Origin of the sequence: Thermobacillus xylanilyticus (assembly GCF_907165215.1) — a bacterium.
Taxonomy (GTDB): domain Bacteria; phylum Bacillota; class Bacilli; order Paenibacillales; family Paenibacillaceae; genus Thermobacillus; species Thermobacillus xylanilyticus.
The window spans coordinates 1-56,475 of sequence record NZ_CAJRAY010000077.1 but is presented as its reverse complement, the minus strand read 5'-3'; the positions used below and the strand labels follow the sequence as shown (position 1 = coordinate 56,475).

Sequence of the window (56,475 nt, the reverse complement as noted above, 5' to 3'; positions counted from 1 at the left end):
TACGCCGTATCCCGATGGGAACCGTAGAACGGGCTGCCGACGATGACGAGCAGCACGTCGGGATGCGCCTCGGCCAGCTTCGGCAGGATGGCCAGCAGATGATGCACGCCCTTGCGCGGGATGAGCCGGCCCATGAACAGGACGACCGTCCGGTCCGTCCAACCGCGGTCTTCGCGCAGCCGCCGCCTTCGCTCGCCGCTCCCCGGGTCGTCCGGCGGCCGGAACCGGTCGATGTCGACGCCCAAATGGAGGACGCGCAGCTTGTCCGCAGCTTCCGGCACCATCTCCGCTACCGTCCGGCGCAGCCAATGGCTGTTGACAAGCACGCGGTCGGCCGCGGCCAGACTCCGTTTCAGCGCCGATCTGCTGATGTACCGCTTCCCGATGAACGTTTTCGACTGGAGGCTGAGCCAAATTTTTGTTCGGGGAAAACGCCGCCTCAACCGGAGCACGTACAGCGGACGGTTCTCCACCTGGATCAGGGTTGGACGGAACTTCCGCATCGCCGTGCCGACCGCGCGCACATACGCCTTCTTGTCGGCGGCCGGAAAACGCTCGATCCGCACGCCGCCGAGCGAACCGACGCGGGAAAGCCCGCGTCCCGTCCGGCCGTAGATCCGGGGCTCGAACCGCCGCCGGTCCAGACGCGGGGCGAGGTATTCGATGACGCGTTCGACCGAACTTCCCTTGGGCGAAGGGATGGCGAACGATCCGGGCGTGACGAAGGCCACCCTGGGCACCGCCATCGGCCCGACCTCCTCTCGCATGAGTCCTGCCAGCAACATATACGTCAAATGTCCGGCCGGACACGGCGGCTCCCCATGGGCGGGCGATTGGTCGGCGCATCCGGCGCACCGGATCCCGGCTCCCGCGTACGGAAATGTACGGAATCTATGAATCTTCCGCGTCCATCGGTCTATTGATTTGTCCCCGGCATTGTGGCACACTAGGCGGCAAAAGCCCACGGAAGGAGCAAGCGGAGTTGAGCAAATGGCTGCTGAGAACGCTCACGGAACTGGGTTCGCGGAAATGGATTTCCCGTCTCGCCGGCCGATTCGCGCACTCGCCGGCCAGCAGGCTGCTCATACCGCGATTCGCGCGCGTCTACGGCATCGCGGTGGAAGAAGCGGAGAAAGCGATCGGGGACTATGCGACGCTGAACGAGTTTTTCACCCGCCGGCTGAAACCGGGAGCCCGTCCGGTCGATGATGCGCCCGGCGTTCTGGTCAGTCCGGTCGACGCGCGGATCACCGGCATGGGACCGATCCGCCAGGGAACGATCTTCAACGTGAAAGGCCAGGACTACACGATCGACGAGTTGCTCGGCGGCAATCCGCGCGCGGAGAGCTACCGAAACGGATACGGCATCGTGCTCTACCTGAGTCCGTCCGACTACCACCGCATCCATTCGCCGGTGGACGGCGTCGTCGTCGAACGCCATCATCTGCCGGGACGCGTATATCCCGTCAACGACTTCGGCCTCACCCACATGCCGCGGGTGCTCAGCCGGAACGAACGCCTTGTCACATATATCCGCCATGAAACGGGCGAGACGGCGGTCGTGAAAGTCGGCGCGCTCAACGTCAGCGGCATACGCTATGCCGATCCGAAGGCGGACCGGCTCAGCCGCGGCGGCGAACTGGCCTGGTTCGAATTCGGCTCGACCGTCGTCCTGCTCACCGAGAACGGAACATTCGAACCGCGGAGCGATCTGGCGCCCGGCGCCAAAGTCCGCATGGGCGAAGCGCTCGGCCGCCTGCTGAAGACCCGATCCTGACCGCTCCGGGAGCCGCACCCTATCCTTGCAAAGCCGACGCTCATGCGGTACGAAGCCTAGCGCCGCCGGCCGCGCAGGTGCAGCAGCGCATCCGCCATCCGCTCCGCGGCAGCGTCCATCGTCCAGTCGTCGAGATGGGCGAAGCCGAACATCGCGCTGCGCCTTACGGGCGGGGTGAGCCGATACCGGTCCCCGTCCGTCCAGACGACGCCCCGCTCCAGACATGCTGCCCGGAACGCGTCGTATTCGCCGGGATCCCTGCGCCATTCGCCGTAAACATGCATCCCGCTGACGGACGGATACCAGTCGAAGGGCTCTCCCGGCAGCTTCTCCAGCCGTTCGCGGAACCGCTGCATCCTCGTCCCGCAAATGCGCTGCATGCGCCGCAAATGGCGGGCATACGCGCCCGCGGCCATGAAGCGTGCAAGCGCCCGCTGCCAGATCAGATCCGTCGGATGCGGCTCGGTCCATGCCTTCGCGCGGCGAAACGGCTCGACGAGCCCATCGGGCAGCACCGCATAGCCGATTCGGACATCCCTCAACATCGTCCGCGAGAACGTTCCGATATAAATCACGCAGCCGCCCTGGTCCATCGCCTTGAGCGGTTCCACCGGCCGCCCGCCCCAGCGGAACTCGCTGTCGTAATCGTCTTCGACGATGACGGCATTGCGCCGCGCCGCCCAATCCAGCAATGCGGCGCGCCGTTCCATCGGCAATACGCCGCCGGTCGGGAACTGCCGGCTCGGCGTCACGAACAGCAGCCGCGCCGGCCAGTCTTCCGGCACAATGCCCCTCCGGTCCACCTTCGCCGCGATGAGTCTCCCGCCGGCCGCCTCGACCGACGCCCACGTCCCCGGATAGCCCGGGTCCTCGACGACGGCAGGATCCCCCGGATCGAGCAGCAGCATCGCGATCAGCGCGAGCGCCTGCATCGATCCGTTCGTCACGACGACCTGTTCCGGATTGGCCCTTATGCCCTTCGTTGTCACCAGATGGCGGACAATCGCGCTGCGCAGCGGTTCATGGCCTTCGGCCCGAAAAGCGTCTTCCTGCAGCCTTCCCGGAAAACGGCGAATCTCCGCATAGACGGCCCGCTTCCAATCATCATACGGAAAATCCGCAATCACCGGCTGTCCGATCCGCAGATCATACGGCACCCGGTCATTCAGGGAAAGCTCCATGCGCCTGCCCGCGGCAACGACCCGCCTGCCAAGCGAGGACAGCTGCACCTTGCCCGTCCGCGCGTTCTCCGTGCCCGCCGGATGAACCGGATCCGCCGTCTCCTTGATCAGGCCGCCGACCGGGGCGCGGTACGCCGCATACGTTCCCGAACCGACGGCGGTCCGCACATAGCCTTCCGCATGCAGCATGTCGTAAGCGGCCGCTGCCACTCCCCGGGAAACGTCAAACGAAGCGGCGAGCAGCCGGGTGGCCGGCAGACGCGCGCCTTCCGGCACCGCCCCCGCCAGCATCGCGGCGCGGATCGCCTCGTAGAGGGCATCGCGTTTGCCGTATCCTTCCTGCAAAAACCTCAAATACAGCGGTTTGACCGCGATCTCGAAACCGCTCATTTCGTTTCCCCCCGACACCCTTTGAAAATGGACCTGTTCTTCTCACTATGAAATGGCACTTTTGTTCTGTCAATCGTCAGTTTATGATCGATTTCACATGAAAGGGGGATTCCGGAATGAGAAGACGGGAATTTGAAATGACGGATCAACGGGAAATCGAGCAGTTTCTGGAGGAATCGAGCTTCGGCTTTCTGTCGGCGGTCCGCCCGGACGGACGGCCGAGCATCACGCCGCTCAATTTCGTGTATGCGGACGGTGCGGTCTACTTCCACGGAAGCCGGGCCGGAGACAAAATGGACGCGATCCGCAGCAATCCGCACGCGGCCTTCGCCGTCGCCAGGGAGTATGCGATCATTCCGTCCTATTTTACCGATCCGGTCATGGCCTGTCCGGCGTCGGCCTATTTCAAATCGGTGCTGATCGCGGGCCGCATCGAAATCGTCGAGGACATTGCGGAGAAAGCCATGGCCCTCGAAGCGATGATGAAGAAACTGCAGCCGGAAGGCGGTTATGAACCGATCCGTCCGGACGATCCGCGCTACGCACCGCGGCTGAAAAGCGTCGCCGTCCTGAAACTCGTGCCGAGTTCCATCACCGCCAAGTTCAAATTCGGCCAGAACTTGTCGGACAAGGCACGTTCGGCGGTTACCGCCGGACTGTTGGAGCGCGGACTTCCGCTCGATCGGGAGACAGCCGGTCTGATGGAGCGGTACCGCCCGGGCGCGCCGCAACAATAAAGCCGCCTGCCTGCGGGATTGCGGCGGACGGCTTACGTTACCGGACTTCCGACGGACTCTTGCCCGTATATTGTTTGAACTGCCTGCTGAAGAAAAAGATGTCCCGATACCCGAGCGCATCCGCCACTTCCGTCACATTCATCCCGGTGTGCATCAGAAGATGCTGCGCGCGTTCGATCCGGGAGCGGATCAGGAACTGCTGCACCGACATGCCGGTGAGCTCCTTGAACTTGATCGCGAAATAGCGCGGCGACAGGTTGGCGCGTCTCGCGAGATCCTCGACGCGGTGCTGCATGCCCGGATGCTGGCGGATGTAGTTCGCGATCTCGTGAATCGTCTCGGTCAGATGATTGCTTGCTTTTTTCTCGGGCGGCTGGCCGTAGTCCTCGCGCAGCAGATGGATAAGCAGCAATTTGAGGATGAGCCGCGCTTCTTCCTCGGCAGCGTAAGTCTTGATGAGGAACATGCGTACATACCGGGACAGCAGATGTTCGAACTCGACCGTCTCCTGAAGCACCCGGTACGATTTCGGAATGATCTCGACCGGTTCCGTTACATCGAAATGGATATAGGTCAGCACGAGCGGCTTCTGCGGATTGTGCGTCGCGGTCGGGTGATCGCCCGGACGGAACAGGAAGCAGCTGCCCTTGCCGATCTCGTACGTCTTGTCGTTCAGTTCCAGCCATCCCTGGCCGCTCCAGACGTAGAACAGATCGTAATTGGGCATCGGCTTCTCCCGTTTCTGCCAGCGCCAGTTCGGCTCACAGCTGATTTTGGCCAGCGCCGGCAGCAGCACAAGCGAATTCGGTGACAGTTTCAGCATGTGGCCACCTCATTTCATGTCCGCATCGTTCTGAACCCATCATACATCAGCCGCAAAACGGCGCGCAACACAACCGGTCCGGGGAAAACCGCGGGCCATTGTTCGGAAATTCATGGCGTTTCGGGCATCCGGGATGTTATAATATTCGGCATCGGACGTTGTCCGGCTGCCCGGACGACAGCTTCTACGGAAAGGATGCGAGGAACGATTGACCATGAATCCGCAAGCCAGACAACTGAATGAGACGATTGAACGCGAGAACGCCCACGTTTATGCCATGTTGTCGGATTTGGGACGGGCGATCTATTTTCCGAAAGTAGGGATTCTGAGCCAGTCTGCAGAGGCGCGCGCGAAGGCGAACCGCTTCAACGCGACGATCGGCATCGCGCTGGAGAAGGGGGTGCCGATGCACCTCGACGTCATCCAGCGGACGCTCTCCGAATATGAACCGAAGGATCTGTACGACTATGCCCCGCCGGCCGGCAAACCCGACCTGCGCAAGGCATGGCGCGAGAAGATGCTGAAGGACAATCCGTCGCTCGCGGGCAAGTCGTTCGGCCTGCCGATCGCGACGAACGCGCTCACGCACGGCCTCAGCATCGTCGCCGACCTGTTCGCCGGCCCGGGCGACGCGGTGATCATCCCCGATAAAAATTGGGAGAACTACGAGCTGACCTTCGGCATCCGCCGCGGCGCCGAGATTGTGCATTATCCGCTGTACGACGAGCGGAACAAGTTCAACAGCGCCGGGCTGCGCGACGCGCTTCTGTCCTGCAGGAACCGCAGCGGCAAGGCGATCGTCATCCTGAACTTCCCGAACAATCCGACGGGATACACGCCGACCCGCGAAGAGGGGGACGAGATCGTCGCCGCCATCCGGGACGCGGCCGAAGCCGGCGTAAACGTCGTGGCCGTGACGGACGACGCCTATTTCGCCTTGTTCTTCGAGGATTCGCTGCACGAATCGCTGTTCGGCAAGCTGGCCGGTCTGCACCCCCGCGTCCTGCCCGTGAAAGTCGACGGAGCCACGAAGGAAGAATATGTCTGGGGCTTCCGTGTCGGATTCATTACGTTCGCGTCGGAGTCCGAAGCGCTGCTCGACGCCCTGGAGCAGAAGACGCTCGGCATCATCCGCGCCACGATTTCGAGCGGTCCGCATCCTTCGCAGACGTTCGTGCTGCGCGCGCTGCAGTCGCCGGAGTTCGACACGCAGAAGCTCGAGAAGTACAACATCATGAAGGGGCGCGCAAACCGCGTGAAAGAGCTGCTCGACAGCGGCCGGTACGCGGGCGCGTGGGACTATTACCCGTTCAACTCCGGATACTTCATGTGCCTGAAGCTGAACGGCGTTTCCGCCGAGCAGGTGCGGAAGCGGCTGCTCGACGCCTATGGCGTCGGCACGATCGCGCTGGGCGAGACGGATCTGCGCGTCGCGTTCTCGTGCATCGAAGAAGAGCATATTGAGGAGTTGTTTGACACGATTCATCGGGCCGTGCTCGACGTCAAGGAAGGCCGGGCTTGAAACTTCATTACGTAAACGCAAAAACCCGCGGGACGGCGCATTGCATTCGTTGCAAGCTCCGCTCACCGCGGGTTTCATGTTTGCCGGATGGGGGGATCAGAACAGCCACTTGCCGTCCTTCTGCACCAATTCGCCGTCGAGGTAGATCTCGCCGCCGTCTTTCAGGTTTTTCACCATGTCCCAGTGGATGGCGGATTGGTTGCCGCCGCCCGCTTCCTCGTAGGCGCGGCCGAGCGCGAGATGGACGGAGCCGCCGATTTTCTCGTCGAACAGGATGTCCTTCGTCGGACGCGTAATGCCGAAGTTCATGCCGATGCCGAGCTCGCCGAGGTAGCGCGCCCCTTCGTCCGTGTCGAGCGCAGCCAGCAGCGCGTCCTCGCCTTTCTCGGCGGACGCCCGGGTCACGCGGCCCTTCTCGAACACGAGCCGGATGCCGCTGATCTCGCGGCCGTTGTAGACGGTCGGCCAATCATAGTAAATATGGCCTTCGGTGAGCAGATGGTTCGGCGAATAGAAGATTTCGCCGTCCGGCACATTGTGCTCCCCGGCGCAGACGATGCCTTTGCGGCCCGCGATGTCGACGGTCAGATCCGTCTCCTTGCCGACGATCCGCACTTTGCTCGCGCGGTCGAACCGCTCGGCCGCCTGTTTCATCGAGCGCTCCATTTCCGCATAGTCGACGTTGGTCGCCGAGAAGACGAAGTCTTCGTATTCCTCCAGCGACATTTCGGCGTCCTGCGCCTGCGCCTGCGTCGGGAACATCGTCAACACCCAGCGCGCGCCGCCTTTCATCAAATATTCGGACAGCTTCGCCGTCGCGCGCCGGCGGGCGGTCAGTTTCTGCGGGTCGACGCCGGTCAGCTCCTTGTTGTTGGCGCCGCCGAGAATGCGGATGACGGCGTCCGCCCGATGATACAGCCATTCCATCACTTCGATGTCCTGAAGCTGCGCGTCGCTTGCTTCGTCGAAGAAGATTTTGTCCAGCTCCGCAAGGCCCACCTGCAGAATCGGATGGGCCCCCGCCCGCAGCACCTGGCGGTACGTCTCCTTGATCAGCGGCGCCGTCTCGGCGGCACCGATGATCAGCACCTTCTCGCCGGGCTTCGCCTTGATCGAATGGCCGACGAGCACCTTGGCCAACTGTTCCACTCGCGGATCGCGCATGTGAACGCCTCCTTGCCATGTTTCTGGATATGTTCGTTGACGGTGATCCGGCCGGCGCGGTGATGAACGGCATCTGGCGCCGTCAATCGCCAGTTTGCCCCTTCGCCGGGTTCAATAACGGCGTTTCGTGCCGTTATTTGGCCCGCTTCCCCTTATAACGGCATTTCTTGCCGACTTCCCGCGCGCGGCGGCTGGCCCCGTTAACGGAACATTGCGCCCGGCCCCGGACGGGCCGGGCCGCGCGTCTACTCCGCCGCCTCCCGCTCCATTTTCCGGCGCAGACGGAACGCCGTCGCCGGCACGAGCGCCAGGCAGCCGGCCAGCGCCGCCAGGGCCGGCGCGTACCGGCCGTCAAGCGCCGCAGACAGCCCGGCGGCGAGGCCGAGCGGCACGGCGCCGGCGAAGTGCGCGGCCGCTGCGACGCGCACGGCGGCGCGCCTGCGCCCGGCCTCGGGGAGCGGGTACAGGTGCCGCCACACCGCATGCCGGTGCGCATGGCGCACCGTTCCCGCCTGCACCCCGGCCGCCAGCGCGAACAGCCAGGAGACAAGCGCCCCCGCCCAGCCCGCCAGGGCTCCGCTTGCGCCGGTGACCGCGCCGGCCAGCGCGCCGACGGCGGTCAGCCGGATCAACATGCCGCCGATGTCGGTGCGAACGAGCGTCAACGTATAAAGCATCAAGTATGTATTTACCCGGCTGTGCCGAATATAACCGGCGATCCAGGCCGCATACGGCCGCCGGGCCGGCGCTTCCGCCTCCGACGGCAGATCGGTGAACGAGCGGAAAAACCGCTCGTATCGCCGCCGCGTCCGCGCTTCTTCATCGAACAGCCGCTGCCACGGGAACCGGTGCCTGGCCGGCAGCCAGCAGACGGCAGCCTGAAGCGCGGCGGCCGCGGCCGCAAAGCCGAGCGCGGCAATGAGCGGCTTCGTAAGCAGCGCGCAGACCGCCGCCAGCGTCAGCGCCGTGCGAAGCAGCCGGCACAGCCGCCGCGCAGTCTCGCGGGCCATGCGGCGCTCCTGCCAGGCGCCGGCGTCATTCGCCGCCTTCAGGACGAGCAGCGCAGGGACGAGCGCAGCCGCCCCCGTCGGTGCGCCGCTCTGACCGTAGAGCGGCGCGTAGAGCAGCCAGACGGCGAGCGTCAGCGCGCTGCCGGAGAGGTACCCGCTCCGCCTGGCGGCCTTCATGTACCGCTCCATCTCATGCTCGCGCGGCATCAGGAAGACGGCGTCCGCCGGCCGCAGATGGGTGCGCAGCGGCGACCGGACGAGCAGCAGCGTCATGAGCGCCGCTCCGACGGCGGCTATCGGGAAACCCGGCGGGACATTTTCCAGAAACGCCGTATAGCCGCTCAAGGCCGCAAGCGCAGCCAGCACCGCGACCGAGGGAAACCCGCTCCGCGCCATGTCGCGGACATAGGGAGTCACGGCCTTGCGCCATGCTTCCGCCCGCTTGCGGCGCAGCGCCTCCAAATCAGCTTCCATACGCATTCCTTTCCGGGGCGATGAACCGGAAAAACAACCGTTCGAGCGACGCGCCGGGCATTCCGGCCATTTCCCTTAAGGTTTCAAGCGTGCCCGAAGCGAGCAGCCGCCCGTCGTGAAGCAGCAGATAGCGGTCGCAGTACGCTTCGAGCGTCGACAGGATGTGGGAGCTCATCAGGATGGCGGAGCCGGAGCGTTTCTCCTCGTTCAGCCGTTCGAGCAGCGACCGCATGGCGAGCGGATCGAGCCCGAGGAACGGCTCGTCAATGATATAGAGCGGCGGCGCGGCGAGCAGCGCATTCATGATCATCACTTTCTGCTTCATGCCTTTGGACAAATGCGCCGCAAAAGCGGAACGCTTGTCCGCCATGCGAAACTCGCCGAGCAGCCGCTCCGCCCGTTCGACATATGTCGATTCATCGATGTCATAGGCCATCGCCGTCAGCCGCAAGTGTTCCTGCACCGTCAGTTCGTCGAACAGCAGCGGCGTCTCCGGCACATAGGCGAAAGACCGGCGATACCGTTCCGCATCTTCCTCCAGCGTGACGCCGCCGATCCGGACCGTCCCCTCGAACGGCTCCATCAACCCGAGCAGATGGCGGATCGTCGTGCTCTTGCCGGCGCCATTGAGTCCGATCAGCCCGACGATCTCACCCGGCGCGACCGTGAAGGTCAAACCGTGCAGCACGGGCCGACGAGGACTGTAACCGCCCGACAGCTCCTTAACCTCGACAAGCGGCTCCATATGATCACCTGCCATGTCTCCTACATTATACCGGACTTGGTTCATCCGGTTCAAAAAATGGAAGCGCAAGCTTCCGCATGCCATGCATGATCCGCGGCAAAAGGGGCTGCACCTTCTTCGTCCGCGGCGGGCGGACGGCAGACGGGCAGCCCCTTGTTCACTCCATCAGCTCGAGAGCTTTCTCAAGCTTTGATTGTAATCTTCGTCACCGTCGAATCCGCGCCGGATACTTCGATGTAACGTCCGGCAGTAAGCTGCGAAGCGTCACCGACAATCTGGACGTCCTTCGCCACGTTGTAAATGACGGCAAGCGTGCCGCTGTCGGTATTCTTCGTCAGCGAAATCGTCGACAGCCGGCCTTCCGCGTTCAAGGTGACCGAATTCAGGATACCGGCATCCGTGAACGCGTTCGAATGTGAAGCGGGCTGCGTCACTTCAATGAACACCGCCTCGCCGTTGTAAGTGAGAACAAACACCTTGTCGCCCGCTCTCAGGGCGGAAGCATCAACCTTCGCGCCGCCGCGGAAAATGAACGCATTGGCAGCGACCGGCAGCACGACATCGGTATTGTCCGACTTGGTGACAACGATGGCGCCGTTCGTCGCCGCCTTCACCACGCCGGAAACCGTCCGCTCATCCGGAATCTGGCTGTCCGTGCGGTCAAGCAGCGCCGCGAGTTCGGCCCGCGTAACCGGCCGGTTCGGCTTGAACGTGCGGTCCTGGTAGCCGGTGATCAACCCTTTCTCAATGGCGACGGCCACATAGCCGACTGCGCCTGCCGGAATGTCCTTCGCATCGCGGAACGGCAGCGAGGCATTATGCTTGGCCTGCGCTTCATCTTCCAGACCGAGCGCCTTGACCAGCAGCATGGTCGCCCACAGCCGGTCGGCCGGTTTGTCGGGATGGACCTTGTCTTCCGTTTCGGAGAACAGCCCGTTCTCCACCGCGACCGCCACATATCCGACAGCCCACGGATACTGCTTGACGATCTTGTTCGCGTCCTTGAAATGCAGCTCCGTGCGCATTTCTTCTTCAGACTCGGCCTGTTCGCGCAGCCCCATCATCCGGACGGCGGCCGTCAGCGCCTCGATGCGAGAGACCGTCTGATGCGGCTTGAACGTGCCGTCTTCGTAGCCGGTGAAGACGCCTTTCGAAGCCAGACGCATGATCGGAACCAGTGCCCATTTCATCTCCTGCTCGTCTTTGAACTGCAGCCGGATGACGATCTCGTTCGAAGTTTTGCGATCCGACGGCTTCTTTTCGTGCGAATGGCCGTTGTGTCCCTTGTTGTCTTTGTCATGCCCCTTGCCTTTGCCGTCCGCAAAAGCCGAAGCGGCACCTCCGAATAATGTCATGACGGCCAGAGCCGAAATTACGGTTTTTCTCCATGCAGAGCTATGCATCGCTGCTGCATCCTCCTCCCTGATCGAATGGTGTGTATCATCCGACCAGCGCGCCGGGTCGTTCGTGTACAACATTCGGAACCATTCGAGCTTTTCAGGGGGGAGGGCGAAAATCATGTCATTTCGTCGATTGCCGCTCGCTCTCCCATTTCGCCTTCAGCCACCGCGGAGCCCCTTTGTTCTTCCGGTCGGGTTCGCGTTCGCGCCGGCTTGACTTGCCTTTGCCGGCGCGGGATTCCGGACGGGAAACCGCCGCACGGTGCCGGGCCGCCGCATTCGCCGCTTCTGCGCCCGCTCCCTTCTCTCCCGCCTCTTCGGCCGGCTTGACCGGCTGCATCTCCGCCCGCCGCGCGGCGGGTTTGCCTGCGGCCGGTCGGGAATGCGCATCGCGCTTCCGCTCGGACGGATCGATCAATTGTCCGCCGTACAGCTCGCGCTCCTCGATCGCGATGCCGAGCTTGCGCATCAGCTTCCCGACCCGGGGCCAATCGCGGGGATCGACCAGCGAGACGACCGTCCCTTCCCGGCCCATGCGGCCGGTTCGCCCGGCGCGGTGGATGTAACGCTCGGCATCCGTCGGCACGCCGAGGCTGACGACGAGCTCAAGTTCCGGGATGTCAATGCCCCGGGCCGCGACATCCGTTGTCAGCACGATGCGCAGCCGGCCGTCCCGCAGCCGGTCGAGCGTCTGTGACCGGGTCAGCTTGTCCGCGTCGCCGTACAATGCGCCGGCCGCAAACCCTTCATACCGCAGCCGCGCCTCCCAATGCGCGATCTGGTCCGTCTGATCGAAGAAGATCAGCGCCGATGACGGGCGCAGCGCATGCAGCAGCCGCTTCGCCGTATCGAATTGGGCGCGCCGTTCCGCACGCACCGCATAGTGCCGGATCGAACCGGGCAGGCGGCTCTCCGGAGCCGGATCGATCCGGACGGGCTCCCGCATCAGCCGCTCCGCCAGCGCCGACGTCTCCGGCGGCAGCGTGGCCGAGAAGAACGCGAGCTGCCGGTCCCCGGGCACGGCGTCCAGCACCGCCTCCAGCTCCTTCGTCGAGCCGAGCGCGAACATCTGGTCCGCCTCATCCAGCACGACCAGCTTCGTCCCGTGCAGCTTGAGCTTGCGCATCTTGAGCAGTTCATGCAGCCTGCCCGGCGTCCCGACGGCGAGATGCGGCTTGCGCTTCAGCCCGTCGATCTGGCGGCTCACCGACGCGCCGCCGATCAACTGCTGCACGCGCACGCCTTCCGGGCCGCCGAAACGTTCGGCCTCGCGCACGATCTGCATCGCCAGTTCCTGCGTCGGCGCCATGACGAGCGCCTGCAGTTCCGGCTTGTCCGTCTCGATCCGCTGCAGCGCCGGCAGCAGATAGGCCAGCGTCTTGCCGCTGCCCGTATGCGACCGGACGCAGACGTCGCGGCCTTCCAGCATGACCGGAATTGCCGCCGCCTGCACCGGCGCCGGTTCGGTCAGTCCGGCTTCCTTAAGCCGTCCGGCCAGCGACGGCCTCACGCCGAGCGATGTCCATTCCTTCTCCATGATGTTCCTCCCGTCAATTTCCGTTCCGTTGCTATTTGCGGTTCAGCCATGTGCCGGCGATCTTGTCACCGATTCGCGGAAACATGTGGTACAGTTTGACCCCGAACGCCGCAGCCAGCGGCAGATCGACCTCCGCCTTGCGCGTCTCGATCACCTTCACGATCTTCGCCGCCACCTTCTCCGGCTTCAACATGAACCGGCGCACATTGCGCACATAATGGCCGTCCGGATCGGCGATCTCGAAGAACGGCGTGTCGATCGGACCGGGGTTGACCGCCGACACGGCGATTCCGGTCCCCCTGAGCTCCAGCCTGAGCGCGTTCGTGAACCCGAGCACCGCATGTTTCGAGGCGGTGTAGCCGGTCGATTTCGGCGTGGCGAATTTGCCCGCGATGGACGCGATGTTGACGATATGTCCCTCCCGCCGCGCGAGGAATGACGGCAGCACCGCCTTCGTGCAGCGGACCATGCCCATGTAATTCGTATCCATCATCGATTCAATATGATCGAGCGGCGCATCCCGGAACATTTCGAAAATGCCGAATCCGGCGTTGTTGACCAGCACGTCGACGGGGCCGAAATCCGCCTGGATCCGCCGCGCCACGTCCTGCACCTGTCCGTTGTCCGTCACATCCAGCCGGTAGACGCCGCATCCCGCGCCGATCTCCGCGGCCGTCCTGCGCAGCCGCTCTTCATTCCGGCCGGTCAATATCGGCACCGCGCCCCGGCTTGCGAGCTGCTTCGCCGTCTCGGCGCCGATGCCGCTGCCCGCGCCGGTAATCCAGACAATTTTGTCTTTCAGCATATCGGTCGCCTCCTGCGAACAGTGTACTGCAACCGCGCCCGATTGGCAAAAAGCTCCGCGATGTGCGGCAGCCGAGGCAAGACCCTGCGCCCGCATATGTCTCCACACGGCACCGGATTCATGGTACGATGCGTACAAGGACGATCGGAGGACGGATCACGAAGGGACGTGCTGCAGATCGGCCGCAGCGAAGGAGGGACGGCATGCCCAACATCTGGACGCATCTGCTGTTCGGCCGGGAAGTGCTGGAGCGGATCGGCGAACGGAACATGATCGGAGATACGAGGAAGCGCAATCTGTTTCAAATGGGGTGTCAGGGACCGGATTTTCTGTTCTACCACAACTATTTGCCTTGGAAACGCGGGGATGCGATGAACCGGCTCGGGAGCGCCATGCACAGCCGGCATTGCGGCCCCGTCCTGATGGAACTGCTGGACGGCGTGTCCGGGAGGTCCGCCGAACGCGGCAATCCGGACGACGCTGTCGTCTACGCGCTCGGGTTCGTGCTGCATCATACGCTGGACCGGAACATGCACCCATACGTATTCAGCCGTTCCGGCTTCCGCAAATGGGACCATCAACGGTTCGAAGTGATGATGGACACGCTCGTCGTCCGCCGGAAACTCGGCATCGAGACGTGGCGCACGCCGGTATGGCGCGAACTGGATGCGGGCGGCGCGCTGCCCGACGCGGTCGTCGACGCCTTCGTACGGATCGCCGCACGGTACTACCCGGATCTGGCCGGCGGCATCCGCCGGGAAGACTGGAACCGGTCCTATCGCGACATGATCGGCGCGCAGCGGCTGTTCCATGATCCGACGGGCATCCGGCGCATCCTCACGTTCGGCAAAATCGAACCGCTTGTTTACAAGCGCCGGGTTCCGGAACTCGATGTGCTGAACGAAGCGGGCAGACCGTGGCTCGATCCGACGGACGGATCGACCCGCCATGCCGACACGTTCGATCATTTGTGGGAGCGCGCCATGGAGGAGAGCATCGCGATCATGCGCGCGGTGCTGGAGTGGCTGCGCCTCGAGGCGCGGGCGGATGATGGCGGCCGCGATCCCGCCCGCATCGCGGAATGGCGCGCGCGGACGGCCGAAATGATCGGCAACCGGTCCTACGAGACAGGCCTTCCGTGCGGCACGGCCGAAATCCGTTTCGCGGACCCGATATGGCCGGACGGCCGCGGCGCACGCCCCGACGATTCGCTCAATGGCTGACAGACTGAACGGCGAAGGACGCCCAAGGCGGTACCGCTCTCCAGGCGGCATGCGCCTTGGGCGTCCTATTGTCCGCCGCAATCCCCCTTTAAGTCACATCGCTTCGCGCGTCTGGTCCTTGCGCAGCCGCATCCGCATCAGACGCAGCTTCTCGTAGATCGAATCGAGCGGCTTGCCCTCCAGGTCGGCTTCCGAATAAACCTGCTGCAGAATCGGCTTCAGATACTTGTCGCCGACCGTCCGGATCGCTTCCTGGATTCGCGCCTGCTCTTCCTCCGGAAGCCGGCTGATCTCCCGGTCGAGCAGCGGCCCCATGTCGTAACCCGCGCGATCGAGTTGTTCGATCCGCTCCACCAGCCGCCGCCGGTCCATGTCGAGCATCTGCGCCAGTTCGTCAAGTCCCATGCCATCCTGCACGGCCTGCAGAATCGAACGCGTCGTGCGGTGGCGCTCCATCTCCGTCTTGTATTTCAATTCTTTCTGTTTGTACAGCCATTTCATATATGCTTTCGGATCGAGCACTTCCTGCACCCAGGTCAGCGGGAACGTCGTCCGCCGCTCGAACCCGCGCGTGATGGTCAGCACATCCTCGGCGTACGCGGCCGATTTGGCTTCGCCCCAGCCGGGAATGGAGCGCAGCTCTTCTTCCGTCTGCGGCACGAACGCGCTGATCATCATGAGCAGATTGTTCCGCGCGATCGCATACGGCGCTTTCCGTTCGGCTGCGGCTCTTGTACGGCGCCATTCCCGCAGCGCGCCATACAGATCCTCCCGGCAATGCAGTTCGCCGTAGCATTGCAGCATCGAAATGTAGCTTCCCGCCGACGGCCTGCGGTCCTCGAGCATGCCGTCCAGCACCGGCTCATACCCTTCCCCGAGCTTGACGGCGATGCCGTGCCGGAACGTCGAGATCATTTCCTCCCATGACGAGCCTTCGTACCAGATGTCCGTCCGGACCGACCCGCCGCCGGGCTCCGTCCAGACGACGGACCATGTCCCCTGCGATTCGCCGATCGACACCTGCGCCGTGACGACCCGCCCTTCATCGGACTGTTTCTCCAGCGTGTTCAGAAAAACAAGCTGCATGACCATGCACCTCCGTATTATGTTCGGAACGGCCGGCCGGAACCCCGAGAACAACACAAAAAGCACCTCGCATGATGCGAGGTGCTTCCTCCTGACCGGTTATCCGATTGTCTTCACTATACCAGATTGTGCCTGGAGTGACAAGATGTCACACCCGACCCCGTTCGTCCGTTTCCGCTGCCGTCCCCGTAAGGTATAATAGACGATATGCATTGCGACAGGAGGGGACAGCGGTGCTTCCGAACTATGATTTCGTCTCGGATTCGACCGAAGAGACGTCGACGCGGTTCGTGACGTTCATTACGCCGAATCTCAACCGTTTCGACCTGGCCATTACAAAAACGAACCGGTTCTACGGCAAGAAACTGGTGACCGACCTGCAGAAGGGGATCACGGCCATCATCGGAGCGGACGATCTGGAAGAAGAGGGCTATCTGGAAGAGACGTTCCGGCTGACGGAAGAGGAAGCGGCGGAACTCGAGGCCTTCCTGCACCTCGTGATCGGGCCGGCGCATATGTCGGACTGACCCGGGTCATACTGAAGGCGGCAGACGATACCATCTCCGGGAGGCATCCGCCATGAGCAAGGAAGGCTTCAAACCGGAAAAACGCAGCGAGCATACCGATCTTGCCGTCGTGGAATCGCAGCGCAACGACCTGACAAGCGAGGAATTTCCCGAAGGAGCCTACGGCTCGCCGCTTCTGACCGAGACGCTCGGCAAAAGCGAACCGTACCGGATCGATCAGCGCCATCCGAACCGATTCGACTACGAGAACCGGACGCTGCACGAACGGCAGGACCGCGATTATCCGGGTGACCAAGGCATACCGGATGAAATGGATCGGCGCTAGAAGCCCGGTCCATTCCATTTTCAACCCCACGTCTCCTCGAACACGTCTTCCTTCCACCCGACGGTCAGCTTCCGTCCGTCCGTCACGACGGGCCGCTTCACCAGGCGGCCGTTCGACGCGAGCAGCCGGATTTGCTCGTCCTCGCTCATCTCCGGAAGCTTGTCTTTCAATTTCATCTCGCGATAGACTTCTCCCGACGTATTGAAGAACGCGCGGATTCCCAGTCCGCTGATGCGCAGCCAATCCCGGATCTCTTCTTCGGTCGGCGGCTGCCCGAACAGATCCTGCAGCTTGAGCTCATGGCCCTTCGCCTGCAGAAATTTCAGCGCGCTGCGGCAGCTCCCGCATTTCGGATAATAGTAGACCTTCAACGTATTCCCCACGGCAATTCCCACCCATGCAAAAAAGTTCACGATTCGCGATCATCCAGCGACTTGAGCAACCGCTCCAGACGGAGCAAATCGTCGGGCAGCGGCGATGCGAAAATCATCCGCTCGCCGGTCATCGGATGCGTCAGCTCCAGCTCGGCGGCGTGCAGCGCCTGGCGTCCCGCCGACTTGACGGCGGCCGCCAGCCAGTCCGGATCGCCGGCTCCATGGCCGCCGTACAGCTCGTCCGCGATGAGCGGACAGCCGATGTGCCGCATATGGACGCGGATCTGATGCGTCCTGCCGGTCTCGAGCGTGAGGCTCACCTTGGCGGCCCGTCCGCCGCCGTAAACGGCTTCCGTCCTGTAATGCGTGACGGACGGATAGCCGTCCGGCGTCACGATCCGCAGATGCGGCGCTGCAGGGTCGCGGTCGATCGGCGCGTCGATCGTGCCGTCCGCCGGCGACGGCGCGCCGCGGACATAGGCGATGTAGCGCTTGCCGATCCGGCCGCGCTTCATCTGCTCCGCGAGCTGCTGATGAACATACGCGTTCTTGGCGACGGCGATCACGCCGGATGTATCCTTGTCCAGCCGGTGCACCGGACGGAAACGGTGCGCTTTCCCGTGTTTCAGCCAATGGTGGACGACGCCGTTCGCCAGCGTGTTCACGTAATGCCCTTTCGTCGGATGCACGACGATCCCGGCGGGCTTGTCCAGTACCAGCAGATGCGGATCTTCGTGGAGAATGGAGAGCGGCATCTCCTGCGGAAGCACATCGTCCGCCGCTTCCGCTTCCATGCGCAGCGCGATCCGGTCGCCCGCCGACACGCGGTCGGATGTGAAGGCGCGCCTGCCGTTCACCGTCAGGCCCACTTTCGTCCGCTTGAGACGCGTGAGCAGCCTGCGCGAGACGCCGAGCCGCTTCTGCAGCACCGTCCGAACGGCAAGGCCGTCGTCCGCCGGTTGCACGACCAGTTCGATCGGATCGCTGTACACCGTATCATCCACCGGATTTCACTTCCCCGAACCCGGCGGATCGGACCGGCGGAACACGTCCGCGCTGCGCGCGTATTCCGTATCGCGGACGCCGAGCCGCGCATTGACGGCGCGCGCCGCGACGAAGAACCAGTCCGACAGCCGGTTCAGATACGCCGGCACCGCATCGTTCACCGGCTTCTCCGCGGCGAGCGTTGCGGCGCGGCGTTCCGCCCGCCGGCAGACGGTGCGGCAGACGTGCAGCAGCGCGGCCGCCTCCGACCCGCCGGGGAGGATGAACCGGGCGAGCGGAGGCGCCTCGCCGTCAAGCGCGTCGATCTGCCGCTCGAGGCGCTCCACCGGCTCCATGCTCATCTTGAAGACTTCCGGCTTGTCCGCGTAGGCAAGATCCGATCCGCAATCGAACAGCTCCTGCTGGATCAGGAGCAGCTCATCCGCAAGATCGCCCAGACGGTCCTCGCGGCGAAGCGCGGCTTCCGCCAGGCCGACGAAACTGTTCAACTCGTCGATCGTCCCGTACGCTTCCACCCGGACATCATCTTTCCTGACGCGTCCGCCGATGATGGATGTCCGGCCCGAATCGCCCTTGCGCGTGTACCACTTCATGCAATCTCCCGTCCCATGGCATGTCTTCCGTATCTTGCTCCACTATATCACATATCCCGCTTCAGGCAAAAACGAAACGGAAGAAGCCGGCTGATTCCGCCGGCTTCCGGATCTGCGGCAACGGGCGCCTGCCTTATCCGCTCCAGCAGCGCAGTTTGTACCGCATGTACTCGTTGATTTTTTTGTCCAGTTTGCGGCTGACCTCAATCACGCGTTCCGAACGGAGCGAATCTTCCTCCAGATAGGTGCGCTCCATATGCTGCCGCAATCGGCAGATCTCGTCTTCGAGCATTTCGGCGGGATTCGTCAACCGACCGGCGTTGAACTTGTGATCCTGGTGACCGTTCGAATATCCTGAGCCGCCGGCCATCCCTGCTATCTCTCCTTCCTCCGGTCGCCCGGTCGTTCATTGGCTTGCGGCCGCGTTCCCGGATCGGAACGATCCGGCGGCCGGGCGATCAACCCTGTTTCAGTCTTTCGACGAATCGTCCGATTCGCTCGATCGCTTCCGTAAGCTGCGCGACGGACGTGGCGTACGAACAGCGGACATGCCCTTCGCCGCCGAGACCGAACACATTGCCCGGCACGACGGCAACCTGCGCTTCCATGAGCAGGCGTTCGGCGAATGTATTCGAATCGAGCCCCGTCGATCGGATGGACGGGAACGCGTAGAACGCTCCCTGCGGCTCATGGCAGTCGAGGCCGATTTCGCGAAAGCCCTTGACGACCAGCCTGCGCCGCTGATTGTACGACTCGACCATGCGCTCCATCTCTTCGAGGCCGTTCGTCAGCGCTTCGAGCGCCGCGATCTGCCCCATGATCGGCGCGCACATGACCGTGTATTGGTGGATCTTCAGCATGGCGCCGATCAACTCCGGATGGCCGCAGACATAGCCCATCCGCCATCCGGTCATCGCGAACGCTTTCGAGAAGCCGCTGACCAGAATCGTCCGGTCCTTCATGCCGGGCATCGATGCGAAACTGACATGACGCGGTCCGTAGGTCAGCTCGGCGTAAATCTCGTCCGCGATGACGATCAGATCGTATTTCTCCACAATCCGCGCGATCGGCAGCCAGTCCTCATAGGTCATGATGCCGCCCGTCGGATTGCTCGGGTAGCAGAGAATGAGCACCTTCGTGCGCGGCGTGATCGCGGCTTCCAGCCGGTCGGCGCGCAGCTTGAACGCGTCTTCGGCCAGCGTCTCGACGCCGACCGGCACGCCGCCGGACAGCGACGTGATCGGCGAATACGAGATGTAGCACGGTTCCGGTATAAGAATTTCGTCCCCCGGTTCAATGAGCGCGCGAAGCGCCAGATCGATCGCTTCGCTGCCGCCGATGGTCACGAAAATTTCCCGCGCCGGATCATAGCTGACATGGAAGCGGTTCGCCAGATAGGCGGCGATCGCTTCGCGCAGCTCCGGCATGCCGGCGTTGGATGTGTATTGCGTCTTGCCCCTCTCCAGGCTGTAAACGGCCGCCTCGCGCACGTGCCACGGCGTGACGAAGTCCGGCTCGCCCACGCCGAGCGTAATGACATCCTTGCGACCTTGCACGAGATCGAAAAACTTTCGAATGCCCGAAGGCTTGATGCTGCGGACGCCGGACGACAGATAATCCGCCATCGAGCGGCGGACCGGCCGGCTGACCGTCGTCTGCTCCTTGTCCTTGATCACAAGCGACACTCCTTACGGCGAGATGACAAGCCTCTGATCACCTTCGCGTTCTTCGAAGATGATGCCGTCCTGTTTATATTTTTTCAAAATGAAGAACGTCTTCGTCGAAAGCACGGCGTCGATCGGCGACAGTTTGTTCGATACGAAGGAGGCGACTTCCTGAAGCGTCCTGCCTTCCACTTCGACCAGCAGATCGTAGGCGCCCGACATCAGGAACACCGATTTCACTTCCGGATATTGGTAGATCCGCTCGGCGATGCCTTCGAAGCCGCGGCCGCGCTCAGGCGTGATCTGTACTTCGATCAGGGCCGTCACCTTGTCATCCGCGACTTTGCTCCAGTTGACGACCGCCGCGTATTTGACGATCACGTGATCCTTCTCCAGTTCGTCGATCGCCCGCTTCACTTCCTCCACGGAGGCGTCGAGCATCGTCGCGATGAGCTCCGGCGACCTTCGCGCGTCTTCTTTCAGCAATTCGAGGATTTTCAGCTTCAATCCTTCGACCATATCATACCCTCCTCGCACCCAAGCGGATAATAATGATATATCATACACCCGATCCGCTTGTTCTGTAAAACAAAAAAAACGCAGCGGAATACCGTCCGCTGCGAGAACATGCCCGTGGCCCATACAAAATGGCGGTGCCTGCGCAGTTGCGCAAACCCGCCGCCATACAGCGATCATGATTCAGCCCTGTCCTGCCGCACATTATGGCAGATGGATCGTCTTGACATGGTTGAAGTGGATATAGGTGGTCTGGCCGGACGCGTTCGCGATGGCCAGCATCCCGTCGTCCAATCCTTTCAGCACGCCGATCTTGTGCGGATGTTCGCCGAGATCGAGTACGACGAATTCCCCGATCAGCTTGCGCACCTGCTGTTCGAACGTGCGCGAGAGCGAGACGGGGGAAGGCTTGAGCGGGAACTGTTCCGGCGACATGCCGTAAGGCGTCGAGTGCGGCGGATAGGGCACCAAATATTTCAGATGGTCAAGCGAGATGACAACGGAATGATAGACGGGTGAATAGAAGACGAAATAATCGTTCATCACGCTGGTCACATACCCGTGGATCGACTGGCTCCCCGTGATGAACAGCTCCGAGAACATGCCCTTCGCGTTGAGCAGCACCTTGCGGTACGAGATCGGTTCGGACTGCGGCTCGAACGGCGGTTCGCCGGAAGCGTCATCCGTTTCTTCCGATTCGCCCGGTCTGAGCTGCTGCACATGAACGAGCGGAACATAATAGTACCGGCTTTCGCTGCGGATGACGAGAATATCGGGTCCCGTATCGATCAGCATGCCGTGCACCGGCACCGCCCTGCCCGACAGTTCCACATCGACGGGTTTGCCCATCAGCGGATGGCTCATGTTGCATTCCTCCTTCCTATCCGGTCCATTGTGTCCAGAGATACAGTGCCGCCAGGCTGACGAACAGCCCCGCCGGAATGACCAGCAGCGCGGTCCGGATGTAGGCTCCCCAGCTGACGCGGATGCCGTGCTGTTTCAGAATGAACATCCAGATGAGCGCCGCCAGCGTACCGAGCGGCGTAAGCAGCGCCCCGACGTCGCTGCCGATGATGTTCGCCAGATAGGCGATCTGCAGCGTACGCCCATCCAGTCCCATATCCGTCAGCGCCATCGTCCCGATCATGACGGACGGAAGATTGTTGATCAGATTCGACATGACGGTGAGCAGCCCGCCTGTCCACATGATCGACATCAAACCGCCGGCCGCAATGTACGGTTCAACCTGCGCGGTGATCCAATCCGTCAGACCCGCGTTCCGCATGCCCGTAACGACGACGTAGACACCGAACGCGAACGCGAGAATATGCCACGGCGTTTTGCGGATCAGATCCGCAGGACCGATGCCCGTCCACTTCCAGCGTATAAAAATAAGCGACACTGCGCCGGCGGCCGCGATCCACTCGATCGGAATGCCGGCTGCCGATCCGGCGAAGAAGGACGCGCGGATCAGCACGACAAGCGTGATGCACAACTGGAAGAGCCGCCAATCGGGCACGTAAGCGTCAGCCCGGCGAAGCGGATGGAACGGCGTCTTTCCGGATTCAAGCGCCGACTCGGGCAGCCACCTGCCAGCAGCGGTCTGCGAATCGATGATATACCCTTCTTCACCCGCATCATCCGTGAATGTCCTTCGCTCCGGCAGCCGGGCGATGCGCCGGGGAATGGCGCGCCAATGAATGGCGAGCAGCAGCAGGGCGATGACCGCGATGCCGGCCATCGACGGCGGAATCATCAGCCAGGCGTACGTGTTCAGATCGAGGCCGACGATCCGGAGCGCGATCAGGTTGGCGAGATTGCTGACGCCGATCGGTGCGCTGGCCGCGGTTGCGACCATCGCGCCGCCGATCAGATAGGGAATCTGCTGATGGATTTTGAGCCGGAGCAGCCTCGCGACCTGAATGATGATGGGCGTCGTGATCAAGATGCTTCCGTCGTTGTTAAAAAATAAGGTCATCAGGAAGCATAACGCCATGATGACCCAGTAAAGCCTTATACCGGAGCCGCGCGCATACCGGATGACATTGTAGGCCGACCACCGGAAAAAGCCGATACTGTCCAGCACAATCGACATGACGATCGTGCATAGAATGGTTACGACGGCGCCGCTTACAATCCCGAACACCTCGCCGAGCTCCTGCGGCCGGACGATGCCGATCAGCAGCAAGGCCAGAGCGCCGCCTGTTGCCGGATACGCTTCGTTGAGCCCTCTCGGCCGCCATATGAGAAGGGCGATGGTTGCGGCGAAGATCACATATGCGCCGAACGCCTGGGCCTCATGCATGCTCGCGCGCCTCGCTCGGGACGGCGAGTTCTAACCGCTCCGCCCGGAGCTCGGCAGCAGCCGGTTCGGGTCTGTGGTCCGCAGGCAGCCTCATCAGCGCATACAGCGGAATGCCGGCCAGAAGGATGAGCAGAGCCACGAACATGTGATTCCCCCCCTTGCGGGCCGGCTGAAGGGCCGGCCCAAGGCTTGTTAAGGTTCAAAGGCGATGCGGACAGCTCCGGTTATCTCTTGCGGCCGCCGGAACCGCCGGCACCGCGGCTGCCTTGATGGCCCCGATTGCCTTGATGGCCGCGGCTGCCGCCTTGTCGTCCGCCGCTGCCTTGACGGCCGCCCCGGCTGCCGCCGTCCTGCCTGCGGCCCTGGGAACCGCCGGCAGCGCTGCCGGACCGTTGCCCTTGCGAACGCTGATTGCGGTCCTGGCTTCCGCTAGAACGCTGGCCTTGCGAACGTTGCTGGCTGTCCTGAGATTTGTCGCTGCTGCCATTCTGGCTGCCGTTCCGCTGCGCAAGGCTCACGGTCCGGATATGGAACAGCGGAATGCGGATAACTTCCTTGCCGGATACAAGCAGCAGCGTATCGTGGCCGACTTCCACGATGAAGCCGGTCACTTTCTCCGGTCCGCCCTGGTTGATCTGCACGAAATGCTTGGTCAGCCGGCGGAGCACGTCATTGAAGCTGTGCGCCATGATATAACCGGTATGCCCGCCTTTGGTGCGGCCGATCGATTGCGCAACCTTGCCTTCCGTGATGCTCTTGATGTGCGCCGCATTGACATAGACGATACCGTCTTTCGTCAGAAGCACGATGTAATCGGCATGCACGGCGATCAGCCGTCCGACCATCGATTCCGGACCGCCCCGGTTGATCTTGACGGGCTTGCCGATGAACGACAACAGGTAGCTTATATGCTGCCCGCCGTAACGGAACATCGGATAAAACATTCCTATCCCTCCATTTTCAAACTTGTGAATGAATGGATGCCGGACTGCAACGTGACTGCCATCCCTCCCTTGTCCCGACTTGTGCGGACATCACTCCTGTCCTTGTCCCATGCCTGTCGTCATGAAGGATGAAATGTAATACAAGCTTATGTATCCCGTTGACAACCGGTACTAGATTAACGACCATTTCCTGTCAAATTGTGTTCAAGGCCAGTCCGGCCGGCGAGGGGCGGTCATAGCTTGTATTAAATCGCAGTAAGAGGAGGGATCTGCATGCCGGACAGGCATCACACTGGTGCGAATCAAGCGGCCGGCGCTGCTGATGAGGGAGCCGGCCGCACCGCGGGAAGGCGGACGCGCGGGCAGCGCACCGCCGGGCAGCGCACCGCCGGACAGCGCACGCGCGGGCAGCGTACCGCCGGGCAGCGTACCGCCGGGCAGCGTACCGCCGGACAGCGCACCGCGGGCGGGCGCACGCGCGGGCAGCGTACCGCCGGACAGCGCACCGCGGGACAGCGCACGCGCGGGCAGCGCACCGCCGGACAGCGCACCGCCGGACAGCGCACGCGCGGACAGCGCACCGGCGAACAGGGCGCCGGCGAACAAGGCGCCGGCGAGCAACGCGCGCGCGGGCAGCGGGAACATCGCAATGCAGAATGGCCGTATGAAGGCCAATATTGGCCGCCCGGCTGGTATATTACCGCGAAGAACCGCAGGCAATAACCGGCAGTGACCGGGACAGCCCCGGCAGCATAGCGTAACAATGAAGATAGCCTATCGTCGAATGACGATAGGCTTTTCACCATTTCGGACCGCAAATCGCAAGCCGGGAGGACCGATGTCCATGTCATCCGCATCCTTGCCCAGCCGCCGCATCCAAGTCGATCCCGAATTGTGGGAAGCCATTCACCGCGATCCGTGGGAGGATCACGAAGCGGACGTTCTCGTCGACGGCAGGATCGCCGCGAAGCTGAAAATCCGCGGCGGCCATACGCGGGGATATCCGAAGCCTTCCTATGAGCTTCGCATCGTGAACGGCCATACGTTTCACTGGAACGCCGAATACGACGATCCTTCGCTGATCCGCAACGCCCTGTCGTTCTATTTTTTCAATCTGATCGGCCTGCCGGCTCCGAAGACCACCCACTGCCGCCTATATGTCAACGGACGGCCGCTCGGCGTCTACCTGGAGATCGAGGCGGTCGTGCCCGCGTTTTTCCGGGAACGGAAAATCCGGTATCGCTCCATCATCTATGCGGCGAACGACAGCGCCCATTTCGGATTGAACTCCCCTCAGAACGGGGGCCCCAAACGTTCGCTGTTCGAAGGCTACGAGCTCGTGGCCGGCGGAACGGCGGCGAAGCAGCGGCTGGAAGCCTTCGTCCGGGATCTGAACCGGCTCAATGGCATCGCGCTGAAGCGCTTGCTGGCCCGGCGGCTGGACATCGACCAATACTTGAAATGGCTGGCGGGGGCCGTCCTGACCGGAAACTATGACGGGTTCGAACAAAACTACGCGCTCTATGAACATTTGCCTTCCGGAAAGTATCGCATTCTGCCGTGGGACTATGAGGGAACCTGGGGAAGAAATTGCTACGGGGAAATTTGCCCGGTCAACCAGGTGCGGATTACGGGCTACAACACGCTGACCGCCAAGCTGCTCGGATTCCGCGAATACCGCGAGAAGTATTTCCGTCTGCTCGGGAGGCTGCTGGGCAGCGCTTTCACCGAGCGGAAATTGATGCCCGTCGTCCGCCGGATGATAAACAATATTGCGGCAGCCGTCCGGACGGACGATACGCGGAAGTACAATTACCGCGTCTTTCTGAACGAACCGCAGCTGATCCGGCGCTATATCCGCGGACGGCGGGCCTACGTGCTGCGCGAACTCGGCCGTCTGTCCGGCAGCAGACGGACGCGCGTCCGCCGTGCGGGAAAAGCCGCGCGCGTTGCCGCTGTGCGGCAATCCGCGACGCGGGAATAGCCGCTCAGCCCGCCAGTTTGCGGCGGATGAACAGCCAGCCCGCCAGCGGAGCGGCGCCGACCGCGAGCAGCAGCCAGGCGAGCGCGGCGGTCGACTGCACTTGCGAGACGACGGACAGATAGATGACGAGGCCCAGCACCCGGCCGGCGATCAGGCCGGTCTCCCGCAGCACGATCAGCTCCTCGCGCCGCTTCACGCCTTCGTCCGTCTTGCCGATCAGATCGAATACGGCGGACGTCATCGGAATGACATACAGCGGCATGAACAGTGCCGTACCGATGCCGGCGATAAGCAGCGCCGTGTACCCGACGTCCGCCAGCAGAATGGCCGTCATGCCGGATACGCTTGCCGCGCCCAGCAGCATGGCCGCGCGGCGGAATCGCGGGCGAAGCAGCCGGCCGGCCAGCCAGAACGACAGGAGCGACGTCAGCGACGTCCAGAAGGTGTAGTTGCCGAGGCTCTGCTCCCGCCCTGTCGCGAAGTAGACAAGCAGTCCGAGCAGAAACAGGTACACGCCTTCCCTGAGGCCCTGCGCGGCGAGCGCCGGCACCGCGGATCTCCATGGATTGCCCCGCTGCCGCAGCTGGCTTGTGCCGTAGGACCACGCGAATGTCCCGTCTGAACGCCTCCGCTTCAGAAAAAAACTGAGCACCGCCGCGGCCGCGAACATTGCGAGCGACACCGTGAACACGATCCGGTACCCTTTGATCCCGCCCGACAGACTGATGAACGTCCCCGACAGCCACGGAGCCGTCATGCCGGCGAGCGAGCCGAGCAGTCCGGCCCAACCGTTGAATCGGTCGCGGCTTTCGGGCTCCGTAATCTCGAAATAGACGACGTTGTAAGCGAGCCAGAACAGGCCGACGGCGAGTCCGTTCAATGCGCCGAGCCATGCCGCCCACCGGCTGGCGGCATTTCCGAGCAGCAGGACGGACAGATAGAAGAGTGCCGAGCAGACGAGTCCCGCCCTGAGGGCGATCATTTTGTCATGCCGCTTGGTCCACGCGCCGGCAAGCCAGAACGCGCAGCCGGATGCGAGATGTTGCGCCAGGGTGAACCAGCCGATGAGCGCGAACGACTGGCTGGCCTTCCACAGATAGACCGGAACGAACGTGCCGGACAGCGCACCCGCCGCCGCATACATCCCCTGCACCGCCAGCAGGAGAACCGCCTGCCGGCCCAGCGCCGCGGATGGCGTCCGCGTTGCGCCGCCGGACATCCATCCCGCCGACGCATGCGGCTTGCGCGCAGCTTTCGCCATATTCCCTGCAGACATGATTTTGCCCTGCGCCATCGCCAGCCTCCCGCAAGACTTGAATCTCCCCTAAGTTGCCCGTATGGACGGGGAGACATGTCTTGCAGAATCTGACATTGACGCAGGGCAATGGAGGTTTGCCGTCAATCTTCGCCTTCCAGATTGCCGAGCAGACGCTCGCGGTCGTCCGGAGCGAGCCGGCTGTGCGCGTGATGGCAATTCGGACAGATATACCAGACCAGCCGGAACGGGGCAGGCAGAATCGCGCGCTTCACCGCCGGAGGCACGGCGGGCTCCCAGCCTGCCGCACCCACGGTCTGCGTGCCCGCTTCAATCATGTATTCCCGGCAGGACGGGCATTCCGGCACTTCCAATTGCTCGTTCAGGATCGCTTCGAGCTTCCCTTCCAGCGCGATCAGGCGCAGGTTGACCGGACGGAAGCTGTCCATGTCCATGTCGTCCGAAAGCCGGCTGCGAATTGCCGCGCCTTCCGCGCGCGCGCTCTTCGCACCGTCTCCGCCGCTTCCGTCTTCCGCATCGTCATCGCGTTCGATTTCAACGTTCAGCGTCCGGTAATCGCCGAGTTCGTTTTCACAATAAGGGCAGACGTTCTCCGGTCCGGTCTCTTCGTCCCAGGTAATCTCCGTCTGGCACCACGGACATACCGTCGATTGCTCCATCTGATTCGATATCCTCCCTGGCGCTCCGGCCGGCCGCAAGCCGCCGGGCTTAAGTTACATCAAATACAGCACGCCCAGAATGATGAAAATTGCCGCGATGACCAGCAGCGTTCCCCACAAATATTTCACTCTTGCTCCTCCTCGCCGGCGCGCTCAGGACAGCACGGTCGCGCCGATGACGTATGACAGCGAAATCGAGATGATCATGGCGATAAATCCGACCGCCCGATTGTCCCGCTTGATCTCGTCGTCGATCCGAAAGACGGGCGTCAGAAACTCGAACACAAAATAGGCGGCCAGCAGCAGCACGAAGCCGAAAGCCGCCCATACGAGCGACTGGTACAGCGAATCGCCGGCCTGGATCGAGAAGCGGAACAGGTTGCAGATGCCGAAAATTTTGCCCCCCGTCGCCATCGCCACCGCCAGGTTGCCGTTCTTGATCTCGTCCCACGTCTTGTACCGCACCGCGAATTCAAAGCAGAAAAGGAAGACGATCAGGGCCAGGATCGCGACCGAAAAAAAGGCGATGGAAGCAAAATACGCATTGTCAAGCCAACGGTCCAACGCTTGATCCATCGGGGATCATCCTCCCTTCTTCAGCCCGAAGGGCGCCTGGATTTCTATTTCAGTTCGGCGACGGTGACGCCGTTTCCTCCCTCGCCGTACGCGCCGTCGCGGAACGACTTGACGAGGCGGTGCCTGCGCAGGAAATCGCGGATGCCCGAACGGAGCACGCCCGTTCCCTTGCCGTGGATGATGGTGACCTGCCCGAGATTCGCAAGGTACGCTTCGTCGAGGAAGCGGTCGACCTCCAGAATCGCGTCCTCCAGCGTGCTGCCGCGCAGATCCAGTTCCATGCGCAGGTCGCCCTTCGTGCGCTTGAGGCTTGCCGCCGCCTGCGGCTGTTTCGGCTGCGGCGGCTGCTTGATCCGCTCCAGATCGGACAGGGCGACTTTCATCTTCAGGATGCCGATCTGGACGAGCGCTTCCGTCTCGCCCGTCTCCAGCACGACGCCCTTCTGGTTCAGGCTGATCACTGTCACTTCGTCGCCCGGTTCAACCCGGACCGGCTTCCGGGCAGCGCCCTGCGCCGACGGCTTCGGCGTGAGGTCCGGCATCGCCTCGTCCAGCCGGCGCCGCGCCTCGATCAGCTTGTGTTCTTTCACCGACGCCGCTTCCTCAAGCGCCATCCGCCTGAGGTCCGCGATGATCGCTTCCGCTTCGCGGCGCGCCTTCGCCACCGCTTCGCGCGCTTCTTCCTGCGCCTTCGCCAGCATCCGGTCGCGCTGCTGCTCGAACTTGCGCAGTTCGGCGGCATGCCGCTCCTTCAGCCGTTCCATCTCGGCGCGCAGCGACTCCGCGGTCTGACGCTCCGCTTCCGCGCTCTGCCGGTCTTCTTCGAGCGACGCGATCATGTCCTCGACGCGCCGGTCGTCCTCGCTCACTTCGCCGCGGGCACGCTCGATGATCGACCGCGGCAGGCCGAGCCGCTCGGCGATGGCGAACGCGTTGCTTCGGCCCGGCACGCCGACGAGCAGCCGGTAAGTCGGGCTGAGCGTCTGGACGTCGAATTCCATGCTGGCATTGATGATGCCCTTGCGATTGTAAGCATACGCTTTCAGCTCGCTGTAATGCGTCGTGGCGACGATCCGGCAGCCAAGCCGGTGGATATGTTCCAGAATCGCGATCGCCAGCGCCGAGCCTTCCGCCGGATCGGTGCCGGCGCCGAGCTCGTCGAGCAGCACGAGGCTCTTCGGCGTCATCTCCCGCAGCATGCGGATGATGTTCGTCATGTGGCCGGAGAACGTGCTCAGGTTCTGCTCGATGCTCTGTTCGTCGCCGATGTCGGCGTAGATGGCGTCGAATACGCAGAGCTGGCTGCCGTCGTCCGCCGGCACGAACAGCCCGGACATCGCCATCAGGCTGAGCAGGCCGATCGTCTTGAGCGTGACCGTCTTGCCGCCCGTGTTCGGCCCGGTGATGATGATCGCCGTATAGGAATTGCCAAGTTCCACATCCAGCGGCACGACGGATTCCGGCGGAAGCAGCGGATGGCGGCCGCGCTTCAGCTTGAGGAAGCCCCGGTCGTTCATCCGCGGCAGCGACGCCCGCATCTCGCGCGCAAGCCGCGACTTGGCGAACGCAAAGTCGAGCTGCCCGAGCAGCTCAAGATTCGCCGCCAGATCGTCGGCGTGCTCCGCCGTTTCGGCCGTCAGGCGCAGCAGGATGCGTTCGATCTCCCGCTCCTCGGCCATCTTAAGTTCGCGCAGCTTGTTGTTCATCTGCACGATCGACTCCGGCTCGATGAACAGCGTCGCTCCGGAACCGGACTGGTCGTGCACGATGCCGCCGAAATGTCCGCGGTATTCCTGCTTCACCGGGATGACGAACCGGTCGCCGCGGATCGTGATGATCGCGTCCTGCAGCATTTTCTGTACGGAAGGCGAGCGGACAAGCTGCTCGAGCTTCTCGCGGATCCGCGCTTCGCCGCCCCTGAGTTCCCGGCGGATCGCCGCCAGTTCCGGGCTGGCCTGGTCGACGACATAAGCCTGCTCGTCGATGCATCGGGCGATCGACTCTTCGAGCGCGCGATGCTCGGTCAGCTGCCCGGCCAGCCCGTGAAGCAGCGGCAGCGGGTGATCTTCGTGAATCTGCGCGATATGGCGTTTCACCAGCCGGCCGCCGCGCGCCGTCGACGCGATCTCCAGCAGTTCCGCCGGATTCAGCATGCCGCCGATTTTCGCCCGCTTGAGCGCGGCGCGGACATCCGCGATGCCGCCGAACGGAGGCGCTCCTTTCAGCCGCTCGGCGGCGGATGCCTCGTCCGTCGCCTGGAGCCTGAGCTTTACTTCTTCGAGATCGCTGCTCGGTTCAAGCCGGCCGCACAGGTCTCTGCCGAGCGAAGTCGCGGCCTGTTCCATGAGCCGTTCGATGATTTTGTGATATTCCAGGATGTGCAATACTTTGCCGTCCAACCCGCCACAACTCCTCTCAGCCCACTATTATAGCCGAAGCGCTGGCCGCGCGCCATTTTGCCCATGCAAAACCTGCCAAACATGAACCCTCCGAATGCGGGAACACTAACCCCGAGCACTTTAAGCGGCACCCACGCAGCCATTTCGCATTTGAGGAGGAGAGTGCCATGAACATCATCGGAACCGTCGTTCGTTTCGTCGTCGCCGCGCTGGTGCTGATGGTGGTGGATTGGATCGTTCCCGGATTCAGCGTCGGCGGCTTCTGGAGCGCCTTGCTTCTGGCCATCGTAATCGCTGTGCTCGGCTGGATTGTCGAAGGCCTGTTCGGCAAGAAAGTCACGCCGTTCGGGCGGGGCATCGTCGGATTTCTCGCCAGCGCGGCGGTCATCTGGCTCGCCCAGTTCATCGTCGGCAATGTGGAAGTGTCCTGGCTCGGCGCCATACTTGCCGCGCTTGTCATCGGGATCATCGACCTGTTCATCCCGATCAGTTCGCCGTACGAAGCGGGCAAAAAATCCTGACGCCGCGGCGCATGCAGTCGCGCAGAGCCGCGCCGCAAGCAGCTTTTCCACACAGGAAAAGCTGTTTTTTGCGTTCACGATTTGTTCAATCTTCATCCATAAGTTTGTCACGTCCCGTCCCGAAAAATCAGTTACAATGATTAATGTCACAATACACGAAAAAAAAATGGGGTTTTGACCCTTCGGAGGGATACGGGATGCGGACACGAAACTTTGCGGTCATGGCTGCCGCGGTCGTGCTGGCCGGCCTGCTGGCGGCGTGCGGAGGCGGCAAGAACGGGGGAAGCGCGCCGGGCATCGTCATCGACGAATCGAACCAGACGAAAGCGGACAGCGTGATCGAGGTCAAGGCGAAGAACTTCGAATTCGACCAGACCGAATATCGGGTGAAAACCGGCGCCGTCAAGTTTCACTTCGTCAGCGAAGAAGGGGTTCACGGCATCCGGATTCCGAAGACCGGCATCGAGCTCAGGGACGGTCAAACGGTGACGGTCACCTTCGAAAACCCGGGCGAATACGAGATTGTCTGCAACATTCCTTGCGGCACCGGCCATTCCAAGATGTTCGCGAAGCTGATCGTCGAGGCGTGAAGCAAGAGGCGGCGGGAGCGAACCTGCACCGTTTATTGATCGCAAGTTTAACCTGAATAAGCGAAGGTTTTTCGCCTATTTTCCGGAAACGGTGAATTTTCGGCCGTCGTCCGGAGAATAGGCGAAGTTTTTTTCGTCTATTTCCCGGATTTCCGCTTGAAATTTCTCTGTCTTGAAAGAAAATGGCCCATCGGGAACCCGGGATTCCGGATTCCCGACCGGCCATATTCATTACCCGTTCGATTCGATGAGTTCGATCCATTCGTTGAATTCGTTCTGCAGCTTCGCGTATTCGTCCTGCAGCCGGACGTGCTCGACGTTCAGCCGGTCGTAAGCTTCCTGCAGCTCCGCGATCCGGCTCTCGGCGCCGTCCTTCGCCTGCGCCAGCTGCCCCTCGATGGCCTCCAGCTTCTCGCGCAGCGCGTCCGCTTCCGCGCGGGCGCGTCCGGCTTCCGATTCGAACCTGGCTGCCCATTCGGCGGCGCGCGCATCCGCCTCCCGGCGCTCTTCCTCAAGCGCTTCGGCCCTGGCGCGCCAATCGGCCGCTTCGGAGGCCGCGGCTTCCAGCTCGCGGATCCGCTCCATCAGCCGCATCCCGCGTTCTTTCTGCTCGTCGCGGTCGCGGGTCAGGCGCTCGATCCGATCCTGCAGCTCGCGCAGCTTGCTTGCGCGTCCGGACGCTTCCTGCTCCAGCTGCCGGAGCCGGTTTCGCAACTCACCGGCGATGCGTTCAGCCTCTTCGGTCAGCTTGCGCTGCTCGCCCGTCTCGCGTTCCGCCGCTTCGGCCCGTGCGCGCAGTTCGGCAGCCTGCTGCTCGAATTGCGCTTCTCTCGCTTCCGCTTCCTGCCGCAGCTCGGCTTCCCGCTCCTCGTACATCCGCCGCCAGTCCGCCTCGGCGGCCGCCAGCCGCTGATCCGCTTCGCGCCGGCGCTGCGCCGCTTCCGCCTGCGCCTTCTGCCGTTCGGCGGCCATCTCCTGCTGCATGCGTTCGCGCTCCGCCCTGAGCCTCTCCAGTTCCGCCCGCGCCTCCGCGAGCTCCTGTTCCGCCTTCAGGCGCTTCGTTTCTTCCTGGCGCAGCTTGGCTGTCTCTTGGCGGAGGCGGATGACTTCGTCGGTCATATGGACGGCGGTGAGCACGGCAATCCGCGGCATGTCAAGCCGCGGGAATTGGCGCGCGAGCCGGTTCATATTGTCGTCGACCATTTCCGCCACGCGCCTGATATGGTCTGCGCTGGAATGGCCGGTCAGACGGTATTGATGCCCGAAAATGTCGACGGTCACCCTGGTGCGTTCGGCGTCCATGATCGGTGGTTCCTCCCTGTGTGATGCTGCAATCGGCGGAGCAGGCATTTTTGCAAGAATGCCCGTGACAAGCCGAAAGCCGCATCGAACATCTTCCGACAATACTTCGATGCGGCTTTCCCCGTTTCCTGCCTACTTGCGCAATTCGGCGCCGAAAGCCGACGCCAGACGGTCCAGGACCGCGGCGTGGCGCCCGGCCGCTTCATCATCCGTAAGCGTCCGCTCCGGATGGCGGTAGACGAGCGAGAACGCGACGCTCTTCTTGTCCGCGCCGAGCCGGTCGTCAACGTACACGTCGAAGACGCTGACCGACTCGAGCAGATCGCCGCCCGCTTCGCGGATGGCGGCGAGCAGGCTGCCCGCTTCGACCGAACGGTCGACCAGAACGGCGAGGTCGCGCTCGACCGATGGATAGCGCGGCAGCGGCTGCTGAATGATCGCGGTGTCCGCATGTTCGTAGAGCGGCTCCAGCGCCAGCTCGAAGACGTAGGTGTCGTCCAGCTCCTCTTGCAGCTGGACCGACGGATGCAGCTGGCCGACGTAGCCGATCAGCATTTCGCCGCTGCCGGTGTCGAGCAACACCTTCGCCGACCTGCCCGGATGCAGATTGTCCAGCGCGGCCGCCTCGTAGCGGATTCGCCCGCTTACGCCGAGCAGATCAAAGATCGTCTCAACGACGCCCTTCGCGTCGTAGAAATCGACCGGCTCCGCCTTCACGTTCCATTGCACGTCCGTCCGGCTGCCGGTGAGCAGGCCCGCGATCCGGTGGCGTTCCTGCGGCAGTCGCGTCAGCGTCTGTTCGTCCGTCAGGAAGACGCTGCCGATCTCGAACAGCTTCAAATCGGTGTTCTTCCGGTTCCGGTTGTAGATCGCGGCGTCGATCAGGCTCGGCACAAGGCTCGTGCGCAGCTCGCTCCGGTCTTCGCTCATCGGCATCGCGACCCGGATCGGCACCGCGCCTTCGGCGAGCAGCGTGAACATGCGCGTGCGGGACGGATGCGTGAGCGAGTAAGTGAACGTCTCCTGCAGCCCCGCGTCGGCCAGCTTCGCCCGGAGCGCCCGGCGGATCGCCTGGGGACCGGTCAGCCTGCCGGCCGTCGTGCTGCCCTCGATCGCCGTCGACGGAATGTTGTCGTAGCCGTGGAGCCGCGCGACTTCCTCGATCAGGTCGACGTCGCGGGAGATGTCGCCGCGCCGGGTCGGCACCTTCACGGTGAAGACGCCGCCTTCGGATACTGCGGATTCGAATCCGAGCCGCGCGAAAATCTCCTGCACCTCGACAGCGGTGAGCGACGTGCCGAGATGGCCGTTGATCTTCGCCAGCGTCACGCTGACCACGGCCGGCTCCGCCTCGCGCACGACGGCCTGAACGATGCCGTCAAGGACCGTTCCGCCTGCATAGAGCGCCATCAGGGCGGCGGCGCGGTCGACCGCCGGCACGACGCGCGCCGGGTCGACGCCTTTCTCGAAGCGGAGGCTCGCCTCCGAGCGCAAACCCAGGCGGCGGGACGTGCGGCGCACCGTTGCGGCGTCGAACTCGGCCGACTCCAGCACGACGTTCACCGTCTCATCCGACACTTCCGTGTTCGCGCCGCCCATCACACCGGCCAGTGCGACCGGACGCTCGCCGTCCGTGATGAGCAGCATGTCCGGATCCAGCTTGCGCTCCTGGTCGTCCAGCGTCACCATCGTCTCGCCCGGCCGGGCCAGCCGGACTTCGATCCGGCCGCCCAGCTTGTCGGCGTCGAACGCGTGCAGCGGCTGGCCGTATTCCAGCATGACGTAGTTCGTAATATCGACGATGTTGTTGATCGGACGGACGCCGGCCGCGATCAGCCGGTTCTGCATCCATTGCGGGGAAGGTCCGATCTTCACCCCTTGCACATACCGGGCCGCATAGCGGAAGCAATGCTCCGGCGCGCTGATCGTCACGGCGATCTTGTCGGCCGCCTTAAGAGCGCCGCTCTCCACGCGGGTATCCGGCAGTTTCACCTGCCGTCCCGTCAGCGCGGCCGCTTCATAAGCGACGCCGAGCATGCTGAGGCAATCCGAGCGGTTCGGCGTCAAGTCGAGTTCGAGCACCGCGTCGTCAAGCGCAAGATATTCCGTGATCGGCGTGCCGATCCCGCTGTCTGCGGGCAGGACGAGGATGCCCTCCTGCATGTCCTTCGGCAGCAGTTTGTCATTGATGCCGAGCTCCTTCGCGGAGCAGATCATCCCCTGCGACTCAACGCCGCGCAGCTTGGCGCGCTTGATCGCGATGCCGCCCGGCAGCTTCGCGCCGATCAGCGCGACGGGCACCTTCTGCCCTGCGGCGACGTTCGGCGCGCCGCAGACGATTTGCAGCGTCTCGCCGGTGCCGGCATCCACCTTGCACACGCTCAGTTTGTCCGCGTCCGGGTGCTTTTCTTTTTCCAACACATGACCGACGACGACATTCGAGACGCCCTGGTTGCGCTGTTCGACCGTATCGATCTCGATGCCGCCGCGCGTCATCAGCTCGGCCAGCTCTTCCGGCGACACGCCCGACAGATCGATGTATTCTTTCAGCCATTGATAGGAAACTCTCATCGGTAAATAGCCGCCCCTTTCCCTACATCCGCGCGAATTGGCGCAGGAACCGCATGTCGTTCAGGTAGAAAGACCGGATGTCGTCCACGCCGTATTTCAGCAGCGCAACCCGTTCGATGCCGAGGCCGAAGGCGAATCCGCTCACTTCGTTCGGATCGTAGCCGCCGTACTCGAGCACGCGCGGATGCACCATGCCGGCGCCCAAAATTTCAAGCCAGCCGGTGTGCTTGCACATCCGGCAGCCGTCGCCGCCGCACTGCACGCACGTCACGTCGACTTCGACGCTCGGCTCGGTGAACGGGAAGAAGCTCGGACGGAGCCGGATGCGCGCCTGCGGACCGAACATCGCGCGTGCGAACGTCAGCAGCGTCCCCTTCAGGTCGCTCATGCGGATGTTTTTGTCGACGACCAGCCCTTCCACTTGATTGAACTGGAACGAGTGCGTCGCGTCGTCGTCGTCGCGGCGATACACTTTGCCCGGGCAAATGATCTTGAGCGGCGTCTGCCCGTTCATCGCCTGCATTGCGCGGATCTGGACCGGCGACGTCTGCGTGCGGAGCAGAATCTCGTCCGTGATATAGAACGAATCCTGCATGTCGCGCGCCGGATGGTCCTTCGGCAGATTGAGCGCCTCGAAGTTGAAGAAGTCCGTCTCGACTTCCGGCCCTTCCGCGATCGTATAGCCCATGCCGAGGAACACGTCCTCGATCTCGCGCGCCACTCTCGTGAGCGGGTGGATGGCGCCTGTCGGCAGTTTCCGGCCCGGCAGCGTGACGTCAATCGTTTCGGCCTTGAGCCGGCGTTCCGTCTCCTGCTCCTGGAACAGCCGCTGCTTCTCTTCGATCGTCTGTTCGATCGCCCCCCGCACTTCGTTGGCGATCTGGCCGACGACCGGACGCTCTTCGGCGGAGAGGCTGCCCATGCCGCGCAAAATTTCGGTGAGCGCGCCTTTCTTGCCGAGATATTTGACCCTGAGGTCGTTCAGACGGGCGGGATCGGCGGCCTCGGCCAGCTCCCGCAGCGCTTCATCGCGAAGCGCCTCCAGACGTTCCTTCATCGCGATTCGATACCTCCAGAACAGGCTTGATATCAGGGTGCAAAAAGAAAAGCCTCCCGCCCCGCAAGGGACGAGAGGACCGTGGTACCACCCTTATTCCAGCCGGGACAAGCGCGCGGATACGGCCGGTTGGACAGGGCCGTGCGCATGCTTGCCGTATTCGGCTTGCGCCGCGTATGCGAGCGCAGCCGATGGCTGCTTATTGTGCGGATAACGGACCGCGCCGGGCACAGCCTACTGGGGCGCCGCATTTCCTTGTGATCGGCATCCCGTTCAGCGGCCTGCTACGGAGGGAATTTCAGCAGCCGGTTGTCGCAAGGACGCTCTCAGTCTCCGGCGTCCTTTCCCTGTGCGGCCTGATGCTGCTTACTTGTCTCCGTCATGGCATTTGGCTTCATAACATTGATTTCTATTATAGACAATCCGATTCGGTTTGCAAGTGCGGGCGCCTGTGATCGCAGGTCGCAGCGTGCCTGCGGATTACTTTGCGGAACGCTGCTTCCGGCGATTTTGCAGCAAAAGCACCAGCGACAGGGTAAGCGCCGTAATCGACAGCAGCCACGCGACGATGATCAGCGCCACGATCAGCGCGTCGTATGAACCGTCCTCCTTCGCCGAAGAAGAGGAAGACGAAGCCGATGCCTGCGTTTCCCCGCCGTGGCCGTGGCCGTCATCGGCCGGGTTGCCCGGCACGACGGCGATTGCCGGCGCCGGGGTCGGCGAATCGGTATCCGGAGCGCCGATCCACTCGACGACGCTGCCGTCCGCGTACGTCTGGTACGCCTTCCAGACGAGCAGACTTTCGGTGTCGGCGTCCGGCAGCACGCGCCCGGACATGCGGAACTCCGCAAACTCGGTGACATCCAGTCCGTGTCCGGGTTCAGCCGTCCACGACACCTCGGTGATCACCTGATCCGCGTTTCGTTTGAACTCGACGGTCCAGCCCGGTTTCGGTTCGAAACGGGTAATGTTCACGGCTTCGGGGAACACAACGCGCACGGCGGTTGTCTCGGTCCCTTCCTTCTCGCTGGGAACGCGCACCGTGAACACCACGTATGCTCCCTGTTCCACTTCGTTCGGCCAGATCGTCACATGCGCCGAAGCCGGCAATGCCGCCAGCAGGAATACGGCGATCCCCGCCGTCAGCGCCATGATTCGTTTCATCAAATCAAATCCCGCCCTTTCCGGTTAACATCCTTTCCCAGTTTAGCGCGCCGGACGGACGGGGACATGACGCGAAAGGGCTATAAATGTTGCAAATTTGCGTCTGACTGCCGGCCGGACCGGAAAGGGGTACGGATAATTCCGGACTCAGTGTGCGGATTGGACGCGATCGACGTGCTTCACCCGGCTATACGACATCCCAATGTACAACACGGAAACCAGCACAAACGCCGCACCGACGATGAACGGCACATGAGGATTGTAGAGCTCCGCCAATTTCCCCGCCAAATACGGCGCAATCGCGCCCCCGATGAACCGCAGGAAACTGTATGCCGCCGATGCGGTCGAGCGCTCTACCGGCGCGGCATTCATGACGGCCGTCGTAATTAACGTGTTGTTGTTTCCAAGCCATGCGCCCGCAATGATGACAGCCGCGATGACCACCCATTGTGTGGATGTCCAGATGCCCATCGCCAGCAGGACAAGCCCGAACATCAGCAGCATGGCGCACATCGATTTGATCGTTCCGAAACGTTGCTGCAGCTTCGGCGCCATGAAGACGGAGGTAACGGCCAGCAGAATCCCCCATCCCAGAAAGACCAGCCCCAACCCGTGCTCATCCAGATGCATGACAAAAGGAGCGTAGGCCAGCAGAGAGAAAAAGCCGAAGTTGTAGAGCATCGCGGTGATGCCGAATACCAGGAGGGGCCGGTGCCTGAGCGCTCGGAACGGATCAAGCAGCGAAGTCTTCTGCCTCGCGCTGCTTCGCCCGCCGGATTTCGGCATGAGCGCGCTGATTCCGATGAAGGCGACGAGCATTAGCGTCGCAACGCCCAGGAACGGTCCTCTCCACGAGATGCCGCCGAGCCAGCCGCCAAGCAATGGTCCGACCGAAATGCCGAGGCCGATCGCCGCCTCATACAGGATGATGGCTTTCGCGGTGCTGCTCCTGGAAAGTGTGACAATGGCGGTCAGGGCCGTTGCGACGAACAAGGCGTTGCCCAATCCCCAGCCGGCTCTGAGTCCGACCAGCGTCCAGATGCCGTCCGAAACGCCGCCAAAACCCGAAAAAAGCGCGATGAACACAACACCGGTGAGCAATGTCCATTTGATGCCGATTCTTGACGAAACCGCGCCGGTAATCAGCATCGCCGCCGCCATGACCGCGTTGTAGCTGGTAAACAGCAATGTCACTTCACTCTGGGAGGCGTTCAAACTTTCCGCAATCGCCGGCAGAATGGGGTCCACAAGACCAAGCCCCATAAACGCGATGATGCAAGCGAAAAAAACAGCCCATACCTCCCGCGGCTGCTTCAGAATGCTTTCCGTTGAACTTTGACCGATTGCCGCAGATCGTGATGATGATGCCATGGGAAGACTCCTTTCCTTCGCTTTTACGATGGATCCGTCGGATGCGCTTGAAAACAAGTTGTATTATACAACTATACAGGAAAGAGTCAATGCATTTTTTGTATGGAATTTTATCGGCGAAGCTCCGTATGGTACCATAGTCTCGTTAAGGAATACGAACTTGCGGGGTCATTTATGGATAAGCGGCGCGATTTGGAGACGATCGAACTGGAATTGGCCATTTTCGTCCGACGGATCACATCCAGCAGCAGCAAAGCCGGAACTCTCGACCGTTCGGCTTATCTTCTGCTCCATTACATTCATTCCAGAGGATCTGCCAGCGTCCGGACTCTGGCAGACGCATTCCGTTTGGACATCTCGACAGCCAGCAGACAGACGGCAGCCCTTGAGAGGAAGGGATATATATTCCGGACGCCGGACCCTTCCGACAAGCGATCTTTTCTGCTGCAGCTCACGGAATCGGGAACCCGGGAATTATTCCTGCACAAGCAAGCGCGGCTGGAGCGGTTGACGGAGCTGCTTGAGAGTTGGTCCGAGGAGGAATGTCACCGGTTTGGGGAACTGTTGAGGAAGTTCAACCGGACGCTCGCATAGCGTCGCCGCCGCAGATGAGCAGCTTGCGCTTAATCCGATCCGCCGGGCCCGGACGCGCCGTCCCCGTCCCGGCCGACAATGCCGTTCTCGTATGCATATCGCGTAAGCTGCACCCGGTTGTCGAGATGCAGCTTCTGCAGAATGTTCTTCAAATGATTCTTGACCGTATGCTCCGACAGGCCGAGCCTTGCGGCAATCTCGCGGTTCGACTCGCCGCTTGCAACGCGTTCGAGCACTTCCCGTTCCCGCGCGGTCAGCGGCGTCAGAATGCCGGCTGTCCGGCGAACGCGGGACTGCGGCGCGGAAGGCGTAGGCGAGGATGGCGTCCTGCGAACCAGCCACGACCGCCGCGGCTTCCGGTCCTCCCGGGACATCCCTTCATGCCGGCCGTCAGCCTCCGAACCCATGGCATCGCCCGGCACGCCGCCGCCGGTGAACGTCTTCAGCAGCATGCGGGCGATCTCCGAAGACATCGGCGTCTCGTCATTCACGATGGAGCGCAAATAGTCCAGCCATACGGACGGCCGGACGTTCTTCGGCAGAAAGCCCTGCGCGCCGCAGCGCAGCGCTTCGAACAGAAACGCCGGTTCGTCATGCGCGGTGACCATGACGATGCGGACATCCGGAGCCCAGCGCTTGACCAACTGCGCAGCCTCCAGCCCGCTGATGCCCGGCATGTTCACATCCATCAGCACAATGTCCGGCGCGAGGCGCCGGACCGCTTCGAGCGCTTCCTCGCCTGACGCCGCTTCGCCGACGACCTCAAAACGCGGTTCCGCTTCCAGGATGTCCCGCATCCCTTCGCGTCCGTGCGGATGATCGTCGACGATCAGGACGCGGTGCCGGCTGCCGCCGGATGCGCCGTTTCCTTCATACGCCGTCATGCCCTGCTTCCGCCTTTCCGCCTTTCGTGAAATGCCAGCCTCGTCCGCGGCGAGTCATCCCGCGCCGCGCGATCCTCCTTCTCCACCGTCACCGTCGTGCCGCCGCCGGGCGCAGACCGGATCTCAAGCCTCCAGCCCATCTCTTCGGCCCGGCTGCGCATCATCCGGATTCCGTACCGGTCGAACGCCTTGAGGTCCGACTCGCCCAGCCCGACGCCGTCGTCCGCGATCTCGCACCTGAACCCCCCGCCTTCGGACGGTTCCATCGCCACGCGAATCGTCCGCGCGTTCGCATGCTTGCGCGCATTCAGCACCGCTTCGCGCACGATCGCGAGAAGCTCCACCTTCTCCTTGCTCGTCAGCAGCCGGTCCGGCAGCCGGCCTTCGCATTCGAACCGGATGCCGGCATCCGTCACTTCGCCGCCGAGCGCTTCGACGGACGCCATCCACGAGAAATCGCCCGGCGCAGGCAGCGTGCGCAGGTTCGCAATGGACTGGCGGACGTCGTCGTAGACGCGGCGGATCGTCTCGCGGATGCCCGCGCTCACTTCGCGGGCCGCTTCGCTGCAATCCGTCCGGTCCAGCTTGTCCAGCTTGACGGACAGCAGGAACAGCGACTGCGAGATGCCGTCATGCAGTTCCCGCGCAAGCTGCTCCCGCTCCTCGAGCGCCGCCTTCAGCATGCGCTCCCGCTGCAATTCTTCCTGCGTCGCTTCAAGCTTCGCGAACAGTTTTCTCAGCAGCGTAACCGTCACGAGGAACACGATCACGGGCGCCAGCAAATTGCCGAGATCCATGGACACGTACGGCAGCAGCACCGTATGCCGCAGGTACTCCCACAGCCCGATCGTAATCGTCGGCGTCCAGAGGATCAGGTGCTTGATCGTTCGGTATGACAGCTTCATCGCAACACCCCGCGGTGATCAGTAATTCCGGAATGTCTCGAGGTGGACCTTCTCGTTGTCTTCGCTATCTGTCACGCGGATTTCCGCCGTCCATTTCCCCGCGAACGGAAGATACGGCCCCTCCGCCCGGTACGCCGTCTTGACGAAACCGGAGAACTGGTCGAATTCGTCGTCTTCGTAACGCTCGAGCGGCACGTCGATCGGCCCCGCTTCCGGCCGGTCTTCCGAACGGAGCCGCAGCACGACCGACTTCGGCTCGCCGACCGGTTCCGGAAGCCACACCTTGACGATGAAGCGGTTGTCCCCCGGAACATTCGGCGACACGCGCAGCGTCAGATGCATGTCCTCACCCATCTTGTGGGCGTAGACCGGCTCGTTCGCCGGCAGCGGGCTGATATGGGTGAACAGGCCGACGATGATCACGATTGCGGCCATAACGGCGGCATCGGCTTTCAGCAGCGCGCCCTGCGGCATGCCGCCCCGCCGCATCCGCAGCCGGATCGCGCCGCCCGCCAGCGCGGCCAGCACCGTGAGCCCCGTCTTCACCAGCAGCAGGGTGCCCCAGCCGGTGTAGAAAAGATAATCCGGGCCCGGCAGGAACATCCACGCGGTGACGAGACCGCTCGCCGCCAGCGCGATCATCGACCAGAGCGCCGGTCCGCTGAACACCGCCGCAAAACGCGCCGCTTCTTTCCGGTCCGCGAACCACAGGCCCGCCAGCATCGCCAGGCCGCCGGCCCACACGGCCGCTCCCGCCAAATGGATGAAATCCGTGCCGATCGTCAGCCATGCCTGCTCATAAGCCGCGGCATGTCCAGACATGCTCTCGACAAGCAGCAACGCGCCGGCCCATATGAGGCCGACCGCGCGCGACGCGGTCCGAACCAGGGGACCGAGCAGCGCCAGCACCAACAGGACCGCCCAGCCGCGGCCGATATTCGTCTCGAGGAACAGTGTTCCCCACTCGGAGCCCGGCTGTCCTTCCATCAATTCCGTGGCATGAAAGAATACATACAGGAGAGCCGCCACGAGGAAAGCGCGCGCCGTCCACAATCCCCACCGGCTGCTCCAGTCGCGGAATCCGGCATCGAACGACCGCGAACGCCGGGGCGCCCAGGCCGACCAGATGAACCATCCGGCTGCCGACAGCAGCGCGCCGAAATAGAAAATCCGCACGACGTACAGAAGAAACTCCCCCGTCGACAGCTGCGTCGCGGCTCCTTCCCCGTGTCCTTCATGCCCGAGCTGCCGGTGCAGGTCAAAAACCGATGCGTCGATCGCTTCGGGCGGATCGCCGACAACGAACACATAGGAACCTTCGACCGGATGGCCGTCGGCCGACAGCACGCGGTAGGTCACCGTGTACAATCCTTCGCCGAGCCGGGGCAGCGATAGCCGGAGCGTGCGGCCGCCGGCTTCGACTGCCGGGTCGCCGTCCGCCACCCGTTCCGACCGGCTGCCGAGCACCCGCAGGAAGCCGATCGACGCGTCGACCGGCTCGTTGAATTCAAGTCTGACCTCGCCCGGGCCCGTTGCGAGCCTTTCCCCGGGCTCCGGCGCGGAGCGCTCCAGCACGGCGTGCGCGTCCGCCCGCCCGCCCGCGGCGAGCAGCGCGATGAGCAGCGCCGCCAGCCAGAGCGGCACACGAATTCCTCGCATAATCGTCCCCTCTTTCAAGTAACTACCACTATAAAAGATCACCGGCGCAACTGCAACAACGTCCGGCCAACCGTCACAACTGCGACAAAAAAGGCCCGCCGTCACCGGCAGGCCTGATTCTGACGCTCACCTTGGCTCCTTGTCGCTGACGCGCGGTAGCATCCGCACGCCGGGCTTCATGGCCGAGCCGCACAAAGGACATTTCGGATGCGCTTCGAACGTGAGCCCTTTGCGCATCCAGCAGGGACAATCGTCGCTCACACACTCCCAAACTTCCGTCTGAAAGAGCGGCTTCGCATCCTTCTCACGTTTCGTCCGCGGGTTGATCCATGCGCTATGGTTCATTGTAGATCCCGTCCTTTGCCGCCAAAGATCTTCCATGAACCCTGGTCCTCATCCGTATCTCCTCCCATACAGCCTGAGATGTACGAAGGCATTCCGCCGATGCGGCGGAATGCCCCTGTTACCCAGACCATAACAAAATCGGGTGCGGTCGTCAACCGCACCCGACAGCGGAGAATATGAAGACCCGGATTAAACCACGCCTTGCGCGATCATGGCGTCCGCCACCCGCTTGAAGCCGGCGATGTTGGCGCCGACAACCAGGTTGCCCGGGTGGCCGTAAGCTTCGGCCGCTTTCACGCTGCTCTCGTAAATGTTCTTCATGATCTGATGCAGCTTCGCGTCCACTTCCTCGAACGTCCAGGAGAGGCGCATGCTGTTCTGCGACATTTCGAGCGCGGAGACGGCAACGCCGCCGGCATTGGCCGCCTTGGCCGGTCCGAAGAGAACGCCGTTCTTCAGGAAGACGTCGATCGCTTCGAGCGTCGACGGCATGTTCGCGCCTTCGCCGACCGCCTTGACGCCGTTCGCCACAAGCTGCCGGGCGGACGCTTCGGAGATCTCGTTCTGCGTCGCGCACGGCAGCGCGATGTCGCACGGAATCGACCAGATGCCTTCGCAGCCTTCGGTGTAGGTCGCATGCGGATGCTCTTTCACATATTCGTGGATCCGCTTCCGCTCGACTTCCTTGATCCGCTTCACGGTCGCGAGATTGATGCCCTGCGGGTCATAGACATAGCCGTTCGAGTCGCTGCACGCGACGACGCGCGCGCCGAGCTGCTGCGCCTTCTCGATCGCATAGATCGAGACATTGCCGGAGCCGGAGACGACCACCGTCGCGTCCTTGAAGCTGAGCCCCTTCGACTTCAGCATTTCCTCGACGAAATAGATGCAGCCGTATCCCGTCGCCTCGGTGCGGCCCAGGCTGCCGCCGTAGCCGACGCCCTTGCCCGTCAGCACGCCGGCTTCGATGCTGCCGCGGATGCGTTTGTACTGGCCGTACATGTAGCCGATCTCCCGCGCGCCTACGCCGATGTCACCCGCGGGCACGTCGACATCCTGACCGATGTACTTGTACAGCTCCGTCATGAAGCTTTGCGTGAACCGCATGATCTCCTGTTCGGATTTGCCCTTCGGGTCGAAGTCCGAGCCGCCCTTGCCGCCGCCGATCGGTTGGCCGGTGAGCGCGTTCTTGAAGATTTGCTCGAAGCCGAGGAACTTGATGATGCTCGCGTTGACGGACGGGTGGAAGCGCAGGCCGCCCTTGTACGGACCGAGCGCGCTGTTGAATTGGACGCGGAAACCGCGGTTCACCTGCACGTTGCCGTTGTCGTCAACCCACGGTACCCGGAAGGTGATGACGCGCTCGGGCTCGACGATCCGCTCCAGAATGCCGTGCTTGATGTAATGCGGCTCTTTCGCGAACACCGGCGTGAGCGATTCGAGGATTTCCTTCACCGCCTGATGGAATTCACTTTCGTAAGGGTTACGCGCGATGACGGTTTTGTAAACTTTCTCCACATAGGCTTTGGCTTGCGTCATGCTCTCATCTGACAAAATCGTGCTCATCCGTTCACTCTCCTTTGCATTATCCCGCTGTTTATTTGCACTCTCGCAGCGATAGTCTACAGTCTAATGCATAGACCGCCCGGATTGCCAATAAATCTTTTTTTCGAACACGATTAAATGAATTTATTACTATTTTTTCCATAAAAAATGTGAACCAACGTAACACTAAAATGTTACATCGGTTCACACAAACACCTAATTGTTAGGAAACCTTCCGTAACGCCGCGTTACAGCAGCGTTGCGCGCAGTTCCTCCGGCGATTTCGGCGACAGGAGACCGAACGGAATGTCAAATACGGTCTTCGCGCCCGATTGCCCTTCCCGATGCAGGCGGATCGCCGCTCTTGCATAGGCAACCAGCACGCTCGCCGTGAACTCCGGATTGCTCTCCAGCTTCAGGCTGAATTCGATGATCTGCTTCGTTCCCTCACCCGTGACGCCGCTGCGGATGACGAAGCCGCCGTGCGGCATGCCGGCGTGGTCCCGGCGCAGTTCTTCTTCCGTAATGAACGTGACGGTCGTGTCATAGTCGGCAAAATAGTTCGGCATCGTGACGATCGCCTTCTCGATCGCCGCTTTGTCCGCGCCTTCTTCGGCCACGACATAGCAATGGCGGGTATGCTTCTCCCGGGTCGAAAGATCCGGGGTCTCGCCCGAACGGATGCGCTCGATCGCCTCGACGGACGGAATCGTGTACTGAACGCCGGCTTTCACGCCGGGCACGCGGCGGATGGCGTCCGAATGGCCCTGGCTGACCCCTTTGCCCCAGAACGTGTATTCCTTGCCCTGCGGCAGGATGGCTTCCGCAAGAAGGCGGTTGAGCGAGAACAGCCCCGGATCCCAGCCGGTCGAGATGACGCTTACCGTGCCGGCTTTGCGCGCCGCCGCGTCAACCGCCTCGTAGAACTCCGGAATCCGCGCATGCGTGTCGAAGCTGTCAACCGTGTTGAACATTGCCGCCATCGCCGGCGTCTGTTCGGGCAGATCCGTCGCCGATCCGCCGCACATGATCATGACGTCAATGCGGCCTTTGTACTGCTCGGCTGCGGAAATATGTTCAAAGCGGATGCCCGCTTCCCCGTTCATTTGCGCCGGATCGCGCCGCGTGAATACCGCAACCAGTTCCATGTCCGGATTTTGCCTGATCGACTGGACAACGCCGCGCCCCAGGTTGCCGTACCCGACGACGCCGATCTTGATCGTTTCAGCCATATTGCTTTCCTCCATTAAAAGGTAAAATTACTTTCCTAGTATAACTGACCGGCTGCGCGGCCTGCAATCGAAACGGCGAATTCCGCGGCAGGGGATTGATGGAAGGGAGGCAAAACAAAAACGCAGCCTGAAAGCCGCGTTTTCCGTTTGGTGATCATTTCGCCGTTCGGCGCGATTTTCCGACGATCTTGCGGATGCTCTGGGCGGACAGATGGAACTTCCGTTCCAGCTCCGCGATCGACCGGCCGCTCATGTAGTCCTGGATGATCTGCCGGTTCCGTTCGGCCAGCCATTTCCGCGCGCCGCTCAGTTCGCCCCAGCCGGCCCGCTTGCTCGCCGGTTTCGGGATATAGATCAATTCCCCCTGGATATACTTCTGCAGTTCGGAGAGCAGACTAGGGGGAAGCACATCTCTTCCATTTTTGTAATTCAAAGCCCGAATCCTCCCCGTTCATGAACAAACCAAAAGCCGTCTTCTCCATCACCTCGGCGGCTGCCGCAGCGCCGCTCATGCCGACAATCCGAAATGGCGTTAGCATGGTTCATCCTCCTTTCGCAAAATTCGCATCCGCCCCGGGCGGATTGCGGGTGAAACAAAAAAACCGTGGACGAGACCGCTCCACAGCTGCCGTTCCGCCGGAAGCCGCCCGCATCAAGCGGCTTGCGCCATCCGGCCGAATCTGTACACTGTCCGTTTGTCCCGTGCCGAAGCTGTAAGGTTACCGGTCTACCGCCTGTTCGATGCGCATGGAAACGCACTCCTTTCAACCGTCTGCCATTCCAGTATACTTGAAAGCATTTTCAGCAGGCAAGCTGCCGCTCGCTGTCCCATTCGCCAAATAAAGGAGGGAGGCCTTTCGGCCCCCCGGTTCATGGCGGCATCCGGATTAACCGTTCGCCACCTCTGTCATTGTCCGCATTGCCTGGATCAACTCCTTTCATCCAGATTTGTCGGCCCGACAATTTTATTGTACCAGCCAAAGGTTCGGACTGGCAGCGAAAAAACAATTTTAGCCGTTTTATACCAGAGAGGTTTTTGCGCCTCCGCATCGAAATGGTTGATATGCGCATCAAAGACGAGGGAGGATGCGGCATGCCGATTATGAAAATCCCCTGGTAATCCCGTGCGCCTCCTCGCCGGAAGTCGACCTGGAACCCCCATCAGACACCGGAGAGGATGAAAGGGAATGACTTACCCGCTTAATGTCGATTGGAAAAGATTGCGCTACGGCGTGGAAATCGAGTTCGTTGAAGGAAAGCCGTTGGAAGTGGAGCTGCCGGCCGGATGGTCGATGCTCACGAACGAACTGCAGGTTGACGAACGGGGCATGCCGTCGGGAGCGGAATTGACATCGCCGCCGCTCGCCTGGAGCGAGCGGGAACAGATCCGTCTGATGACGGAACGGCTCAAGGCGACCGGCGCGGCCGCGAACTGGAGCTGCGGCCTCCATGTCCATGTCGACCTGTCGGCCTGGGGCGAATCCATCATCGAGCCGCTGCTCGACGCGGCGCTGGGCACGCAGGACGCGCTGCGCCGGCTGATGCGCACGGCCGGCCACCGGCGGATGTTCTGCCCGCCGGTGACGCGGGAAATGCGCGAGCGGTATGCGGCGCGGCCCGGCAGCAATGCGCTTCACAATCCCGGGCGGCCGCAGTCGCACCGGTGCGGCATCAACGCCCGCGCCTGGTACGACAACGGAACGGTCGAGATCCGCTACGCGAACGGCTCGCTCGAGTATGACGAGATTGTGCGGACCGTCGAGCTCTGCCTCAGGTGGACGGCAGCCGTCGGCGCGGCGAAGGCGCTGCCGAACGAGCCGGAAGCGCTCGCCCGGGCGCTGGGCGCGCCGGCGGAAGGTTATCCGCCCCCGCCTGAGCCTCCCCTGTGGCATCTGGAGCGCATGTGGCTCGAAGACGCGCTCGTCCCGGTGCTGGCGCCGCTCGTTACGGAGCGGATGCCGGACGGCGAGATTCACACCATCCGGCCCGAGCCGGGCGGGCGGCTGCTCGTCGAAGCCGAGGACGAATGCGGCGCGATCCGCCGGTTCACCGCCCGGCCGTCCGCCCGCGGCTGGGAGCTGTCGGACTGCCCGGCCGATACGTAAGCAAAAATCAGGAGGGAGACGGCGCGCCGCCGTCTCCCTCCTGATTTTTGTCATGCGCTCCACTCCCGGTGGAAGCCGATCTCGACGATCGGCCGGAGCGGCTCATATCCGATCCGGCGGTACATCCGGTTCGACCCCGGATTGGCGGCGTCGGCGTACAGGATCGGCGTCAGGCCTTCATCGAGCAGCTTGAGCGTCAGCTCCGCGGTAATGGCGCTGCCGTAGCCCCGCTTGCGCGCATCGGGCCGCGTATAGACCGCGTTGATGCGCCCGTGGCGCGCCGAGCGGTACGCGATGTTCGCCATCGCCACGCATTCGTCCCCGTCCGTCCAGAAGAACAGTTCGCCCGCCTCGATCATCCGGTCCGCCGCCGGAAGCTGCGTGAACGCGGGAACGCGCTCGCCGTATGCGTCCCGCGAGAACCCGGCGAGAAAGAGGGCGGCCGTATACCGGTCGGCGCTTCCGGCCTTGCGGAGGCAGCCTTCGGCGGATGCCGCAAGGCGCAGCGCCCGGCACTCGTACGGCACCAGCGTCAGCCGTTCCGTCCAGGCCATCCGCCGCCTGGCCGCATAGGCGTCGGCGAACGCCCGCGCGGCGGCGGGATCGCCGATCACGCCCGGCAGATCGACATCGTCGAGCCGTTCCGCCAGCTCGCAGATGCGCGAGCGCCGGGCATCCTCCGCCGCGAACGGGTCCACCCACAGCCAGCCGTTGCGGCCCGGCGTCTGCGCATAGAGCAGCATGCCGTCGCTCGATTTGATCCTGAGCGCATCCGAAAAACCGCTGAGCTGGCCCAGCAGATGGAATCGCGCCTCGTCCTGCAAAAATTCGGGACGGTCAAACACCTCGTCCCGGGCACGCAGCGAGACCAGCATTGTCCTGCCTTACCTCCGCTCCACAAGCTCCACAATTTTCGACAGCCCCAAAATCCCCGTCGGCTCCGCAAAAAACGCAGCAGACCGTTTCACAACCGTTCCGCCGTCTTCGTGAAGAACAGATTGAGGTCGTGATCCACCGGGACCTGCTCGCCAAATGGAACGGGCCGGCCTTTATACACGACCCCCCGGCCGTCCGGGATATACCCTCTCCGGGCGTACAGCCGCTGCGCCTGGCCGTAGCTGGCCGTCAGTCCGACGCCGATGCCGACGATCCCGTACTTCTCCAGCGCGATCTTCTCGACGGCGTCGAGCAGCGCGTCGCCGATGCCCTGCCGCCGCATCGGCGGGATCACGTTGAAGTCGTTGATCTCCGGAATGCCGTTCTCCGCGAAGTACGGGTAATCGGACCGCGTCAGCAGGTGCAGGCTTCCCGCATATTCGCCGTCCCGGAACGCGAGCAGCGTAATGCGCGCGCCCGCCTCGTTCTCCCGCCAACATCGGGGATAATACTCTTCATCACGGTGAATGCCGTGCTTCAGGAAAACTTCCCGCATCATGGCGGCGTCTTCCGCTCTCATCCGGCGAATCTCGATCATATCCATTCCTCCATCCTGTCCGCGCGGCGGGTCCCTTAATCAAGCGCAAGAGCAGCCACCCCTTCCGGGATGGCTGATGCATGCGGATTACACGCCGGAATAAGCCAGAAATCCGCCGTCGACGGGCACCGTGATGCCGGTAACGAACCTCGCCGTTGCATCGTCGGCCAGCCACAGCAGCGCCCCGAGCAGATCCTCGGGCTGACCGAACCGGCGCATCGGCGTATGCGTGATTATTTTATGCGCCCGCTCCGTGAGCGATCCGTCCGGATTCGTCAGCAGGCTGCGGTTCTGCTCCGTCAGGAAGAAGCCGGGCGCGATCGCATTGACGCGGATGCCGGCCTCCGCGAAGTGGACGGCCAGCCACTGCGTGAAGTTCTCGATGGCGGCTTTGGCGGCGCTGTAGGCCGGCACCTTCGTCATCGGACTCGGCGCGCTCATCGACGAAATGTTGATGATGACGCCGCCCCGGCCGAGCATCTGCTTCGCGAAATGCTGCGTCGGAAGGAGCGATCCGATAAAGTTCAGGTTGAAGACGTACTCGATGCCCTCGCGGGTCAGATCGAAGAACGTCGTCACGCCTTCCTTGCCGAAATCTTCCGGTTTGAAAATTTCATGCGTCGTAATGCCCTTCGGATGGTTGCCTCCCGCCCCGTTGATCAGAATGTCGCACGGGCCGAGCTTATCCGCGACGACGGCCGCCGCCTCCGCGACGCCGGCTGCGTCCAGCACGTCGCATGCAACGGCGATTGCTTCGCCGCCCGACCGGCGGATCGCTTCGGCGACCGCCTCGCCCTTCTCCGCCGTCCGGTTCAGAATCGCCACCTTCACGCCCTGCCGGCCGAGCTCACTCGCCATCGCCGAGCAGAGCACGCCGCTGCCGCCGGTGATGACGGCGACTTTGCCCTTCAGATTGTCATGGATCGGCAGCATATCCTCATCCCTTCTTCACGCGTTCGAGCGCATCCCAGGCGCCCCACAGGTACATGATGCCGAGCGCGCGGTCGTACAGCCCGTATCCGGGCCGGCACTGCTCGTCCCAGATGTGGCGTCCGTGGTCCGGACGGGCGTATCCCGTGAACCCGGTCTCATGGTAGGCCCGCACCACTTCGGCAATGTCGACGGAGCCGTCGCTTGAGCGGTGCGACGTTTCGATGAAATCGCCGTTCGGATACACGCGCACGTTGCGGATGTGCGCGAACGGGATGCGTCCCGCAAACTCGCGGATCATGGCCGGGATGTCGTTCGCCGGATTCGCGCCGAGCGATCCGCTGCACAGCGTGATGCCGTTGGAGGGGCTGTCCACCATGTCCAGCACGCGGCGGATGTTGTCCCGGTTCGTGATGATGCGCGGCAGGCCGAACACCGACCACGGCGGATCGTCCGGATGGATGGCCATTTTGATGTCATACTGCTCCGCGACCGGAACGACCGCCTTCAGGAAGTACTCCAGATTGCGGAACAGATCTTCCTCCGTGATGCTCTGGTACGCCTCGATCGTCGGACCGGCCTTCTTCAGCCGCTCCGGCTCCCAGCCGGGCATCGTGAAGTCCGGAATCTCGGCGATCTTGCGGATCAGTTCCTGCGGATCCATGTTGTCGATCTTGGCTTTTTCGAAAAAGAGCGCCGTCGCCCCGTCTTCCATCTCTTTGAACAAATCCGTGCGCATCCAGTCGAACACCGGCATGAAATTGTAGCAGATCACCTTCACGCCGACTTCCGCCAGGTTTTTGATCGTCTGGATGTAGTTTTCGATGTACCGGTCCCGCGACGGCAGCCCCATTTTGATATCTTCGTGAACGTTTACGCTTTCAACGACCTCGATGTGAAAGCCGTATTCGTCCGCCAGTTTCTTGTAGTGCCGGATCTTGTCCATCGGCCACACTTCCCCGGCGGGCACGTCGTGCAGCATCCAGACGATGCCTTCGACGCCGGGGATCTGACGGATCTGTCTCAGCGTGACCGTGTCGTTGCCTTCGCCGTACCAGCGAAACGTCATCCTCACAGTCTTCTCTCCCTCTCATGCCTCGTAATCGGTTACATTATCCATTATAGCGGGTTATTCGGCGCAAACCTATACGAATTTGACATTATTCCTTACGGTTTTTTCCGAAGATCCGCTGCAATACTCTGCCGAAGCACCGCCGCAAGAGCGGAACGAGGGAATCATAAGCATGCGGATTACGGACGCATCGCGGCCACGGCCGTCCGCCAGGCCAGCATGAACATGAACAGCGCGATGACCGGATGCAACAGGCCGATCCCCGGAATGTTGGCCGTCATGTATTGCAGGATCACGAGGCCGAACAGCGCCGCAGCCCGCCATTTGATTGCGGCGGCGAATCTGCCCGGGAACGCGAGGATCAGCAAGAGGACCGGCAGCCATTCCAGGATGCGGACGAATACGACGTGGCTCCGCCAGTACGCCGGATCGACGAAGACCGCCGCTCCGGCCAGCAGCGTCTGGACGGCGATGCAGGCCGTCAGCAGCCAGGCGAGGGCGGCAAAGCCGCTGCGCATAACGCGCGTCCTTTTCTCGTTATTCATCTTGCACATCTTCCTTTCCGCATGGATTGCCGTTAACGTAGCAAATGATTGTTGCGAAAATATGAAGAACGGATGCGGAAATGTTGAAGTTTCGCAAACTTCCGGCCGGTCCGTGTACAATGGAGACAAAACTTTTGTGACAGGCAGGTGGTTTCGCCGTGGCGCTGACGCTGCTCCTGGTGGACGATGAACCGAAAATGCTGGATTTCATGGCATCCTATTTCCGCCGCGAAGGCTATGACGTGATCACGGCTTCCACCGGATCGGAAGCGCTCCGGCTGGCGCAGTCCGCGAAGCCGGCGGTCGTCGTGCTCGACTGGATGCTGCCGGAGATGAGCGGCATCGACGTCTGCCGCGAGCTGCGCCGCACAAGCAACGCGGGCATCGTCATGGTGACGGCGCGGGCCGATGAGACGGACAAAATCATCGGCCTGGAAGTCGGCGCCGACGATTATGTGACGAAGCCGTTCTCGCTGCGCGAACTGCATGCCCGCATCCGTTCGCTGATCCGGCGGATGGGAGACCGCGAACCGCAGGACAAGCTGATGGAGCGGGGCGGCCTGACCATTTCGGAGGCGCAGATGCGCGTCTGGAAACGCGGGGTCGAAATTGCCCTGACGCCGACCGAATTTCGGCTGCTCACCGCGCTGGCGGCCAGACCGGGCATCGTCTACAGCCGGCTTCAACTGCTGCAGGCCGCGATGGAGGACGATTACCTGAACGATGAGCGGACCGTCGACGCCCATATCAGCAAGCTGAGGAAGAAAATCGAGGACGATCCGTCGAAACCGGCATTCATCCAGACCGTATACGGATTCGGCTATCGGTTCGGAGGCGGCGCATGACGATCCGGAAACGTCTGTTCCTCGCCATGGCTGCACTGATCGCGCTCATGGGGCTTATTTTCGCAGGGCTTACGCTGTTCGTCGTGCGCGGGGTGATCATCCATATTCCCATCGCGGACCGAAGCGAAGAAGTGCGGGCAATCGCGGATCAGATCGGTAATTATTTCCTGGAAAATGGAAGTTCATGGGAAAATACGTTGCGGGACGAACGACTGAAATCGCTCCTTGGTGAACGGAAAGCCGACAGCATGCTGCTGCTCTCGGCGGACGGCAGCGTCGTGCTGCATGCCGGAGGCGAGAGCGCCGAGATGATCCGGCGGCTCGGCATGCACGAACGGATCGAGCTGGATGGCATGCGGATCGCCGATCTATACTACTATGTTGAAGAGGCCGCCCGCCTGAAAATCATCCAGCTTGGCGTCGGCAATTCGGTGACGATTCTGCTGCTTGCGGCCGTGGCCGTCGTCGGCCTGATCGCGCTGGCGGCGGCCTGGCGGATGGCCCGCCGGCTGACGGAGCCGATTCACACGCTGATGCCGGCCATCGAACGGCTGGGCGCCGGCGAGCTCGGCGTGCAGGCGCCGGTCACGACGCGGGACGAATACGGCAGGCTGGCGGCGGCTTTCAACGCCATGTCGACACAGCTCATGCGGTACGAGACGGCGCGCCGCAACCAGACCGCCGATATCGCGCACGAACTGCGCACGCCGCTCGCGATCATGCAGGGGCAGCTCGAAGAGCTGCAGCTTCGCGGGGAAGCGGTCCGTCCCGAAACGCTCTTGCCCTTGCAGGACGAACTGATCCGGCTCAACCGGCTGGTCGGCGATCTGCATCATTTGTCGCTGGCCGAAGCGAACAAATTGCGGCTCGACCGGAGAAGGGTCAACCTGGCGGATCTGCTCGGGCGGATCGCGGAACGGGCCGGGACGGAAGCCGCGGCGCGCGGCATCCGCATCCGGCTTGAAGCGGCGCCGGAACTCCCCGATGCCGACGTCGATCCGCACCGGATGACGCAGGTGTTCCTGAACATCATCATGAATGCGGTGCGCCACTCGCCGGACGGCGGCACGGTGACGGTCGACGTGCGGGCCGAATCTTCAGTCGGCGGCGGCGATTCCCGCGGAAACGGCGCCATGCTGCGCGTGGCGATCGCCGACGAAGGGCCGGGCATCGCGCCGGAACATCTGCCGCACATCTTCGACCGGTTCTACCGCGCGGACGATGACCGGTCGCGCGGCACGGGCGGCATGGGACTCGGCCTCTCGATCGCGAAGGCGTTCGTGCAAGCGCACGGCGGCACGATCGAAGCCGAGAGCGAGCATGGCGCCGGCACCCGCTTCATCGTCCGCGTGCCGGCCTGGACCCGCGACGGATGCGGCCCGGGCCGGACTGTACTATAATGGAACGATGAGATTTCCGCATCGGACTTCGTCCGATGGAAAGGTTGAACTTCCGTGGCAGAGACACTGCTCGAATTGTTGGAAGAGTGGGGCATATGGGGCGTGCTGGCTTCCCTTTTCATCGAAGGCAGCGCATTTCCGTTCATCGGGACGTTCTTCATCGTCACGGTCGGATTTGTGATGGAACTTTCGTGGCTGCAGATCGCCTGGATCTCCGCAGTCGGTAGCTTGCTGTACGCCATCGGCAGTTATATTCCCTATTTCATCGGATACGCGCTGGGCAGCGGCCTGGCGAAACGATTGAGCGAGGCCCGCAGGCAGCAGCTTGAGCAGGCGTCCGCCGCCTTCAGCAAATACGGCATCTGGAGCGTCGCGATCGCGAGCCCGCTCCATCTGGGCAACGCGGTGCCGTTCATCGCGGGCATGTCCAGAATGAAGCTGCATCTCTACACGCTGCTCACGATGCTCGGCATTGCGCCGTCCACGTTCCTGCTGCTCAGCATCGGCAAGTTTTACCCCGGAGACCGGGATGCGGCGATGGACGCGATCGTGGAATACCAATCGTATGTCCTCGCGGCGTTCATGATTTTGACGGCGGCTTACATCGGTTGGAAAATTTACCGCTCCCGCCTCGCCAGACGGAACGTGACGGACAAGACGATCGGCTCTTAACCCGGGCTGCGCAGCGGACGGATGAACCGCTCCTGGAAGACTTCCGGATCCGGGGCATACTGAATACGGTTGTCCACCATCCAGGCAAAGGAGCTGACGTCCATGTCCATCCGGTTGAATCCGTATTTGATTTTCAACGGCAATGCGGGAGAAGCGATTTATTTTTATGAGAAAGCGCTGGGCGGGCAGATCATGGGCATCATGAGCTTCGGGGATATGCCGTCCGTCTCGGACCACCCCGTCCCCGAAGAAGCCCGGGACCTCGTCATGCACGCGCTGCTGAAAGTCGGCGACTCGGAGCTGATGTTCTCCGACGCGTTTCCCGGCATGCCGTACCAGCAAGGCAGCGCCGTCGAGATCGCCGTCGTCCTTGACGACGAGGCGCAGGCCAGAAAGATCTTCGACGCGCTGAGCGAAGGCGGAGAAGTGGTCATGCCGCTGCAGAAGACGGACTGGAGCCCGCTTTACGGAATGGTCAAGGACAAGTACGGCGTATCGTTCCAGGTGAACGTTGCCGGAGAGCAATAAATCGAGTAGGAGGGGGCGGCTAGCCCCCGACCTCTCACACCACCGTACATGCGGGTCCGCATACGGCGGTTCCGTAAGGTTAACAAACTCAACTTTCGCAGTATGAAATGGGCAAACAAGCCTTGATGTAGCTGGGCAAAGCT

57 protein-coding genes (1 of these 57 only partly in view) are annotated in these 56,475 nt (G+C 62.6%); 15 read left to right on the top strand and 42 right to left on the bottom strand.

What is annotated here, in order from left to right; translation table 11 throughout:
- Nucleotides 1-746 carry the 5' portion of a glycosyltransferase family 4 protein gene (locus KJQ12_RS14070; RefSeq protein WP_015254066.1) on the bottom strand. It extends 409 nt beyond the left edge of the window, so 746 of the gene's 1,155 nt are visible here — the first part of the coding sequence; its start codon is at nt 744-746; the stop codon falls past the left edge of the window.
- 236 nt (nt 747-982) lie between these two features.
- Between KJQ12_RS14070 and asd the strand changes: the two genes are divergently transcribed.
- Nucleotides 983-1,777, top strand: coding sequence for an archaetidylserine decarboxylase (asd, locus tag KJQ12_RS14065; RefSeq protein WP_213485254.1), 795 nt, complete (start codon nt 983-985; stop codon nt 1,775-1,777).
- A 56-nt stretch (nt 1,778-1,833) separates the two neighbouring features.
- Here the strand turns inward: asd and pdxR are convergent, their stop codons facing one another.
- Nucleotides 1,834-3,348, bottom strand: coding sequence for a MocR-like pyridoxine biosynthesis transcription factor PdxR (pdxR, locus tag KJQ12_RS14060; protein ID WP_213485252.1), 1,515 nt, complete (start codon nt 3,346-3,348; stop codon nt 1,834-1,836).
- A gap of 116 nt (nt 3,349-3,464) precedes the next feature.
- Between pdxR and KJQ12_RS14055 the strand changes: the two genes are divergently transcribed.
- Nucleotides 3,465-4,085, top strand: a complete 621-nt coding sequence (locus KJQ12_RS14055; RefSeq protein ID WP_213485251.1) for a pyridoxamine 5'-phosphate oxidase family protein — start codon at nt 3,465-3,467, stop codon at nt 4,083-4,085.
- 37 nt (nt 4,086-4,122) lie between these two features.
- Here KJQ12_RS14055 and KJQ12_RS14050 read toward each other — a convergent pair whose 3' ends face one another.
- Entirely contained in the window at nt 4,123-4,908 is a 786-nt protein-coding gene (locus KJQ12_RS14050; protein ID WP_015254062.1) for a helix-turn-helix domain-containing protein, read from the bottom strand.
- 214 nt (nt 4,909-5,122) lie between these two features.
- Here KJQ12_RS14050 and KJQ12_RS14045 point away from each other — a divergent pair, with 214 nt between their 5' ends.
- Nucleotides 5,123-6,430, top strand: coding sequence for an aminotransferase class I/II-fold pyridoxal phosphate-dependent enzyme (locus KJQ12_RS14045; protein ID WP_213485249.1), 1,308 nt, complete (start codon nt 5,123-5,125; stop codon nt 6,428-6,430).
- Between the two features lie 96 nt (nt 6,431-6,526).
- Here the strand turns inward: KJQ12_RS14045 and KJQ12_RS14040 are convergent, their stop codons facing one another.
- The 6 genes from KJQ12_RS14040 to KJQ12_RS14015 all read right to left on the bottom strand — a co-directional run bounded on the left by KJQ12_RS14040 (nt 6,527) and on the right by KJQ12_RS14015 (nt 13,565).
- Complete coding sequence (locus KJQ12_RS14040) at nt 6,527-7,594, bottom strand: aminopeptidase (RefSeq protein WP_213485247.1); 1,068 nt, start codon at nt 7,592-7,594, stop codon at nt 6,527-6,529.
- A 245-nt stretch (nt 7,595-7,839) separates the two neighbouring features.
- A complete protein-coding gene (locus tag KJQ12_RS14035) occupies nt 7,840-9,078 on the bottom strand; it encodes an ABC transporter permease (RefSeq protein ID WP_213485245.1) in 1,239 nt (412 codons plus the stop codon).
- Complete coding sequence (locus tag KJQ12_RS14030; protein ID WP_213485334.1) at nt 9,068-9,823, bottom strand: ABC transporter ATP-binding protein; 756 nt, start codon at nt 9,821-9,823, stop codon at nt 9,068-9,070. Before KJQ12_RS14030 ends, KJQ12_RS14035 begins: the two co-directional genes overlap by 11 nt.
- Nucleotides 9,824-10,005: 182 nt before the next feature.
- Entirely contained in the window at nt 10,006-11,226 is a 1,221-nt protein-coding gene (locus tag KJQ12_RS14025; protein WP_213485243.1) for an S-layer homology domain-containing protein, read from the bottom strand.
- Between the two features lie 118 nt (nt 11,227-11,344).
- A complete protein-coding gene (locus KJQ12_RS14020) occupies nt 11,345-12,760 on the bottom strand; it encodes a DEAD/DEAH box helicase (RefSeq protein WP_213485242.1) in 1,416 nt (471 codons plus the stop codon).
- Between the two features lie 31 nt (nt 12,761-12,791).
- Entirely contained in the window at nt 12,792-13,565 is a 774-nt protein-coding gene (locus KJQ12_RS14015; protein WP_213485240.1) for an SDR family NAD(P)-dependent oxidoreductase, read from the bottom strand.
- 203 nt (nt 13,566-13,768) lie between these two features.
- Between KJQ12_RS14015 and KJQ12_RS14010 the strand changes: the two genes are divergently transcribed.
- Complete coding sequence (locus KJQ12_RS14010; protein WP_213485235.1) at nt 13,769-14,788, top strand: zinc dependent phospholipase C family protein; 1,020 nt, start codon at nt 13,769-13,771, stop codon at nt 14,786-14,788.
- Nucleotides 14,789-14,881: 93 nt separating this feature from the next.
- Here KJQ12_RS14010 and KJQ12_RS14005 read toward each other — a convergent pair whose 3' ends face one another.
- Complete coding sequence (locus KJQ12_RS14005; RefSeq protein WP_213485234.1) at nt 14,882-15,874, bottom strand: HRDC domain-containing protein; 993 nt, start codon at nt 15,872-15,874, stop codon at nt 14,882-14,884.
- A 233-nt stretch (nt 15,875-16,107) separates the two neighbouring features.
- Here KJQ12_RS14005 and KJQ12_RS14000 point away from each other — a divergent pair, with 233 nt between their 5' ends.
- A complete protein-coding gene (locus KJQ12_RS14000) occupies nt 16,108-16,401 on the top strand; it encodes a DUF3055 domain-containing protein (protein WP_015254052.1) in 294 nt (97 codons plus the stop codon).
- 52 nt (nt 16,402-16,453) lie between these two features.
- A complete protein-coding gene (locus tag KJQ12_RS13995) occupies nt 16,454-16,726 on the top strand; it encodes a hypothetical protein (RefSeq protein WP_213485232.1) in 273 nt (90 codons plus the stop codon).
- A gap of 20 nt (nt 16,727-16,746) precedes the next feature.
- Here the strand turns inward: KJQ12_RS13995 and KJQ12_RS13990 are convergent, their stop codons facing one another.
- The 11 genes from KJQ12_RS13990 to KJQ12_RS13940 all read right to left on the bottom strand — a co-directional run bounded on the left by KJQ12_RS13990 (nt 16,747) and on the right by KJQ12_RS13940 (nt 24,802).
- A complete protein-coding gene (locus KJQ12_RS13990) occupies nt 16,747-17,109 on the bottom strand; it encodes an arsenate reductase family protein (RefSeq protein WP_015254050.1) in 363 nt (120 codons plus the stop codon).
- 26 nt (nt 17,110-17,135) lie between these two features.
- A complete protein-coding gene (locus KJQ12_RS13985) occupies nt 17,136-18,104 on the bottom strand; it encodes an RluA family pseudouridine synthase (RefSeq protein WP_244860613.1) in 969 nt (322 codons plus the stop codon).
- 6 nt (nt 18,105-18,110) lie between these two features.
- Entirely contained in the window at nt 18,111-18,698 is a 588-nt protein-coding gene (locus KJQ12_RS13980) for a cob(I)yrinic acid a,c-diamide adenosyltransferase (RefSeq protein ID WP_213485230.1), read from the bottom strand.
- A 133-nt stretch (nt 18,699-18,831) separates the two neighbouring features.
- Complete coding sequence (locus KJQ12_RS13975) at nt 18,832-19,068, bottom strand: aspartyl-phosphate phosphatase Spo0E family protein (RefSeq protein WP_425315978.1); 237 nt, start codon at nt 19,066-19,068, stop codon at nt 18,832-18,834.
- An 88-nt stretch (nt 19,069-19,156) separates the two neighbouring features.
- Nucleotides 19,157-20,374, bottom strand: a complete 1,218-nt coding sequence (locus tag KJQ12_RS13970; protein ID WP_213485228.1) for an aminotransferase class I/II-fold pyridoxal phosphate-dependent enzyme — start codon at nt 20,372-20,374, stop codon at nt 19,157-19,159.
- A gap of 12 nt (nt 20,375-20,386) precedes the next feature.
- A complete protein-coding gene (locus KJQ12_RS13965) occupies nt 20,387-20,881 on the bottom strand; it encodes an Lrp/AsnC family transcriptional regulator (protein ID WP_015254045.1) in 495 nt (164 codons plus the stop codon).
- A gap of 201 nt (nt 20,882-21,082) precedes the next feature.
- A complete protein-coding gene (locus KJQ12_RS13960; protein WP_015254044.1) occupies nt 21,083-21,742 on the bottom strand; it encodes a hypothetical protein in 660 nt (219 codons plus the stop codon).
- 16 nt (nt 21,743-21,758) lie between these two features.
- Complete coding sequence (locus KJQ12_RS13955; RefSeq protein WP_213485226.1) at nt 21,759-23,183, bottom strand: arsenic transporter; 1,425 nt, start codon at nt 23,181-23,183, stop codon at nt 21,759-21,761.
- The gene (locus KJQ12_RS13950) at nt 23,176-23,328 is read right to left on the bottom strand and encodes a hypothetical protein (RefSeq protein ID WP_213485224.1); all 153 of its coding nucleotides are present in this window, start codon (nt 23,326-23,328) and stop codon (nt 23,176-23,178) included. Before KJQ12_RS13950 ends, KJQ12_RS13955 begins: the two co-directional genes overlap by 8 nt.
- A gap of 79 nt (nt 23,329-23,407) precedes the next feature.
- The gene (locus KJQ12_RS13945; protein WP_213485222.1) at nt 23,408-24,127 is read right to left on the bottom strand and encodes a hypothetical protein; all 720 of its coding nucleotides are present in this window, start codon (nt 24,125-24,127) and stop codon (nt 23,408-23,410) included.
- A 204-nt stretch (nt 24,128-24,331) separates the two neighbouring features.
- The gene (locus KJQ12_RS13940) at nt 24,332-24,802 is read right to left on the bottom strand and encodes a hypothetical protein (protein ID WP_213485220.1); all 471 of its coding nucleotides are present in this window, start codon (nt 24,800-24,802) and stop codon (nt 24,332-24,334) included.
- 169 nt (nt 24,803-24,971) lie between these two features.
- On the opposite strand from KJQ12_RS13940, the gene KJQ12_RS13935 reads away from it, so the two are divergent.
- On the top strand, nt 24,972-26,111 hold the full coding sequence (locus tag KJQ12_RS13935; protein WP_213485218.1) for a CotH kinase family protein: 1,140 nt from the start codon (nt 24,972-24,974) through the stop codon (nt 26,109-26,111).
- Nucleotides 26,112-26,115: 4 nt separating this feature from the next.
- Here KJQ12_RS13935 and KJQ12_RS13930 read toward each other — a convergent pair whose 3' ends face one another.
- The 4 genes from KJQ12_RS13930 to KJQ12_RS13915 form a co-directional block, all read right to left on the bottom strand.
- Complete coding sequence (locus tag KJQ12_RS13930) at nt 26,116-27,405, bottom strand: MFS transporter (RefSeq protein ID WP_015254040.1); 1,290 nt, start codon at nt 27,403-27,405, stop codon at nt 26,116-26,118.
- A 104-nt stretch (nt 27,406-27,509) separates the two neighbouring features.
- Nucleotides 27,510-28,046, bottom strand: coding sequence for a hypothetical protein (locus tag KJQ12_RS13925; protein WP_015254039.1), 537 nt, complete (start codon nt 28,044-28,046; stop codon nt 27,510-27,512).
- A gap of 153 nt (nt 28,047-28,199) precedes the next feature.
- Nucleotides 28,200-28,622, bottom strand: a complete 423-nt coding sequence (locus KJQ12_RS13920) for a DUF350 domain-containing protein (RefSeq protein ID WP_213485216.1) — start codon at nt 28,620-28,622, stop codon at nt 28,200-28,202.
- Nucleotides 28,623-28,666: 44 nt separating this feature from the next.
- A complete protein-coding gene (locus KJQ12_RS13915; RefSeq protein WP_213485215.1) occupies nt 28,667-31,021 on the bottom strand; it encodes an endonuclease MutS2 in 2,355 nt (784 codons plus the stop codon).
- Nucleotides 31,022-31,188: 167 nt separating this feature from the next.
- On the opposite strand from KJQ12_RS13915, the gene KJQ12_RS13910 reads away from it, so the two are divergent.
- Both KJQ12_RS13910 and KJQ12_RS13905 read left to right on the top strand, forming a co-directional pair.
- Nucleotides 31,189-31,542 carry a phage holin family protein gene (locus tag KJQ12_RS13910; protein ID WP_015254036.1) on the top strand — a complete coding sequence of 118 codons (354 nt, stop codon included), beginning with the start codon at nt 31,189-31,191 and terminating at the stop codon, nt 31,540-31,542.
- 197 nt (nt 31,543-31,739) lie between these two features.
- Nucleotides 31,740-32,132, top strand: a complete 393-nt coding sequence (locus KJQ12_RS13905; RefSeq protein WP_213485214.1) for a cupredoxin domain-containing protein — start codon at nt 31,740-31,742, stop codon at nt 32,130-32,132.
- A 231-nt stretch (nt 32,133-32,363) separates the two neighbouring features.
- Here the strand turns inward: KJQ12_RS13905 and zapA are convergent, their stop codons facing one another.
- The 5 genes from zapA to KJQ12_RS13880 all read right to left on the bottom strand — a co-directional run bounded on the left by zapA (nt 32,364) and on the right by KJQ12_RS13880 (nt 39,597).
- Complete coding sequence (zapA, locus tag KJQ12_RS13900; RefSeq protein WP_015254034.1) at nt 32,364-33,434, bottom strand: cell division protein ZapA; 1,071 nt, start codon at nt 33,432-33,434, stop codon at nt 32,364-32,366.
- A gap of 132 nt (nt 33,435-33,566) precedes the next feature.
- Nucleotides 33,567-36,005 (bottom strand): phenylalanine--tRNA ligase subunit beta, encoded by a 2,439-nt coding sequence (pheT, locus tag KJQ12_RS13895; RefSeq protein WP_213485212.1) that lies wholly within the window; start codon nt 36,003-36,005, stop codon nt 33,567-33,569.
- 22 nt (nt 36,006-36,027) lie between these two features.
- A complete protein-coding gene (pheS, locus tag KJQ12_RS13890) occupies nt 36,028-37,062 on the bottom strand; it encodes a phenylalanine--tRNA ligase subunit alpha (RefSeq protein ID WP_213485210.1) in 1,035 nt (344 codons plus the stop codon).
- Nucleotides 37,063-37,542: 480 nt separating this feature from the next.
- On the bottom strand, nt 37,543-38,226 hold the full coding sequence (locus KJQ12_RS13885; RefSeq protein ID WP_213485209.1) for a YcnI family copper-binding membrane protein: 684 nt from the start codon (nt 38,224-38,226) through the stop codon (nt 37,543-37,545).
- Between the two features lie 147 nt (nt 38,227-38,373).
- On the bottom strand, nt 38,374-39,597 hold the full coding sequence (locus KJQ12_RS13880) for an MFS transporter (protein WP_213485208.1): 1,224 nt from the start codon (nt 39,595-39,597) through the stop codon (nt 38,374-38,376).
- 102 nt (nt 39,598-39,699) lie between these two features.
- Here KJQ12_RS13880 and KJQ12_RS13875 point away from each other — a divergent pair, with 102 nt between their 5' ends.
- Nucleotides 39,700-40,191 (top strand): MarR family transcriptional regulator, encoded by a 492-nt coding sequence (locus KJQ12_RS13875; RefSeq protein WP_342344861.1) that lies wholly within the window; start codon nt 39,700-39,702, stop codon nt 40,189-40,191.
- 29 nt (nt 40,192-40,220) lie between these two features.
- Here the strand turns inward: KJQ12_RS13875 and KJQ12_RS13870 are convergent, their stop codons facing one another.
- The 7 genes from KJQ12_RS13870 to KJQ12_RS13840 form a co-directional block, all read right to left on the bottom strand.
- Nucleotides 40,221-41,075 carry a response regulator transcription factor gene (locus KJQ12_RS13870; protein ID WP_213485206.1) on the bottom strand — a complete coding sequence of 285 codons (855 nt, stop codon included), beginning with the start codon at nt 41,073-41,075 and terminating at the stop codon, nt 40,221-40,223.
- Entirely contained in the window at nt 41,072-41,980 is a 909-nt protein-coding gene (locus KJQ12_RS13865; protein WP_213485205.1) for a sensor histidine kinase, read from the bottom strand. The genes KJQ12_RS13870 and KJQ12_RS13865 overlap by 4 nt, the downstream gene beginning before the upstream one ends.
- Before the next feature lie 18 nt (nt 41,981-41,998).
- Nucleotides 41,999-43,639 (bottom strand): copper resistance CopC/CopD family protein, encoded by a 1,641-nt coding sequence (locus KJQ12_RS13860; protein ID WP_213485204.1) that lies wholly within the window; start codon nt 43,637-43,639, stop codon nt 41,999-42,001.
- 126 nt (nt 43,640-43,765) lie between these two features.
- Nucleotides 43,766-43,984: a cold-shock protein gene (locus tag KJQ12_RS13855; RefSeq protein WP_041853812.1), complete on the bottom strand. Its 219-nt coding sequence runs from the start codon at nt 43,982-43,984 to the stop codon at nt 43,766-43,768.
- A gap of 189 nt (nt 43,985-44,173) precedes the next feature.
- Nucleotides 44,174-45,550: an NADP-specific glutamate dehydrogenase gene (gene gdhA / locus KJQ12_RS13850; RefSeq protein WP_015254026.1), complete on the bottom strand. Its 1,377-nt coding sequence runs from the start codon at nt 45,548-45,550 to the stop codon at nt 44,174-44,176.
- 227 nt (nt 45,551-45,777) lie between these two features.
- Nucleotides 45,778-46,761: a diaminopimelate dehydrogenase gene (locus tag KJQ12_RS13845; protein ID WP_015254025.1), complete on the bottom strand. Its 984-nt coding sequence runs from the start codon at nt 46,759-46,761 to the stop codon at nt 45,778-45,780.
- Nucleotides 46,762-46,915: 154 nt separating this feature from the next.
- The gene (locus tag KJQ12_RS13840; protein ID WP_213485203.1) at nt 46,916-47,194 is read right to left on the bottom strand and encodes a CD3324 family protein; all 279 of its coding nucleotides are present in this window, start codon (nt 47,192-47,194) and stop codon (nt 46,916-46,918) included.
- A gap of 754 nt (nt 47,195-47,948) precedes the next feature.
- Here KJQ12_RS13840 and KJQ12_RS13835 point away from each other — a divergent pair.
- Nucleotides 47,949-48,866, top strand: a complete 918-nt coding sequence (locus KJQ12_RS13835; RefSeq protein WP_213485198.1) for an amidoligase family protein — start codon at nt 47,949-47,951, stop codon at nt 48,864-48,866.
- Nucleotides 48,867-48,916: 50 nt separating this feature from the next.
- Here the strand turns inward: KJQ12_RS13835 and KJQ12_RS13830 are convergent, their stop codons facing one another.
- The 5 genes from KJQ12_RS13830 to KJQ12_RS13810 all read right to left on the bottom strand — a co-directional run bounded on the left by KJQ12_RS13830 (nt 48,917) and on the right by KJQ12_RS13810 (nt 52,887).
- Complete coding sequence (locus KJQ12_RS13830; protein WP_213485196.1) at nt 48,917-49,741, bottom strand: GNAT family N-acetyltransferase; 825 nt, start codon at nt 49,739-49,741, stop codon at nt 48,917-48,919.
- A gap of 89 nt (nt 49,742-49,830) precedes the next feature.
- Nucleotides 49,831-50,340, bottom strand: coding sequence for a GNAT family N-acetyltransferase (locus KJQ12_RS13825; RefSeq protein ID WP_213485195.1), 510 nt, complete (start codon nt 50,338-50,340; stop codon nt 49,831-49,833).
- Nucleotides 50,341-50,427: 87 nt separating this feature from the next.
- A complete protein-coding gene (locus tag KJQ12_RS13820) occupies nt 50,428-51,273 on the bottom strand; it encodes an SDR family oxidoreductase (protein ID WP_015254019.1) in 846 nt (281 codons plus the stop codon).
- 4 nt (nt 51,274-51,277) lie between these two features.
- Nucleotides 51,278-52,345, bottom strand: a complete 1,068-nt coding sequence (gene uxuA / locus KJQ12_RS13815; RefSeq protein ID WP_015254018.1) for a mannonate dehydratase — start codon at nt 52,343-52,345, stop codon at nt 51,278-51,280.
- A 176-nt stretch (nt 52,346-52,521) separates the two neighbouring features.
- Nucleotides 52,522-52,887 carry a DUF6220 domain-containing protein gene (locus tag KJQ12_RS13810; RefSeq protein ID WP_213485193.1) on the bottom strand — a complete coding sequence of 122 codons (366 nt, stop codon included), beginning with the start codon at nt 52,885-52,887 and terminating at the stop codon, nt 52,522-52,524.
- Nucleotides 52,888-53,045: 158 nt separating this feature from the next.
- Between KJQ12_RS13810 and KJQ12_RS13805 the strand changes: the two genes are divergently transcribed.
- The 4 genes from KJQ12_RS13805 (at nt 53,046) to KJQ12_RS13790 (ending at nt 56,332) form a co-directional block, all read left to right on the top strand.
- Nucleotides 53,046-53,732, top strand: a complete 687-nt coding sequence (locus KJQ12_RS13805) for a response regulator transcription factor (protein WP_213485191.1) — start codon at nt 53,046-53,048, stop codon at nt 53,730-53,732.
- Entirely contained in the window at nt 53,729-55,132 is a 1,404-nt protein-coding gene (locus KJQ12_RS13800) for a sensor histidine kinase (protein WP_213485190.1), read from the top strand. Before KJQ12_RS13805 ends, KJQ12_RS13800 begins: the two co-directional genes overlap by 4 nt.
- Before the next feature lie 54 nt (nt 55,133-55,186).
- The gene (locus KJQ12_RS13795; protein ID WP_213485189.1) at nt 55,187-55,804 is read left to right on the top strand and encodes a DedA family protein; all 618 of its coding nucleotides are present in this window, start codon (nt 55,187-55,189) and stop codon (nt 55,802-55,804) included.
- Nucleotides 55,805-55,906: 102 nt separating this feature from the next.
- Complete coding sequence (locus KJQ12_RS13790) at nt 55,907-56,332, top strand: VOC family protein (protein WP_213485187.1); 426 nt, start codon at nt 55,907-55,909, stop codon at nt 56,330-56,332.
- Nucleotides 56,333-56,475 lie beyond the last annotated feature (143 nt).

Bases quoted from the DNA above. Each gene is read 5' to 3' on its own strand.
- KJQ12_RS13995 (WP_213485232.1), top strand. From the start codon at position 16,454: ATGAGCAAGGAAGGCTTCAAACCGGAAAAACGCAGCGAGCATACCGAT.
- KJQ12_RS13830 (WP_213485196.1), bottom strand. From the start codon at position 49,741: ATGCTGGTCTCGCTGCGTGCCCGGGACGAGGTGTTTGACCGTCCCGAA.
- KJQ12_RS14025 (WP_213485243.1), bottom strand. From the start codon at position 11,226: ATGCATAGCTCTGCATGGAGAAAAACCGTAATTTCGGCTCTGGCCGTC.
- KJQ12_RS13880 (WP_213485208.1), bottom strand. From the start codon at position 39,597: ATGGCATCATCATCACGATCTGCGGCAATCGGTCAAAGTTCAACGGAA.
- KJQ12_RS13820 (WP_015254019.1), bottom strand. From the start codon at position 51,273: ATGCTGCCGATCCATGACAATCTGAAGGGCAAAGTCGCCGTCATCACC.
- KJQ12_RS13945 (WP_213485222.1), bottom strand. From the start codon at position 24,127: ATGTTTTATCCGATGTTCCGTTACGGCGGGCAGCATATAAGCTACCTG.
- KJQ12_RS14055 (WP_213485251.1), top strand. From the start codon at position 3,465: ATGAGAAGACGGGAATTTGAAATGACGGATCAACGGGAAATCGAGCAG.
- KJQ12_RS14045 (WP_213485249.1), top strand. From the start codon at position 5,123: ATGAATCCGCAAGCCAGACAACTGAATGAGACGATTGAACGCGAGAAC.
- KJQ12_RS14050 (WP_015254062.1), bottom strand. From the start codon at position 4,908: ATGCTGAAACTGTCACCGAATTCGCTTGTGCTGCTGCCGGCGCTGGCC.
- KJQ12_RS13935 (WP_213485218.1), top strand. From the start codon at position 24,972: ATGTCATCCGCATCCTTGCCCAGCCGCCGCATCCAAGTCGATCCCGAA.
- KJQ12_RS13800 (WP_213485190.1), top strand. From the start codon at position 53,729: ATGACGATCCGGAAACGTCTGTTCCTCGCCATGGCTGCACTGATCGCG.
- KJQ12_RS13865 (WP_213485205.1), bottom strand. From the start codon at position 41,980: ATGAAGCTGTCATACCGAACGATCAAGCACCTGATCCTCTGGACGCCG.
- KJQ12_RS13875 (WP_342344861.1), top strand. From the start codon at position 39,700: ATGGAATTTTATCGGCGAAGCTCCGTATGGTACCATAGTCTCGTTAAG.
- KJQ12_RS13870 (WP_213485206.1), bottom strand. From the start codon at position 41,075: ATGACGGCGTATGAAGGAAACGGCGCATCCGGCGGCAGCCGGCACCGC.
- KJQ12_RS14015 (WP_213485240.1), bottom strand. From the start codon at position 13,565: ATGCTGAAAGACAAAATTGTCTGGATTACCGGCGCGGGCAGCGGCATC.
- KJQ12_RS13980 (WP_213485230.1), bottom strand. From the start codon at position 18,698: ATGAAGTGGTACACGCGCAAGGGCGATTCGGGCCGGACATCCATCATC.
- KJQ12_RS13790 (WP_213485187.1), top strand. From the start codon at position 55,907: ATGTCCATCCGGTTGAATCCGTATTTGATTTTCAACGGCAATGCGGGA.
- pheS (WP_213485210.1), bottom strand. From the start codon at position 37,062: ATGAAGGAACGTCTGGAGGCGCTTCGCGATGAAGCGCTGCGGGAGCTG.
- KJQ12_RS13905 (WP_213485214.1), top strand. From the start codon at position 31,740: ATGCGGACACGAAACTTTGCGGTCATGGCTGCCGCGGTCGTGCTGGCC.
- KJQ12_RS13855 (WP_041853812.1), bottom strand. From the start codon at position 43,984: ATGAACCATAGCGCATGGATCAACCCGCGGACGAAACGTGAGAAGGAT.
- KJQ12_RS13835 (WP_213485198.1), top strand. From the start codon at position 47,949: ATGACTTACCCGCTTAATGTCGATTGGAAAAGATTGCGCTACGGCGTG.
- KJQ12_RS13910 (WP_015254036.1), top strand. From the start codon at position 31,189: ATGAACATCATCGGAACCGTCGTTCGTTTCGTCGTCGCCGCGCTGGTG.
- KJQ12_RS13920 (WP_213485216.1), bottom strand. From the start codon at position 28,622: ATGGATCAAGCGTTGGACCGTTGGCTTGACAATGCGTATTTTGCTTCC.
- KJQ12_RS13860 (WP_213485204.1), bottom strand. From the start codon at position 43,639: ATGCGAGGAATTCGTGTGCCGCTCTGGCTGGCGGCGCTGCTCATCGCG.
- KJQ12_RS13825 (WP_213485195.1), bottom strand. From the start codon at position 50,340: ATGATCGAGATTCGCCGGATGAGAGCGGAAGACGCCGCCATGATGCGG.
- KJQ12_RS13955 (WP_213485226.1), bottom strand. From the start codon at position 23,183: ATGCATGAGGCCCAGGCGTTCGGCGCATATGTGATCTTCGCCGCAACC.
- KJQ12_RS13960 (WP_015254044.1), bottom strand. From the start codon at position 21,742: ATGAGCCATCCGCTGATGGGCAAACCCGTCGATGTGGAACTGTCGGGC.
- KJQ12_RS13885 (WP_213485209.1), bottom strand. From the start codon at position 38,226: ATGAAACGAATCATGGCGCTGACGGCGGGGATCGCCGTATTCCTGCTG.
- KJQ12_RS13845 (WP_015254025.1), bottom strand. From the start codon at position 46,761: ATGGCTGAAACGATCAAGATCGGCGTCGTCGGGTACGGCAACCTGGGG.
- pdxR (WP_213485252.1), bottom strand. From the start codon at position 3,348: ATGAGCGGTTTCGAGATCGCGGTCAAACCGCTGTATTTGAGGTTTTTG.
- KJQ12_RS14040 (WP_213485247.1), bottom strand. From the start codon at position 7,594: ATGCGCGATCCGCGAGTGGAACAGTTGGCCAAGGTGCTCGTCGGCCAT.
- pheT (WP_213485212.1), bottom strand. From the start codon at position 36,005: ATGAGAGTTTCCTATCAATGGCTGAAAGAATACATCGATCTGTCGGGC.
- KJQ12_RS13975 (WP_425315978.1), bottom strand. From the start codon at position 19,068: ATGGCCGGCGGCTCAGGATATTCGAACGGTCACCAGGATCACAAGTTC.
- KJQ12_RS13950 (WP_213485224.1), bottom strand. From the start codon at position 23,328: ATGTTCGTGGCTCTGCTCATCCTTCTGGCCGGCATTCCGCTGTATGCG.
- KJQ12_RS13810 (WP_213485193.1), bottom strand. From the start codon at position 52,887: ATGAATAACGAGAAAAGGACGCGCGTTATGCGCAGCGGCTTTGCCGCC.
- KJQ12_RS14010 (WP_213485235.1), top strand. From the start codon at position 13,769: ATGCCCAACATCTGGACGCATCTGCTGTTCGGCCGGGAAGTGCTGGAG.
- KJQ12_RS14035 (WP_213485245.1), bottom strand. From the start codon at position 9,078: ATGGAAGCTGATTTGGAGGCGCTGCGCCGCAAGCGGGCGGAAGCATGG.
- gdhA (WP_015254026.1), bottom strand. From the start codon at position 45,550: ATGAGCACGATTTTGTCAGATGAGAGCATGACGCAAGCCAAAGCCTAT.
- KJQ12_RS13965 (WP_015254045.1), bottom strand. From the start codon at position 20,881: ATGGTCGAAGGATTGAAGCTGAAAATCCTCGAATTGCTGAAAGAAGAC.
- zapA (WP_015254034.1), bottom strand. From the start codon at position 33,434: ATGGACGCCGAACGCACCAGGGTGACCGTCGACATTTTCGGGCATCAA.
- KJQ12_RS13930 (WP_015254040.1), bottom strand. From the start codon at position 27,405: ATGGCGCAGGGCAAAATCATGTCTGCAGGGAATATGGCGAAAGCTGCG.
- KJQ12_RS13925 (WP_015254039.1), bottom strand. From the start codon at position 28,046: ATGGAGCAATCGACGGTATGTCCGTGGTGCCAGACGGAGATTACCTGG.
- KJQ12_RS14005 (WP_213485234.1), bottom strand. From the start codon at position 15,874: ATGCAGCTTGTTTTTCTGAACACGCTGGAGAAACAGTCCGATGAAGGG.
- KJQ12_RS14030 (WP_213485334.1), bottom strand. From the start codon at position 9,823: ATGGAGCCGCTTGTCGAGGTTAAGGAGCTGTCGGGCGGTTACAGTCCT.
- KJQ12_RS14020 (WP_213485242.1), bottom strand. From the start codon at position 12,760: ATGGAGAAGGAATGGACATCGCTCGGCGTGAGGCCGTCGCTGGCCGGA.